This is a genomic window from Amaricoccus tamworthensis (assembly GCF_049800875.1).
In the GTDB taxonomy this organism is placed as follows: domain Bacteria; phylum Pseudomonadota; class Alphaproteobacteria; order Rhodobacterales; family Rhodobacteraceae; genus Amaricoccus; species Amaricoccus tamworthensis.
In genome coordinates this window covers 113,577-154,846 of the sequence record NZ_JBNAFV010000010.1, presented here as the reverse complement: position 1 = coordinate 154,846, position 41,270 = coordinate 113,577, and the positions used below count along the sequence as shown (strand labels likewise).

Annotated in this window: 39 protein-coding genes and 1 tRNA gene (1 of these 40 only partly in view); 28 read left to right on the top strand and 12 right to left on the bottom strand. The window is 60.6% G+C overall.

Going from position 1 to position 41,270, the window contains the following annotated elements; all coding sequences use genetic code 11:
• On the bottom strand, positions 1-211 hold a 211-nt coding region (locus ACP15P_RS15575; protein WP_424929377.1), incomplete at its 3' end, for a hypothetical protein.
• Between the two features lie 138 nt (positions 212-349).
• On the bottom strand, positions 350-904 hold the full coding sequence (locus ACP15P_RS15570) for a cytochrome b (RefSeq protein WP_424929376.1): 555 nt from the start codon (positions 902-904) through the stop codon (positions 350-352).
• A 128-nt stretch (positions 905-1,032) separates the two neighbouring features.
• On the opposite strand from ACP15P_RS15570, the gene ACP15P_RS15565 reads away from it, so the two are divergent.
• From ACP15P_RS15565 to ACP15P_RS15525, 9 genes are all read left to right on the top strand, one after another.
• Positions 1,033-1,800 carry a CDP-alcohol phosphatidyltransferase family protein gene (locus ACP15P_RS15565; protein ID WP_424929375.1) on the top strand — a complete coding sequence of 256 codons (768 nt, stop codon included), beginning with the start codon at positions 1,033-1,035 and terminating at the stop codon, positions 1,798-1,800.
• The gene (locus ACP15P_RS15560) at positions 1,797-3,434 is read left to right on the top strand and encodes an alkaline phosphatase family protein (protein ID WP_424929374.1); all 1,638 of its coding nucleotides are present in this window, start codon (positions 1,797-1,799) and stop codon (positions 3,432-3,434) included. The genes ACP15P_RS15565 and ACP15P_RS15560 overlap by 4 nt, the downstream gene beginning before the upstream one ends.
• Positions 3,431-4,366: a lysylphosphatidylglycerol synthase transmembrane domain-containing protein gene (locus ACP15P_RS15555; protein WP_424929373.1), complete on the top strand. Its 936-nt coding sequence runs from the start codon at positions 3,431-3,433 to the stop codon at positions 4,364-4,366. The genes ACP15P_RS15560 and ACP15P_RS15555 overlap by 4 nt, the downstream gene beginning before the upstream one ends.
• A gap of 171 nt (positions 4,367-4,537) precedes the next feature.
• Complete coding sequence (locus ACP15P_RS15550) at positions 4,538-5,485, top strand: ABC transporter substrate-binding protein (protein WP_424929372.1); 948 nt, start codon at positions 4,538-4,540, stop codon at positions 5,483-5,485.
• A 5-nt stretch (positions 5,486-5,490) separates the two neighbouring features.
• Positions 5,491-6,270: an ABC transporter ATP-binding protein gene (locus ACP15P_RS15545; protein ID WP_424929371.1), complete on the top strand. Its 780-nt coding sequence runs from the start codon at positions 5,491-5,493 to the stop codon at positions 6,268-6,270.
• 59 nt (positions 6,271-6,329) lie between these two features.
• Positions 6,330-7,856, top strand: coding sequence for an ABC transporter permease (locus tag ACP15P_RS15540; RefSeq protein WP_424929370.1), 1,527 nt, complete (start codon positions 6,330-6,332; stop codon positions 7,854-7,856).
• Complete coding sequence (locus ACP15P_RS15535) at positions 7,853-8,896, top strand: glycosyltransferase family 4 protein (protein ID WP_424929369.1); 1,044 nt, start codon at positions 7,853-7,855, stop codon at positions 8,894-8,896. Before ACP15P_RS15540 ends, ACP15P_RS15535 begins: the two co-directional genes overlap by 4 nt.
• A gap of 232 nt (positions 8,897-9,128) precedes the next feature.
• Entirely contained in the window at positions 9,129-12,200 is a 3,072-nt protein-coding gene (locus ACP15P_RS15530; protein ID WP_424929368.1) for an ATP-binding protein, read from the top strand.
• 8 nt (positions 12,201-12,208) lie between these two features.
• A complete protein-coding gene (locus ACP15P_RS15525) occupies positions 12,209-12,628 on the top strand; it encodes a response regulator (RefSeq protein ID WP_424929367.1) in 420 nt (139 codons plus the stop codon).
• Positions 12,629-12,804: 176 nt separating this feature from the next.
• Here ACP15P_RS15525 and ACP15P_RS15520 read toward each other — a convergent pair whose 3' ends face one another.
• Positions 12,805-13,263: a GNAT family N-acetyltransferase gene (locus ACP15P_RS15520; protein ID WP_424929366.1), complete on the bottom strand. Its 459-nt coding sequence runs from the start codon at positions 13,261-13,263 to the stop codon at positions 12,805-12,807.
• A gap of 145 nt (positions 13,264-13,408) precedes the next feature.
• Here ACP15P_RS15520 and ACP15P_RS15515 point away from each other — a divergent pair, with 145 nt between their 5' ends.
• The 4 genes from ACP15P_RS15515 to cynS all read left to right on the top strand — a co-directional run bounded on the left by ACP15P_RS15515 (position 13,409) and on the right by cynS (position 17,443).
• A complete protein-coding gene (locus tag ACP15P_RS15515) occupies positions 13,409-13,822 on the top strand; it encodes a YbaN family protein (RefSeq protein WP_424929365.1) in 414 nt (137 codons plus the stop codon).
• A 482-nt stretch (positions 13,823-14,304) separates the two neighbouring features.
• Positions 14,305-15,156, top strand: coding sequence for a formate/nitrite transporter family protein (locus ACP15P_RS15510; protein WP_424929364.1), 852 nt, complete (start codon positions 14,305-14,307; stop codon positions 15,154-15,156).
• A 67-nt stretch (positions 15,157-15,223) separates the two neighbouring features.
• The gene (locus ACP15P_RS15505) at positions 15,224-16,954 is read left to right on the top strand and encodes a bifunctional protein-serine/threonine kinase/phosphatase (RefSeq protein WP_424929363.1); all 1,731 of its coding nucleotides are present in this window, start codon (positions 15,224-15,226) and stop codon (positions 16,952-16,954) included.
• A 21-nt stretch (positions 16,955-16,975) separates the two neighbouring features.
• Positions 16,976-17,443: a cyanase gene (gene cynS / locus ACP15P_RS15500; RefSeq protein WP_424929362.1), complete on the top strand. Its 468-nt coding sequence runs from the start codon at positions 16,976-16,978 to the stop codon at positions 17,441-17,443.
• A 647-nt stretch (positions 17,444-18,090) separates the two neighbouring features.
• Here cynS and ACP15P_RS15495 read toward each other — a convergent pair.
• A tRNA-Ile gene (locus tag ACP15P_RS15495) sits at positions 18,091-18,167 on the bottom strand.
• Positions 18,168-18,274: 107 nt separating this feature from the next.
• On the opposite strand from ACP15P_RS15495, the gene purM reads away from it, so the two are divergent.
• On the top strand, positions 18,275-19,318 hold the full coding sequence (purM, locus tag ACP15P_RS15490) for a phosphoribosylformylglycinamidine cyclo-ligase (RefSeq protein ID WP_424929361.1): 1,044 nt from the start codon (positions 18,275-18,277) through the stop codon (positions 19,316-19,318).
• Positions 19,315-19,917, top strand: a complete 603-nt coding sequence (gene purN, locus ACP15P_RS15485; RefSeq protein ID WP_424929360.1) for a phosphoribosylglycinamide formyltransferase — start codon at positions 19,315-19,317, stop codon at positions 19,915-19,917. The genes purM and purN overlap by 4 nt, the downstream gene beginning before the upstream one ends.
• 64 nt (positions 19,918-19,981) lie before the next feature.
• On the opposite strand, the gene ndk is transcribed toward purN, so the two are convergent.
• The gene (gene ndk / locus ACP15P_RS15480) at positions 19,982-20,404 is read right to left on the bottom strand and encodes a nucleoside-diphosphate kinase (protein ID WP_424929359.1); all 423 of its coding nucleotides are present in this window, start codon (positions 20,402-20,404) and stop codon (positions 19,982-19,984) included.
• Between the two features lie 122 nt (positions 20,405-20,526).
• On the opposite strand from ndk, the gene ACP15P_RS15475 reads away from it, so the two are divergent.
• From ACP15P_RS15475 to ACP15P_RS15465, 3 genes are read left to right on the top strand one after another with little or no spacing between them, the layout of a single operon-like run.
• Entirely contained in the window at positions 20,527-22,386 is a 1,860-nt protein-coding gene (locus ACP15P_RS15475; protein ID WP_424929358.1) for an ABC-F family ATP-binding cassette domain-containing protein, read from the top strand.
• Positions 22,386-23,000: a MarC family protein gene (locus tag ACP15P_RS15470; RefSeq protein ID WP_424929357.1), complete on the top strand. Its 615-nt coding sequence runs from the start codon at positions 22,386-22,388 to the stop codon at positions 22,998-23,000. Before ACP15P_RS15475 ends, ACP15P_RS15470 begins: the two co-directional genes overlap by 1 nt.
• Positions 23,001-23,017: 17 nt before the next feature.
• Positions 23,018-23,599 carry a retropepsin-like aspartic protease family protein gene (locus tag ACP15P_RS15465; RefSeq protein WP_424929356.1) on the top strand — a complete coding sequence of 194 codons (582 nt, stop codon included), beginning with the start codon at positions 23,018-23,020 and terminating at the stop codon, positions 23,597-23,599.
• 8 nt (positions 23,600-23,607) lie between these two features.
• Here the strand turns inward: ACP15P_RS15465 and ACP15P_RS15460 are convergent, their stop codons facing one another.
• Both ACP15P_RS15460 and ACP15P_RS15455 read right to left on the bottom strand, forming a co-directional pair.
• Positions 23,608-24,066 carry a DNA polymerase III subunit chi gene (locus tag ACP15P_RS15460; RefSeq protein WP_424929355.1) on the bottom strand — a complete coding sequence of 153 codons (459 nt, stop codon included), beginning with the start codon at positions 24,064-24,066 and terminating at the stop codon, positions 23,608-23,610.
• 8 nt (positions 24,067-24,074) lie between these two features.
• Positions 24,075-25,547: a leucyl aminopeptidase gene (locus ACP15P_RS15455; protein ID WP_424929354.1), complete on the bottom strand. Its 1,473-nt coding sequence runs from the start codon at positions 25,545-25,547 to the stop codon at positions 24,075-24,077.
• A gap of 97 nt (positions 25,548-25,644) precedes the next feature.
• On the opposite strand from ACP15P_RS15455, the gene ACP15P_RS15450 reads away from it, so the two are divergent.
• From ACP15P_RS15450 to rsmA, 6 genes are read left to right on the top strand one after another with little or no spacing between them, the layout of a single operon-like run.
• Positions 25,645-26,757: an LptF/LptG family permease gene (locus ACP15P_RS15450; RefSeq protein ID WP_424929353.1), complete on the top strand. Its 1,113-nt coding sequence runs from the start codon at positions 25,645-25,647 to the stop codon at positions 26,755-26,757.
• Positions 26,754-27,848, top strand: coding sequence for an LPS export ABC transporter permease LptG (gene lptG / locus ACP15P_RS15445; RefSeq protein WP_424929352.1), 1,095 nt, complete (start codon positions 26,754-26,756; stop codon positions 27,846-27,848). The genes ACP15P_RS15450 and lptG overlap by 4 nt, the downstream gene beginning before the upstream one ends.
• A 43-nt stretch (positions 27,849-27,891) precedes the next feature.
• Positions 27,892-30,024, top strand: a complete 2,133-nt coding sequence (locus ACP15P_RS15440; protein ID WP_424929351.1) for an LPS-assembly protein LptD — start codon at positions 27,892-27,894, stop codon at positions 30,022-30,024.
• Positions 30,025-30,050: 26 nt separating this feature from the next.
• Positions 30,051-30,977 (top strand): peptidylprolyl isomerase, encoded by a 927-nt coding sequence (locus ACP15P_RS15435; RefSeq protein WP_424929350.1) that lies wholly within the window; start codon positions 30,051-30,053, stop codon positions 30,975-30,977.
• Complete coding sequence (pdxA, locus tag ACP15P_RS15430; RefSeq protein ID WP_424929349.1) at positions 30,974-31,966, top strand: 4-hydroxythreonine-4-phosphate dehydrogenase PdxA; 993 nt, start codon at positions 30,974-30,976, stop codon at positions 31,964-31,966. The genes ACP15P_RS15435 and pdxA overlap by 4 nt, the downstream gene beginning before the upstream one ends.
• Positions 31,963-32,823, top strand: a complete 861-nt coding sequence (gene rsmA, locus ACP15P_RS15425) for a 16S rRNA (adenine(1518)-N(6)/adenine(1519)-N(6))-dimethyltransferase RsmA (protein ID WP_424929348.1) — start codon at positions 31,963-31,965, stop codon at positions 32,821-32,823. The genes pdxA and rsmA overlap by 4 nt, the downstream gene beginning before the upstream one ends.
• A gap of 40 nt (positions 32,824-32,863) precedes the next feature.
• On the opposite strand, the gene ACP15P_RS15420 is transcribed toward rsmA, so the two are convergent.
• From ACP15P_RS15420 to prfA, 3 genes are all read right to left on the bottom strand, one after another.
• Positions 32,864-33,625, bottom strand: coding sequence for a DUF4167 domain-containing protein (locus ACP15P_RS15420; RefSeq protein ID WP_424929347.1), 762 nt, complete (start codon positions 33,623-33,625; stop codon positions 32,864-32,866).
• 200 nt (positions 33,626-33,825) lie between these two features.
• Positions 33,826-34,671 carry a peptide chain release factor N(5)-glutamine methyltransferase gene (prmC, locus tag ACP15P_RS15415; RefSeq protein WP_424929346.1) on the bottom strand — a complete coding sequence of 282 codons (846 nt, stop codon included), beginning with the start codon at positions 34,669-34,671 and terminating at the stop codon, positions 33,826-33,828.
• On the bottom strand, positions 34,668-35,723 hold the full coding sequence (prfA, locus tag ACP15P_RS15410; protein ID WP_424929345.1) for a peptide chain release factor 1: 1,056 nt from the start codon (positions 35,721-35,723) through the stop codon (positions 34,668-34,670). Before prfA ends, prmC begins: the two co-directional genes overlap by 4 nt.
• A gap of 342 nt (positions 35,724-36,065) precedes the next feature.
• On the opposite strand from prfA, the gene ACP15P_RS15405 reads away from it, so the two are divergent.
• The 4 genes from ACP15P_RS15405 (at position 36,066) to ACP15P_RS15390 (ending at position 40,010) form a co-directional block, all read left to right on the top strand.
• Positions 36,066-36,710: a TetR/AcrR family transcriptional regulator gene (locus tag ACP15P_RS15405; RefSeq protein WP_424929344.1), complete on the top strand. Its 645-nt coding sequence runs from the start codon at positions 36,066-36,068 to the stop codon at positions 36,708-36,710.
• 15 nt (positions 36,711-36,725) lie between these two features.
• Positions 36,726-38,240: a DUF1254 domain-containing protein gene (locus tag ACP15P_RS15400; protein ID WP_424929343.1), complete on the top strand. Its 1,515-nt coding sequence runs from the start codon at positions 36,726-36,728 to the stop codon at positions 38,238-38,240.
• Positions 38,241-38,477: 237 nt separating this feature from the next.
• Positions 38,478-39,575, top strand: a complete 1,098-nt coding sequence (locus ACP15P_RS15395; RefSeq protein WP_424929342.1) for a porin — start codon at positions 38,478-38,480, stop codon at positions 39,573-39,575.
• Positions 39,576-39,704: 129 nt separating this feature from the next.
• Entirely contained in the window at positions 39,705-40,010 is a 306-nt protein-coding gene (locus ACP15P_RS15390) for a hypothetical protein (RefSeq protein ID WP_424929341.1), read from the top strand.
• Here ACP15P_RS15390 and ACP15P_RS15385 read toward each other — a convergent pair.
• On the bottom strand, positions 39,936-40,439 hold the full coding sequence (locus ACP15P_RS15385; RefSeq protein ID WP_424929340.1) for a DUF1499 domain-containing protein: 504 nt from the start codon (positions 40,437-40,439) through the stop codon (positions 39,936-39,938). The genes ACP15P_RS15390 and ACP15P_RS15385 overlap by 75 nt on opposite strands.
• Positions 40,436-41,270 carry the 3' portion of a flavodoxin-dependent (E)-4-hydroxy-3-methylbut-2-enyl-diphosphate synthase gene (gene ispG, locus ACP15P_RS15380; protein ID WP_424929339.1) on the bottom strand. 308 nt of this gene lie beyond the right edge of the window, so 835 of the gene's 1,143 nt are visible here — the last part of the coding sequence; the start codon falls outside the window, past its right edge; its stop codon occupies positions 40,436-40,438. The genes ACP15P_RS15385 and ispG overlap by 4 nt, the downstream gene beginning before the upstream one ends.

Sequence of the window (41,270 nt, the reverse complement as noted above, 5' to 3'; positions counted from 1 at the left end):
TCCAGCGCGCCCCGCCCGTTCCCTGTCGAATTGTTACCGCCCCGCTTCCGTCTGTTGCCAGCGTCCCCGCTGCGGTGAAGGCGTATCTAGAGATAACATCCAAACCACGCAACCCCAAAATTTGGGAAAATCCCACAAATCCACAAGTCACTGAATTGTCACGGAAAAATATCACAGAAGGAGTAATGACCCCGCCGGGCGGATCGGCCATGAACGCGCAAGCCTCGGTCGAACTGGACGGACGAATATCACCTAACTCACTAAAAAAATTACATAAATTACCAACACGAATCCGATTCCCGACACACCTGAATCACCCAAAACAGCGAGTCGCGGCAGATCCGGGACATCACCGGCCGCTCCCGCGCCCAGGCAGCATCCGCTCCAGCACACCATCCCGTTTGATAAACCCGTGCTGCAGCGCCGCCCCAACATGCAGCGCCACCAAAAACGCAATCGCCCAGCCACCATAATAGTGGACCGACTTCGCAACCTCAGCCAAAGCATCGGAACGCGGCACAAGTGAGGGAACAGCCAGCGCGTCCAGCGTCTCAATCGGAAAGCCCCCGCCCTTCACACGGATATAACCCGCAAGCGGCATCACCAGCAGAAGAACGTAAAGCAGTCCGTGCGTCACATGCGCCACTCCCCTCTGCCATGCAGGCAAATGCAAAGGTGCAGGAGGTGCGGGATTGCGCCAGCGGTAGAGAATCCGCACGACAATAAGCAGCAGGAGAAGCACGCCCACATTCTTGTGGAACAGGAACAGCGCGTCCTGGACGGATGGGCTTATCCCCTCCCGCACCATAATGAAGCCGGCGGGGATCATGGCCAGAACAAGAATGGCCATGATCCAGTGGAGCCAGCGGGCGGAAGCCGAAAAGGTGCCGGTCGGGTTTGCCATAAATGTACTGCCCCTCTATTCTTGGCCGTTGCCCTAAAGCCGGCGGACACATCAGGTCACTGAATGATGATTTGATTCCAATACCAGCTTGCAGGCAAGAGTGGATTTTTTCGGGTTACACGCAATACATGGTGCTTTCAGTCAAACCTCCCCGGGCGGACGACGGATCCAACACACTGCCGCTGGCCGGTCTGAACCGTGCGATGACGCCGACGGTACAGTTCGCCGTGGTTGCCGTGCTGTCCGGACTGGCGTGTCTTCCGCTGGTGACCGGCGTTGGCGGCGAGCGGATGGCGACGGGCCTGGCCGCTGGATCGCTACTATATGCCGCCGCTGTCCTGATTGCGATTTACGGCATCAGGTCAGGCTACCCGCACCCGGTGATCGGCTGGTGTAATACGGTGACGGTCTTCCGGCTTGCCTTGGCCACGGTGTTGGCATCGTGGCTGTTTGCGATACCGTCGGGTCCCTGGGCCGTGTTTTTGGTTGCGGTGTTTGCTTTCGCCCTAGATGGCGTGGACGGGTGGCTCGCGCGCCGGCAGGACTGCGAATCACGGTTTGGCGCACGATTTGACATGGAGGTCGACTCGCTGCTCGCCCTGATCCTGGCGTTTCATGCCTGGGTCTCCGGCATGGTTGGTCCTTACGTAATAGTACTTGGCCTGCCCCACTATCTGTTCGTCGTGTTGCAGTATCCGATGCCCTGGCTGGCTGCTGATCTGCCGGAGCGGTTTTCGCGCAAGGTGGTTTGTGTGATCCAGATTGCGGTTCTGATTGCGCTCCTGTCTCCGGTTCTGTCAGGGCCCTGGCCGGACATCCTCGCGGGCATTGCCGTGTTGGCCCTGATATGGTCCTTCGCTGTTGATGTGATCTGGCTGAGGCGACACAGGTCATGAGCCATAGCATTCTGCAAAGATCAGCGTCGTTGATCGCAGCGGCGGCGGTTCTGCACGTCGTTCTGATCCAGCCCAATCATCCGGCGGCGGCCACCTGGCAGGCGCTTCTGATGTTTCCTCTGGAGTTGCCCGCTCTGCTTCTGACGCTTGTGGCTCTTGGTCGCAGCCGGGCGGCATGGGCGTTCCGCCTTGGCGTGACAACCTTCCTGGCCATTTTGGCTGTGCTCAAAACGGCCGATTTCGTGAGTTTCAATGCCCTCTCCCGGAGCTTCAATCCCGTATCCGACATGTTTCTCGTCGATGCTTTCGTCAGGCTGCTGTTTGGCAGTTTCGGTCCTGTCCTGGCCGTCCTTTGCATCATCGGGGCCATACTCGCGGTTATATTGGTGGCTACACTCATCTGGTGGGCGACCGGTGTCTGGTCGAAGGTAAACCTCGGGGGAATACTCAAACGAGTTGCCGCTGCCGGTGCGGTGGTCGCGTCCGCGATAATGCTGTTTGACATTGGCGTCGCACGCGGGACCATCAGCGGATTGAGCAGTCCACCCGGGGCCGCTTTTACCGCACGCGTTGCCGTTGAACGTGTTTCGACCGCCCAAAAAACACTAAAAGAGTTGAAAAACTTCCGTATCGCGGCAGATGAGGATGTTTATGCCGGTCGGGAGGATCTGCTGGGCACTATCGCCCGGGATGTCGTTGTCATTTTCGTGGAAAGCTACGGCCGGGCGAGTTTTGACGTGCCGTTCTACGCCTCAAGCCATGTGGAGACCCTCAAAAGCTATGGCTCAAGTCTGGATGAGGTCGGTTTGGCCACAAAATCGGGATGGCTGAAAGCGCCGACCTTTGGCGGGCAAAGCTGGCTTTCTCATGCGACTTTTGCCAACGGGCTGTGGGTGGACAATCAGGCGGGGTACGGTGCGCTGCTGTCGAGTGACCGTGAGGGGTTGTTCCACCATGCCCGCAACAGCGGGTTTCGAACCGGTGCAGTCATGCCTCAAATTACCCTCGACTGGCCGGAATCGGCGCGGATGGGGTTTGACGAGGTTCTGGTCGCCGCGGACCTTGGGTATAAGGGTCTTCCGTTTAACTGGGTGACGATGCCCGATCAGTTTACACTTTTGGCACTCGATACACTTCTTCGGGAAGCCGGCGACGAAAAAAGGCTTTTTGCGCAGGTGGCGCTGGCCTCTTCGCACGCGCCATGGGTGCCGGTTCCGCAACTGCTACCCTGGGATGAAGTTGGCGACGGCAGCGCGTTCAACGAAATGGCGGTGTCCGGTGATGCGCCGGAGGTGGTCTGGCGGGACCGGGAGCGGGTCCGGGACCAGTATCGTCTGGCCGTGGACTACTCGCTCAGCGCGGTGTTTGAATACGCGCTGCTGCATGCGGAGGAGCCACCGCTCCTGATCATCGTCGGTGACCACCAGGCCGCGGAGATGGTATCGATGGACACGCGGCGGGATGTGCCCATCCATGTGGTCGGGCCGAAACAATTGGTTGACCTCGTAGCGGAAATAGTGCCCACGGACGGCATTATTCCAGACAGGACCGCAGACGTATTGCCCATGAACCAGGTTCGCGACATCATTTTGAAAGCTTTTTCAGTCCAAACGACTGCGGAGGTTTCACAATGAACGTGCCGGTTCTCGGGTCCCTGCCCGCCTACACGCTGCGTATCGCACAGGTCATTGTGCTTGGCGCGCTGGCCTGGCAGATCTGGCAGGTGGTCGATGGCGAAGAGGCCATTGCGGTTCTTACCAGCGCAAATCCCAACTGGCTGTTTGCCGCAGCGATGATGTTGACGCTCCAGACGCTGTTGTCGGCGCAAAGATGGCGGATCACGGCCCAGCGCCTCGGCATTACCATTTCGCGTGGTGAGGCCATTCGCGAATATTACCTGGCGCAGGTCGTAAACCAGTCACTGCCCGGTGGCATGATTGGAGACGCGGGCCGGGCCGTGCGGTTTCGCAAGGAGGCTGGACTGTTGTCCTCAGGACAGGCGGTAATTTTTGAACGGCTCTCAGGGCAGATCGGGATGCTCCTGCTGCTGGTTTCGGGCCTTGTTTTGGCCACAGTTGTCCCAACGGGCTTCAGATGGCCGGAATGGCTGGTGTCGTCCATCGGTGTATCACTGGGCATTCTGGTGGCGGTCCTCGTCGGAACGTTTTTGCTGCTCCGCCTGCGGTTCAAATCCGTGGAAGCGTTGCGCAGATTTGTGTCAGCCTTTGCCCATTCCGTGACCGCGCCCGGCATTCTGGCGCATCAGACCGGCCTGAGCGTTGGAACCGCGCTGTGCAATGTCCTTGCTTTCGCGTTCTGCGCGGCGGCGCTGGGGATTATCCTGCCAAAACTGGTTGTCCTGACGCTTGTGCCACTCATCCTTTTTGCGATGCTCATTCCCCTTTCCATCGGCGGCTGGGGCTTCCGCGAGGGTGCTGCCGTACTGCTCTTCCCGGTGATGGGAGCCACACCAGGCCAGGGACTAGCGACCAGTGTCGCCTTCGGTCTGATGTTTCTGCTCGCGGTCCTGCCTGGTGCGGTCATGACGCGATTTGGCAAAAACTAAACCGCACCTCGCCAAAATATCAGGGCTGCGGAACCTTTTTTGATTTGCCAGCGTTCGGGTGATGATGAAAAATCGTTAACACATTCGACAGGGCGGTTCAGGAAAGGAAAATCAGTGAACAAACTACAGGGGATTTCCCGCAGGCACCTCCTTTCCGTGGGAGCGACCACCATGCTGGCTGGATCAGCCGGACTTCTCTCACCCCGCCGGGCCTTTGCGCAGAGCCAGGTCAGCCTGCAGCTCTCGTGGCTTCATTCGACCCAATTCGCAGGCAGCTATATTGCCCTAAAAAACGGCTGGTGGCAGGAAAATGGGCTGGAGGTCAGCCTCCTGCAGGGGGGCCCCAACGCACCGGTGGAGCCTCCGGTTATCTCGGGCACGGCTCTCGTTGGCATCTCGGCTGCGGATTACACCGCAGCAGCGGTCGAGGAGGGTGCGCCGTTCAAAATCCTCGGCGTGGCGATGCAAAAAAACCCGTTCGCCATCGCGTCCCTTGCCGAAAATCCGGTCAACGAACCCAGCGATCTTGACGGCAAAAGAATCGGAATGGCACTTGCCAACATGCCGGTTCTCGAAGCGCTCTGCCAGTTGAACGGTGTGGACATCAGCGCGATTGAGGTCATCCCAACCCAGTACTCACCCCAGCCGCTCGTGGCCGGCGAGGTGGACTGCCTGCTTTGTTGGGAAACGGATCTTCCCGTCGCCATGACCATCCAGGGTGTGGACAACGTAACGATGCTGATGGCCGATCATGGCTATTCGGTGCACTCCCAGACCTACATCGCAACCGAGGACAGCCTCGCAAATCGTCGCGAGGAAATCGTTGCTCTGATGTCCGGTGAGGTCCGAGGCTGGGAAAAATACCGCGAGGATACGGATGCGGCGACGGACCTGACCTTGGAGATGTTCCCCGACGCCGGCCTCGACGCGGAAACCCAGCGGTTGCAGGCAGAGCGTCAGGTGCCGCTGATGTTCTCCGATCTGACGGATGAAAACGGCTTCGGCTGGTGGACGGACGAGACCGTCGCGGCAAATATCGAAACGCTCGGGCTGCTTGGTCGGACGGTGACGCCGGATCTCTGGGACCGGTCGATCCTCGAAGAAGTTCACGGCGCCTGAGGCGTATGTCAGTTCCCGTCACCTGCACTGCGGCGTCGAAAACCTATCCTGGCGGGCTGACTGCGGTCAGCCCCGTGAATATCAGTTTCGCACCCGGCGCCACCACGGCTCTTGTAGGTCCGTCCGGGTGCGGCAAATCCACGCTGCTGCGCATGATCGCGGGGCTGGAAGAGCCAAGTACAGGCACAATCACGATCGACGGGCTGCCTCCATCCGAGATATCGCGGCGGGGCGATCTTTCCATCGCATTTCAGGATCCGTCCCTGCTGCCTTGGCGGAGCGTGCGTAAGAACATCGAACTGGCGCTCGATCTGGCGCGAAGACCGAAAGTCACCCAAGATATCGATGAACTGATCCAGCTGGTTGGGTTGGACGGATTTGCGGACACCAAACCCGCCGAACTCTCCGGCGGAATGCGTCAACGTGCCGCGATTGCGCGCGCGCTGGCAACCAAACCGGCCCTGCTCCTGCTTGATGAGCCGTTCGGCGCGGTGGATGAACTTACCCGGCAGCAACTGGCGGAGGACCTACCGGCAATCTGGGAGGCGGGAGACACGACCACCCTCCTCGTCACGCATTCGGTCAGCGAGGCCGTGATGCTGTCCGACCGGATACTCGTTCTGTCGCCGCGTCCTGCCACAATCGCGGCCGATATCAAAATCGATCTGCCGCGCCCTAGACGGTCCGAATTTGCACGCCTGCCGGAATTCTCAGCCCATGTGGATGAGGTATTCGCATTTCTCTCCCAGGGAGTGCCCGGTTCGAGGGCAAAAGCGGCGCAATGAGTACCGGCGCGTCAATCGCGACGCCGGGGGGTACAGGGTGGCAACCGCGGGTTGCAGCGATGGGTCCGGTTCTGCTGGTGATTGGCTGGGAGTTGGCGGCCCGCCTGCTGACGGACGCACATGTACTGGCGGCACCATCGGCAATACTCCTTTATCTCTATGAGAACGCGGGCCTGATGAGCCGCGCACTCGGCGTGACGCTGACCAACGCAGCCGTCGGATTTGTCCTGGGCAACACTGCAGCGATAGCATTAGCCGCGCTGGTCGCGATCTGGCCCGCCAGCGAAAGGACCGTTCGCGGTTTTGCACTGCTCATCTTTTGCCTGCCGCTGGTTGCTACCGGCCCGATACTGCGTGTGATTTTTGGGCCTGGCCCCTGGCCGCAAATCGTGCTGGCCGCACTTGCCGTTTACTACACGACCTTCGTGCCGCTTCTGGTTGGGTTGCGGGCCCTGCCGTCGAACTGGCTGGATCTGGTTTCGAGCTATGGTCGCGGCCGGTTGGCCGCACTGGTCCATGTACGCGCGAGGGCTGCCATTCCCTATCTGGTCGCGGGACTGCAGATTTCGGCCCCGGCGGCTTTCCTTGGGGCAATGGTCGGTGAGTTTACCGGTGCGGAACGGGGCATGGGGGTTTTGACGATCAGGGCCATGCGCGGAATGAATGTCGAGATGACATGGGCGCTCGCCCTCGTTGCCACCGCCGTATCCGTGGGCTGGTACGTCGCAATAGGCGCGGTGGCGAAACGGTTTCTGGAGGACGAACCGCCCGTAATTCTGGCGGCGCCCAACTCGGAAACCTCCGGAGGCGGCTGGCGCCGTACAGTCGTACAACTGGTGTTCGTCTCACTGATGGTCCTGATTGCCTGGTGGGGTTTCCTCAAGGTATTGGGGCTGAACCCTTTTTTCGCCAAAGGCCCACTGGATGTGATCCAGGCCGTGACAACCGCCTCTGATGCCGCGACGAACCGGGATACGCTTCTGACCGCGCTGGCTGAGACCTCAGTTTACCTTGTGCCAGGGTATATCGCGGGTCTGACAGTCGGCGCGATGCTTGCCATGCTGGTTGTGATGGTTCCGATGATCGCCGGCACGGCATTGCCCGTTGCGATTGCATTGCGCTCGGTTCCGATCATCACAACGGCGCCCCTGATCGTGCTCCTGCTCGGGCGTGGCGCTGCGGGAACCATAGTTCTGGTCGCCGTAATGGTATTTTTCCCCACCTTTGTCGCCTGCCTGCACGGTCTAAAACAGGCACCCGGTCGAATAACGGACGTGTTCGACGTATTCGCCGCCGGTCCGCTTCAGAAACTCGTTCGAATACGTATCCCTGCCATGCTCCCGGCCCTGTTTGCGGCGGCAAAGATCAATGTCCCGGCCTCCGTGCTTGCGGTCACAGTGGTTGAATGGCTGGCAACTGGAAACGGACTGGGTAGCGTGATGGCACTCAGCGCCTCCCTGTCGGATTACGACATGCTCTGGAGTGCGGTGGCCCTGGTCGCGATCCTGTCGGTACTGGGGTACGGGGCAGTTGGTCTGCTCGAACGCAGGGTCCTTGGAATTTACGCACCGGAACAGCTCAAATGACACCCAAAGCCGCAGCATTCGCCATCCCTGGCGATATCAACACAGTGACCGGGGGATACATCTACGAGCGCCTGCTGCTGGAAAACCTGCGTAGGCTTGGACACGACGTGCAGCACCTTCAACTGGGTGACACGTTTCCGAACCCAAGCGCTGCTCATACGTCCCAGGCAATTGAACAGCTCGCCGCAATTAATCCCAAGCGTCCCTTAATTCTCGATGGTCTGGTTTATGGGTCGATTGCTACGGATGGGCTGGCGAAAACCAAAGCACCGATCGTCGCGATGATCCACCACCCTTTGGCCCTTGAGACCGGTCTCGATGCGGACCAGCGCGAACATCTGTTTCGTACGGAGCGGGACAACCTCGCCCTCGCTACCCATGTTTTGGTTCCCAGCCCACACACCGCCCGGATTCTTGAGTCCGACTATTCGGTGCAGGCGGAGCGCATAACCATCGCGCCGCCGGGAACGGAAAAGCTTACGCGCAGGCGCGATCCGGTCTCCCCTCATCTGATCCTCTCAGTAGGCATTTTGCATCCGCGCAAGGGCCACGACACATTCCTGCGGGTGCTGTCCCGCATAAAGCAATTGAATTGGAGCGCCGTGATCGCGGGCGGAGCGCATCATCCGGGATATGAGGACGAATTGCGTCAATTGATCCGGGATCTCGGTATTGGAGACAGGGTCCGACTTGCCGGAAAGGTCTCCGGCGAAGATCTTCAGACATTATACCGACAGGCTTCGGTGTTCGCTCTGGCGACACGGTATGAGGGGTACGGCATGGTGTTCGATGAGGCGCTGAGCTGGGGGCTGCCAATCGTGTCCTGCTCCACCGGTGCCGTACCGGACACCGTTCCGAAGGATGCGGGACTTCTCGTGCCAATAGACGATTCCGAACGGTTCGCCTTGGCTCTGGAGCAACTGCTGACGGATACTGATCTGAACACACGTATGGCTGACGCAGCGGCGACGCGGGGTGCCAGTCTCCCAACCTGGTCGGATACCGCGCGTATTGCCGGTCAGGTTTTGGACCGCCTGTAAACCAGACCAATTTTTCGGTCATCGAACACCATTATGCAGGCTGGATTAATCCGAAGCGTGCAACCGCCGTTGCGCAGTGGAGCGTTAACAAGCCCTGCCGCCGGGGCTTTTCTGCCGCTGTTCAGCATCTTAATAAATTTTTAGCCGAAACATCTGTACTGTAAGCGTACCGCAATTATGGCCCCGTTGCGACTGAGCACGGTCAGGCCCATTTTCCATCAAAGAGTTATTTATGTTACGTGATACCATTCGGATCACGCTGATTGGCCTGTTGCTATTGCTGGTGACAGCCGGTGCCGTCGGCGGAATCTTTTTCAAGGCCACAGTTGCCAAGACACAAGAACGCGAGTTGAAGTCTTTCGCCAATTACCTTGACATTGGCGTTCTCCAGGCGCGCCAGGAGATCGACGAAGCCAAGCGTCGCCTTCTCTTTATCGCAGAGACTCGTCCCATCCAGGGGTTGATCCGCGCCCGCGCCAATGGCGGAACGGACCCGCAGGGCCTTTCGACCGAGCAGCAATGGACCGAAAGGCTGGAAAACCTCTTCAGCCGTATGGTGGCGCTGAACTCGTATATTCTGCAGATCCGCCTCATCGGGCTGGAAGACAGCGGACGTGAAATCGTTCGCGTGGATCGTCAGGGCGAAGAAGTCACAATCGTTGAAGAAACCGATCTGCAACGCAAAGCCCACCGTCCGTATTTTCAACAGACCATCGCGCTCGGTAAAGGCGAGATTTATTCCAGCTCGATCGAGCTGAATATGGAACATGGCGCCATTGTCGAGCCCTGGGTTCCGGTGCTCCGAGTCGCCACGCCGATCCATTCCCCGGACGGCAAACTGTTTGGGATAATGGTGATCAACCTTGACGGCGAATATCTGCTTCAGGCCATTCGGTCTGCCGTTCCGCCGAGTGCGGATCTGATCGTCGCCGATTACAATGGCAACATCCTGCTGCACCACGACCCGAAACTGCGCTTTTCCCACCTGGTCGGGGACGCCGTGCGGCTTCAGGACCTGTACCCGGACCTGAAAAGACTGGTTGAAAACCCGGAATCCGTCGATTTCTCCGGCGTTCTGACCTCTGGCCGCGACAACAAATATGTCGTTCACGCCCGGCACCTGCGGTCATCGAATACCAAAACGCCCCGTGCCTATATCGCAGCACTGACGATTCCCAACGATATACTCAACGCCGGCATTATGGATGTCCGCAAACGCATCGTGGTCATTGCGCTCGCATTCTGTTTTGTCTCGGCCGTGCTGTTTTTCCACGCGTCCTGGCGGTTTACCGATCCCATCACCAGGCTGGAAGCTGCCTCCCGCACAATTCTTGACGGGACCTCACCCGGGCGGATCGTGTGGCCACAGACCAACAACGAAACCGTTCAGAACCTTTCAAACGCATTCTCGAAAACCGTCACGGCCCTTCACGACCGCGAGGTTGCAATCAGTGAGAACCTCGAACGTCTGGAAACCATTCTCAACGGCACCGAGGACGCGATTCTTCTGTTGGACAGCGATGGAAACATCGAAACAGCGAACCGGGCCGCAAAGAAGATGTTCGGCTATGACACCGAAAGCCTCATCGGCAAGGACATGTGCATGCTCGTGCCCCTGTTGCGAAATGAGTTGCAGGACGAATACCTGCGGGCCATCGACATCTCACCCGAAGAAAGCCTGAAGACCGGGAAACACCCCGATCTGACCGGTCGGCGCCAAGACGGTTCGACCTTCGATATCGAACTGACCGTGTCGCGGACCTTCCGTGATCAGCACACAAAACACATCGTGTTCATCAAGGATGTCTCTGAACGGCGCGGCATGGCGCGGCTTAAATCGGAATTCGTGGCGACGGTAAGCCACGAACTTCGCACCCCCCTCGCGGCGATAAAGGGATCGCTTGGCCTCCTGCAGTCGGGGACCCTTGGCACTCTCAACGATATGGGTCAGGAGTTTCTGAACGCGTCCTACTCCAACTGCACACGCCTGATTTCACTGATCAACGACATTCTCGATATCGAAAAAATGGAATCCGGCCGGATGCGGTTCGATTTCGACTCCATCGACCTTCGCGACGTCATCAGTACCGCAGTTTCCGAATGCCGGGGCATGGCCGAACCAAAGGAGATTGCCCTCCACACCGAATTCCCCGAGGTGCCGGCCATCACCTTCGCGGATCATGGCCGCCTCGTTCAGGTTGTCACCAACCTTGTTTCCAACGCAGTGAAATTCTCAAACCCAGGATCGCCGGTGACCGTGGCGGTCTGCCGCAGGGACAGGCACTGGTGCATTGAGGTCCGCGATCAGGGCCCAGGAATTCCCGCGGGATTTCATGACAGCCTGTTTGAGCGCTTCACCCAGGCCGAAGGCGCAACCAACCGTACAGCTGGCGGATCCGGCCTTGGCCTCGCTATCACCAAAGCCATTGTCGACACGCACAAGGGTTCGATCAGTTTCGACACCGGCGCCAGTGGAACGACCTTTTTCATCTCGCTGATCGCAACTGATGCGACTCCGGTCAGAAAGATCATCGACACTTCAGTGTCGCGCGGGAGCCTGCTGCTCTGCGAGGGCGACGGAGACATTGCCACTTTCTTGGATCGGACGCTGACGGACGCGGGGTTTGACGTCACACTTGCCTACACGGCAGAGGCCGCGCGCGAATTGCTGAACCAATCGGAACACGACGCGGTATTTGTGGACTGGACCACGAGTGACGGCCTTGGGCGGCAACTGACCGAACACATGGCTTCCCTGCCCCGCGAAAACCAGGCACCTGTCATAGCCGTTCGTGCGACCGGTCGGACGGCAACGGAAACATCCAGCGAATTTGAGAACCTGACACTGTGCTGTATCGAAAAACCGCTCACTACCCAAATGATCATCGACGCAATCGATAGCGTCACCTCATTCGATCTGAACCGGCCCGCCAGAATTCTGCAGGTCGAGGACGAGCCCGATCACCAAAGGCTCCTCCGGGAACTGCTGGATGGCATGGCGGAAGTTTCAGCGGCCGGCACGCTCAGGGAGGCCCGCGAACTCCTTAAAACGGAAACCTTCGATCTTGTTCTGTTGGACCAGTTTATTCCAGACGGTCTGGGCACCGCCCTGATCGAGGACCTCAATGACCTGCCCAACGCGCCGGACGTGATGATCTTCTCCATCGAAATGCCACCACATGACATCCAAAAACTCGTCGCATCGAGCCTGATGAAATCCCGCGTCGACAACAATCAACTCGTGACCGAAATCAAACACCTTCTTCGCACCACCCGCCACAGCAAACGAAGCAAAACGGATTGAGATATCCCATGACATTTGAACCGATCAAAATCCTTTATGCCGAAGACGAGGAAATTCTTCAGAAGGTGGTCAAATACTCCCTGGAGACATTTGGCGACTTCAAGGTCGAGACCTGCGATGACGGCGAAACCGCGATCGCGGCCGTTGAACGCTTCCAGCCTGACATGATTATTCTCGACGTGATGATGCCGGGAATGGATGGTCTTCTGGCGTTCGAGGAGATCCGCAAACTGCCCAACGCCGAGGGAAAACCCATTGCCTTCATGACCGCGCGCATTCAGCCAGACGAAGTCGAGGTTTACCGCAAGCTTGGTGCTGACAACGTGATCGGGAAGCCATTCGATCCAGGCGAGCTTCCAAAGATTGTGCTTGAGATCTTCAAGAATGCCATTTCAGGCGGCCCGAGCGGATCCGGGAGGATCGCGTAGCTCGGCACTGGAAATCGCGGAGTAGCGGCGTTCGCCTATTTTACGTCCCGCCGCATGGGACATTCAGTCGCAATGCCACGTCGCTGCCACCCGCCTTTCAGTTTTACTCTGAAGCTGCCGATTACTGCGTGAGCACCAGTCATAAAACCGCCCGCGACAATTGACACGAGGCAGGCTCAGGCCATCTGATCCGTGCGGTCCAGCGTCATGACAATGTCGGGGCCGCGACGCTCACCCGTTTCCTTCCAGCCGAGCCGTTCATAGAACCCGCTGGCACGGATGCCAGGATCTGGATTGGCCAGCAGCCAGAGATGAGAATGGCCCTGGGCAAACAACCATTCGCAGAGCGGATCAAGCACCGCCCGCCCGAGACCCTGATCCTCGTATTCAGGGCGAACCGCCACCACCTGCATCTCACCGGTCTTTCCGTCCCCGATGCAAAATGCCACGGCCTTTCCATCCACCTCCGCAAGCCAGCCGCGCAATCCCTGCCGCAAACCTTCGGACAACGTCTCGACCGTTACGCCGTAGTCGTTCTCAAGCTGCTCGGGTGAAAGATGATTTTCCTCAACTGAAAGCCTGACCTCCATCATGCCCAGCAGATCGTCGCCGGTCACTTCACGGATTACGGTCATCGCTTTCCTCTCTATGTCGTGGTGCATGGTGCTCTGCAATAAAGCCATGGCATGAAAACCGCAACCTTTACCCCTGGTCAACCTGCCCTTGCCACACGTCAACCACTGGTTTAACTGGCCGGGTCCGCTGGAAAAAAATCACATCATGTCGGCACTGAAAAAATTCGGCCGGTCCCTGGCGCGTGCTCCGATGAGAGCCTTCTGGTTTCTGGTCGGTCTGGTGTCCCTTGCGCTTGGAACAATTGGCATCGCCCTGCCCGTTCTGCCAACAACGCCCTTTGTCATTCTCGCCGCGTTTGCCTTCAGCCGATCCGCACCGGGTTTCGCCGCCTATCTCGACAATCACCGTTTGTTCGGCCCCATGATCGCCGACTGGCGCAGCCACGGTGCCATCGCCAGACGCTACAAAATCATTGCGGTCACGATGATGGCCGCGGCTTTCGCGCTGAGCGTCGCGATGGCGGTCAAACCAATGGTGCTTCTCATTCAGGCCGTCTGCCTGTCAGGGGCCGCTGCATTCGTTCTCACCCGTCCCGATGGACCGCCTGGTGACGACTGAAGTGATCGACCTGCGCTCCGTCAGGTGACAAAATTTGGACCATTCGAAGTAAATTTGGCTCAATTTTTGCACAGCAGCAACAACAGGCGCGTTGCGTCTCCGAAAATTCTGAAAAATTCTTGCTACTCCTGCGCCTGCATCCTAACCAAGTAAACAACTACAGGTGACAGCAGTTTCACCTCCCGCCGCAACGGTGCGGCTTTCCTACCTTCTGTGCCCATGTGGCACGCGGCAATGGCGCTGCATTTCGCTCTGACATCAGTCAGGGATGGGGATTGCGGCGCTCCACTGGCTCCCGTTTTCCCGAACCGAAATTCGTCGTGGCTCCGGCCTTCGGATCCGCAGTTCAGGAAGCCGGAGAATGCAATGCCACTTTCCCCAAACAGCCACGGCCCGCCGACCTGGCGGTGCGTTACCCCTCAACCGTTGATTGCAACGAAATCTCATTTCCCAAATTCCGTCCCCCGCTGAAAGGAGACCTCATGTCTTACGTCCAACCAAAGGAATTCGCGGCCAAAATGGTCGATGCCGGAGAATCCAAAATCTTCATGGCCACGAAGGATACACTTATCCGCTCCTACATGGCCGGTGCGATCCTGGCCCTTGCTGCCGCATTCGCCGTGACCATCGCGGTCAACACCGGCAATTTTCTTGTGGCATCGCTGCTCTTCCCCGTAGGGTTTTGCACCCTGTACCTGTTGGGCTTTGACCTGTTGACCGGTGTGTTCACTCTCGCCCCTTTGGCCGTCATTGCCGGTCGGCCGGGCTGCACGTGGAAAGGCGTGTTCCGCAACTGGGGCCTTGTGTTCTGCGGCAACTTCGCCGGAGCCATGACAACCGCCGTGATGATGGCCGTCGTGTTCACAACCGGTTTCAGCCAGGAACCAAACGAGGTTGGTCAGCGGATCGGCACGATTGGTGAGGCCCGGACGCTTGGCTATGCCGCCGCCGGTGGCGCGGGGCTTCTGACCGTCTTTGTGCGTGCCGTTCTCTGCAACTGGATGGTGTCCACCGGCGTTGTCGCCGCGATGATGTCCACCAGCGTTTCCGGCAAAATCATGGCGATGTGGATGCCAATCCTCGTGTTCTTCTACCTCGGCTTTGAGCACTCCATCGTGAACATGTTCCTGTTCCCGAGCGGCATCATGCTGGGCGGCGAATTCACCTGGTTCGACTACTTCGCCTATAACGAAATTCCGGTGGTGCTTGGCAACCTCGTCGGTGGCCTGACCTTCGTGGGCGGCATGCTCTACATGACCCACTTCCGCGAGTCGCCCAAGCGCAACGCGGCGGTCGCCCGGAACGACGACGCGACCTCAATTCCCGCAGAATAACACCGCCCATGCAACGGCCCCGACACAATGGGGCTGTTCGCCTGCACCGGGCCAACGGGGGATCACCATGCCAAAGGATACGTACCACACGGATACGCTGCGTGTGTCGCTTGGGCAGTATTCCTCCGCCGGCCGCAAACCACAAAACCAGGATTTCCACGGAGCGGTCATCCCAACCGGCCCGGCACTCACGCACAAAGGCATCACCGCAGCGGTAGCCGATGGAATATCCACGAGCCCCGTCAGTGCCGAAGCCGCTGAAACAGCTGTCAAAAGCCTGCTGACGGACTATTACGCCACCCCTGAGAGCTGGACGGTAAAAACCGCCGCGTCACGGGTGATTTCCGCCGCCAACGCCTGGCTCCATCGGCACGGCAACGGCACGGATCTGAACACGGGCCGGGTCTGCACCCTGTCGGCACTCATCCTGAAGGGTCGCAGCGGCCACATCCTTCACGTCGGCGACAGCCGCATCACCCGGATCTCGGACGCGGGTGTCGAGCCCCTGACAAAAGATCACAGGATCACCGTCTCGGTGGAGGAAAGCTATCTTGGTCGCGCCCTCGGCATGGAGGAGCGGGTCGAGATAGATTACCATTCCTTTCCCCTGCACCTGGGCGAGTTTTACCTGCTCACCACGGATGGCGTCCATGAACACGTCGACGCCCGCACCCTGCGCGAATTATTGCAGGACACGGACCTCGACGAAGCCGCCCGACGCATTGCCGATACCGCGCTCGCAGCCGGCAGCGATGACAACCTCACCGTTCAGGTCCTGCGCATTGACGCGGTACCCGATCCGGATACCACCATCACCCCGGAAGTGGCCAGCCTGCCCATCCCGCCCTTGCCGGCGGATGGCGACATGCTCGATGGCTACCGCATTCTCCGCCCCATGCAGTCGACCGCACGAAGTCATGTGTTTCTTGCGTCCGGTCCCACGGGCGAGCGCGTGGTCCTCAAAATACCGGCTTCAGATACAGGCGCCGACCCGGGCTATCTCAGGCGTTTCGCGCTCGAAGAATGGATCGCCCGACGGATCACCTCACCTCATGTCCTGCGGGCTGCACCACCGTCCTCCGCGACCCGCAGCAGCCTATATGTGGCAACGGAATACGTCGACGGCGTGACCCTGCGGCAATGGATGGCGGATCACCCGGACCCGGACCCGGATCTCAATACGGTCCGGGACATCATTGAGCAGACCGTCGCCGGGCTGCGCGCGCTGCATCGGCGCGAAATGATCCACCAGGATTTGCGCCCTGAGAACGTCATGATCGACCACGACGGGACGGTCAAAATCATCGACCTGGGCTCAACCTCGGTCGCAGGCATTGAGGAGGCCGCACCCGGAACGCTGCCTCCCCAGCCGGGCACCTACCAGTACACGGCCCCGGAGTATTTTTCAGGCGACGTGGTAAGTTGGCGCTCCGACCAGTTTTCGCTTGGCGTCATGGCCTACGAGATGCTGACCGGCCGCCTGCCCTACGGCCCGGACGTCTCCCGCATCCGCTCGCGCCGGGACCAGATGCGCCTGAGCTACCGTCCCGCCCGCGATGACGACAGCCCCGTTCCCGTGTGGATGGACGCAGCCCTGAAACGTGCCACTCATCCCGATCCCCTGCAGCGCTATGACGCCCTCTCGGAGTTCCTGGCCGACCTCAAACAGCCCGGAGCAACCTGGAAGGCGGGACGGCATGTGCCGCTCGCCGAACGGAACCCGGTCCGGTTCTGGCAGGGCGTTTCCCTCATTCTGGCCCTGATCTGCATCACCCTCGCCGTCCGCCTGGGCGGCTGAAATCAAAAAGGAGTACAACACATGAAGAACTTTTCACCGACCGAAATGCTCACCCGGGAGGACGTCACGGCCCTCATAATCGGCGCCAAAAAGAAGGCCGGGCTCACCTGGGAGGCCATTGCCGCGGAAATCGGCATGTCCCCGGTCTGGACCCATTCCGCCGCAATGGGCATGAACGCCATGCCCACGGAGAAGGCCACAGCCCTCGTCAAACTGCTGGACCTGCCCGAAAGCGCCATCGCGGTACTGGAGGAAAGCCCGACCAAGGTTTGGGATCAGGCCGTGCCGACCGATCCCTGCATCTACCGCTTCTACGAGATCGTGGGCGTCTATGGCCCGACCCTGAAGGCGCTGATCCACGAAAAATTCGGCGACGGCATCATGTCCGCCATCGATTTTGACATGGAGGTCAGCCGCATCCCCAGCGAGAAGGGCGACCGGGTGAAGGTCGAAATGTCCGGCAAATACCTCGCCTTCAACTCCTGGTAAAACGGCCGTCACGGCATCCGGCTGACCGGGATGCCGTGAATCACTGCTGCCTGGAGTCGACCGCATTCCGTGCCGAAACGGCGCGGGAGCGGCAGTCTGCCCTTTTCTGGCACACGAAACTCCGGTGACCGGGCTGGACAAACCGCCCTGTAGTCATATGAACCGTGCAAATCCCGTCTCATTGCGCCAAAAACAGGCACCGCCCTTTCACGTCCCCGTTACTCACGCGCTTGAAACAATATTGCAGCGCGGGATGGGTCGCCACCGGCAACGCACAACAGCCTTAAATTTACACTGCGTTAACCATGTGAAAACCTTACGGAAACGCCACGCTTGAAAATTTTGACGCTTAAAAATAAGGCGTTCACGAAGTTTCCTGATACACGTCACCCTGCCAAAATGCGGAAGACGCTTCCAACTTTTTACAAATTCACTGTTGATATTGCGATGCAGCAATGCTTGTATAGGGCAACGTCAGCTGACGGATTGGTGGTACCAAGTTTGGTTCCGGAAACGGGACATTTGAGTTTGAACACCCGAATTGGACACGCACCGTCCAGTTCGGGTGTTTTGTTTTCGGACACAAAAACAGCACAATTTGGCGCCTGGCGAAATTCAGTGCATGTCCTGGAAGGGAAGTGGGCGGCTGGTAGGCCCGGAGGGACTTGAACCCCCAACCAAAGCGTTATGAGCGCTCTGCTCTAACCAATTGAGCTACAGGCCCGCCGGATGCTGTGCTAATGAAGCGCGAGCCAGCGGTCAAGAGCGTGTTCCCTTATGCGTCCCGGTACGGTATGGGAGCGCAAATCAGACAGGAAATGCGGGGAATCCGTGAGCAATCAGAAATCGGGACTGACCTACGCCGACGCGGGCGTGGACATTGATGCGGGCAATGCGCTGGTCGATCGGATCAAACCGGTGGCCGCGGCAACCAAACGCTCCGGCGTGATGGACGGGCTCGGCGGGTTTGGCGCCATGTTTGACCTCAAGGCGGCCGGTTACAGTGACCCGGTCCTCGTCTCGGCCACGGATGGCGTGGGCACGAAGCTCAAGATCGCCATAGAAACCGGCAATGTCTCCACGGTCGGCATCGACCTCGTGGCCATGTGCGTCAACGATCTGGTCTGCCAGGGGGCCGAGCCGCTGTTTTTCCTCGACTACTTTGCCACCGGAAAACTCGACGTGGATACCGCGTCGCGCATCATTTCCGGCATCGGTGAGGGCTGCAGCCAGGCAGGCGCGGCCCTGATCGGAGGCGAGACCGCGGAAATGCCCGGTCTCTATTCCGGCGCGGATTTTGATCTGGCGGGGTTTGCCGTCGGCGCGATGGAACGCGGCGGTCAGCTGCCCCTCGAGATGTCCGAGGGTGACGTGCTGATCGGTGTTGCCTCCACCGGCGTTCACTCCAACGGGTACAGCCTCGTGCGCAAGGTTGTGGAGGTCTCCGGCCTTGACTGGAATGATCTCTCCCCGTTCGGCAGCCGCAAGCTGGCCGAGGCGCTTCTGGAACCCACACGGATATATGCCCTTCCCGCCCTAGCCGCGCTGCGGGCTGGTGGCCTGCGCGGTCTGGCACATATCACCGGTGGCGGCATCACCGAGAACCTGCCACGCGCCCTTCCTGACGGCCTTGGGGCCGAGGTGGACCTCGACACCTGGACCCTTCCGCCGGTCTTCCAGTGGCTGCGTGAGACCGGCGCCATCGCCGACACGGAAATGCTCAAAACGTTCAACTGCGGCATGGGTCTGATCGCCGTGGTATCAGCCGACCGTGCCGACGCAATCATCGACAGTTTCGAGAAATCCGGGGAGACCGCGATCCGCATCGGCAGCCTCGTCGCGGGTGAGGGCGTCAGTTACAAGGGCGTTCTGTGACCCGCAGGCGCACGGCGATCCTCATCTCGGGCGGCGGCTCCAACATGGTTGCGCTGGCCCGGGACATGGTCGACCCCGACCACCCCGCCCGACCCTGCCTCGTTTTGTCCAACAGGCCCGACGCGGGTGGTCTCGCACGCGCTGAGGAAATGGGTATTGCCACCGCCGTCGTGGATCACCGCAACTTCAAGGGCGACCGCCCCGCATTTGAGGCCGAGGTGACACGCGCCCTGGAGGCCGCGGAAACCGATCTGGTCTGCCTGGCCGGTTTCATGCGCATTCTGACTGCCGAGTTCATCGACCGCTGGGCCGGTCGAATGCTGAACATTCACCCCTCAATCCTGCCGCTTTTCCCAGGCCTGCACACCCACGCCCGCGCGCTGGAGGCCGGCATGGCCATCCACGGCTGCACGGTCCATGAGGTGATCTCCGACCTCGACGCCGGCCCCATCCTGGGCCAGGCCGTGATACCGGTGCGCCAGGACGACACGCCGGACGCGCTCGCAGCGCGGCTCCTGCCCATGGAACACCGGCTCTATCCAGCAGTTTTCCGCAGGTTCGCCATTGGCGACCGCACCCCGGTATCCCTGACCTCCTGAAACGAAAAAAGCCGCCTCCCCATCGGGGAAGCGGCCCTTTTATTCATCCGGTATTGAACCGGTATCAGCCGACCAATTCGAGGCCGGAGAAGAAGTATGCGATTTCGACGGCTGCGGTTTCCGGAGCGTCGGATCCGTGAACGGAGTTCTCGCCGATGGACAGCGCGAATTCCTTGCGGATGGTACCTTCCTCGGCTTCTGCCGGGTTGGTTGCACCCATAACCTCACGGTTTTTCGCAATAGCATCCTCGCCTTCGAGGACCTGTGCCACGATGGGAGCGGAGGACATGAATTCGGTCAGTTCGCCAAAGAACGGACGTTCCTTGTGAACACCGTAGAATTCCTGTGCCTGTGCGAGGCTCAGGTGAATACGCTTCTGCGCGACGATGCGAAGGCCTGCTGCTTCCAGTTTGGCGTTTATGGCACCTGTCAGGTTACGGCGGGTTGCATCAGGTTTGATGATTGAGAAAGTTCTCTGAATGGCCATCTGGTCTTCGTCCTTGCATTTTTATGCGGCCCGGTAACACGACGACGCCGGCCATTAAAGCGAAAACTGCCCCCGTCGCACCATTGGTTGACAAGCTGTCGGCCCTTCGCCACACGTGCGCCATGCTGGCATTCAAGAACATCGGCTTTACGCTCGAGGGCAAACGACTCTTTGATGACTGTTCCGCGGTTATACCCGCAGGACACAAGGTTGGTTTTGTCGGTCGCAACGGGACGGGCAAGACAACCCTGTTCCGTCTGATCCGTGGAGAATTCGCACTCGACACAGGCGAAATCGATGTTCCCGCCCGCGCCCGTATCGGCGGCGTGGCGCAGGAGGCGCCGGCAACGGAGGACAGCCTTCTAGACACCGTTCTTGCCGCCGACACCGAGCGCGCCGACCTCATGAAGCGGGCGGAAAACGCCACCGATCCCATGGAGATCGCGGACATCCAGACGCGGCTTGCCGACATTGATGCCCATTCAGCGGAGGCCCGTGCGGCCACCATCCTGCGCGGTCTTGGGTTCGACGCAGAGGCCCAGGCGCGGGCCTGTTCAGAATTTTCCGGCGGCTGGCGGATGCGTGTGGCCCTGGCGGCGGTTCTGTTTTCCCGCCCCGATGTTTTGTTGCTCGACGAGCCCACGAACTACCTCGACCTTGAAGGCACAATCTGGCTGGAACAGTTCCTGGCCCGGTATCCGCACACGGTTCTGGTCATCAGCCATGACAAGGACCTGCTCAACCGGTCGGTCGGCGCGATTCTGCATCTGCATGACCAGAAGCTGACGCTCTACCAGGGCAATTACGACACGTTCGACAACACCCGCCGCGCCCGGCTGGAACAGCAGGCGGCAGCGAAGAAGAAACAGGACGCCGCGCGCGAACACATGCAGTCCTTTGTGGACCGCTTCCGCGCCAAGGCTTCAAAAGCCCGGCAGGCACAGAGCCGTCTGAAGGCGCTCGAACGTATGAAACCCATTGCCGGCGTGGTGGAAAACCAGGTCGCCGCGTTCAACTTTCCGACGCCCGAGGAACTGTCCCCGCCCATCATCCGGCTTGAGGACGCGAGCGTCGGTTATGACGGCAATCCGGTACTGAAAAACCTTGAGCTGCGGATCGACCAGGACGACCGGATCGCCCTGCTCGGGGCCAATGGTCAGGGCAAATCGACCCTGTCAAAACTGCTGGCCGACCGTCTAGACACAATAGACGGTAGAAAAATCGCCTCGTCGAAACTTCGTGTCGGGTATTTCGCACAGCATCAGGTCGACGAACTGCACCTGAACGAGACTCCGCTGCAGCACCTCACCCGCCTGCGCCCGACGGAAACGCCGGCAAAGCTGCGCGCGCGTCTGGCCTCGGGCGGACTTGGACCGGATACGGCTACAACCGAGGTGCGGCGTCTGTCCGGTGGCCAGAAGGCCCGCCTGAGCCTGCTGATCGCAACGCTCGACGCACCGCACATGATCATCCTTGACGAGCCGACCAACCACCTCGACATCGAGAGCCGCGAGGCCCTGGTACAGGCGCTCACAGAATATGGCGGCGCCGTCATTCTCGTCAGTCACGACCCTCACCTGGTGGAACTGGTGGCGGAACGCCTCTGGCTGGTGCGCGACGGCGCGGTGAAGCCCTATGCCGAGGATATGGAGGCCTACCGGCGCCTGCTCCTCAGCGAGCGGGGCGGCTCCAGCGAGAAAAAATCAAAACCCAAAGCGAAGAAACCCACCGCCCCTAAGGTGGACACATCCGCAATCAAGGCTGAGATTTCGAAGTGCGAGGACCGGGTTCAGAAACTCGAGGAAATGCGCGACGCCATTGACTCGCGGTTGTCGAACCCGATGATCTATGGCAGCGGTGACACGCAGAAGATCGAAACGCTTCAGAAGAAGCGGGCCGAGGTTCTCGACGGGCTTGAACGCGCCGAAGAGCTCTGGATGGCCGCACTGGAAAAACTGGAGCAGGCGCAGGGACGGGCCTAATGACGATTGAGACACTTCTGACGACGTTCGTCACGCTCTTCGTCATTATTGACCCCATCGGTCTGGCACCGCTTTTTGTCTCTCTGACCCGCGGTATGGACGCCAAAAGCCGCGGCAGCGTGGCGCTCCGCGCGATTGGCATCAGCTTCTTCCTTCTCGCCCTGTTCGGGATCGTTGGGGAAAAACTGCTGGACGCCATCGGTATTGGCATTCCCGCCTTCCGCATTTCCGGCGGCATGCTGCTGTTCCTGATATCCGTCGACATGCTGTTTGAAAAACGCAGCGAACGGCGCGAGAAACGCAGTGAGGAGGCCCTTCCCGATCCGTCGGTGTTTCCTCTCGCCATGCCGCTGGTCGCGGGTCCTGGCGCGCTTGCCACCATGATCCTCCTCAACAGTCAGAACACCGGCAACATTGCCGGACAGGTCGGCGTCATGCTGACCATGGCTGCGGTGCTTCTGGTCACGTATGTTTTCTTCCGGCTCGGCGGCACCATCGAAAAGTTACTGGGTCACACCGGCATTGTTGTGGTAACCAGACTACTGGGTATGGTGCTTGCCGCCATGTCGGTGCAGTTCGTCCTCAACGGACTCACGGATCTGGGTGTGCTTTAGGAGAGCCGGATAAACAATTGGACATTCAGGAAAACCTTCCGCGTCTAATCTACCTTTGCCTTCTGCTGGTTTTTGTCGTCTGGGCGTTTTCCGGCATGCGGCAGAAACTCTCCAAATCCGTCCGCGACCTTGCACTCTGGGCCCTGATCATCGGAATGCTGGTGATTGCCTACGGATTTCGCGACACACTCAAACGTGAACTGATGCCCGGATCGGCCACCTGGAGCGACATGGACAGCATAACGCTGAGCCGTGGTCCGGGCCGTCATTTCCGCGCGACGGTCGATGTCAACGGCGTCGGCATCCCGTTCATTGTGGATACCGGGGCCACCGGCATCGTTCTGAGCCTCGAGGACGCGGAACGCATTGGAATAGACCCCGACACGCTTGTCTTCTCAGGCCGGGCCAGCACCGCAAACGGTGTGGTCGAGACGGCACCCGTGCGCCTGGAAACCATCGAGTTCGGCCCATTTTCGGACACCAATGTGAGAGCCCACGTAAATGGCGGCAGGCTGGATGACAGCCTGCTGGGCATGAGCTATCTCAACCGCTTCTCAAAGCTGGAAATAGCGGGCGACAGGATGATCCTGCACCGCTGACCAAGGGGTCAGGTGCTCAGTTTCTGAACCCAGCGCCCGCCATCCTGCGCCCAGTACTTGGCCGGTATTTTCGCCGCCACAACCGCTTTCCAGTCCGCCCGCGCGGCGTTCAGGGTCTCAGGATCATTGCCGTCGAACATCAGGCAGGTTCTGGTAAATTTGCCCGCCTCCTCCGCATCGACCCGCGCGCCCTCAACCAGCATGAGCACATCCGCCCGGTTCGGGTTTTCGGGCCCGCTGGTCAGGTAAATCGGCTGGAGTGCTGCATGGCCCATGGCGTTGGTCCCGTGCGGCAAAAACGCATCCGCACGGTAACTCCACAACAGCGTGTCGATCGGCTCAACCCGGTCGTCCCGCCCCATACGCACGACCACGCGCAGGTTCCGTTCCAGACATTTCTCGAGCAGCCCCGGCAGGTTCCGCTCAAGTGGCGAGGATGTCAGGTGATAGAACAGAACCTCAGCCATGTTCGCAATCAGACCTCGAAGCGATCCCGGATAAGCCGGTCCAGCGCACGCACGCCCCAGCCCGTGGCCCCCTTGTTGGAAAGGGTCGTACCCTTCGCCACATAGGCCACACCCGCGATATCCAGATGGATCCAGGGCGTGCCCTCTTTCACGAACCGCTGCAGGAACTGCGCCGCTGTGATGGACCCGGCCGGACGCCCGCCGATATTCGACATGTCGGCAATCCGGTTCTTCAGCAGACGGTCATAGTCGGGGCTGAGCGGCAGGCGCCATGCGCCCTCATCCTCTTCCTTTGCTGCTTTGAGAAAGTCGCCCACAAAGCTGTCATCATTGGAAAAAGTTCCGGCATTCTCATGGCCCAGCGCGATAATCACCGCGCCGGTCAGTGTCGCCAGATCAACCATCGCGGACGGTTTAAACCGTTCCTGCGTGTACCACAGCACATCCGCCAGAACGAGCCGCCCCTCGGCGTCGGTGTTGATGATCTCGACAGTGTCGCCCTTCATGGTTTTGACCACGTCACCGGGACGCTGCGCCTTGCCATCCGGCATGTTCTCAACGAGGCCGACCAGTGCAACGACATTGGCCTTTGCCTTGCGTGTGGCGATGGATTTCATGACGCCGGACACAACGCCCGCGCCGCCCATGTCCATTGTCATTTCCTCCATGCCGGGCCCCGGCTTGATGGAAATACCACCGGTATCAAAAACCACGCCCTTGCCCACGAGGGCAAACGGAGCCTCGTCGCCACCGCCATTCCACTGCATCACGACGACCTTGGAGGGCGATTCCGATCCCTGGCCCACGCCAAGAAGCGTCCGCATCCCCAGCTTTTCAAGCTCCGGTTCCTCCAGAACCTCGACCTCGACGCCAAGCTCGCGCAGCCCAACCAAACGCTCGGCAAACTCGGTTGTGGTCAGAACATTCGCGGGCTCATTGGTCAGATCGCGGGTGAAGATCACACCCTGCGCCTGCGCCTCGAGCGGAGCGTATTCCGCTTTGGCCGCATCCGTATCGTTCACGTAAACCGTTAAGGCCGGATCAGGTTCTCCGTCATTCCCGCCCGTGCGGTAGGCGGAAAAGTCATAGGCCCGCAGAACCATGCCCAGCGCGACATCGCCGATTCGCGCCATGGTGGGCGCGATGACGGACACCGCCGTATCCGTACCCGCGCGCGAGACCGCCGCCCCGGCCTTGCGTGCGTCGGAGGCGGTTGGTTTGCGGGACAGCTTGACAACCTGCACGGCCTCGGCGGCCATTCCCACCGGGAAACCGATCATGTGCGACGACCCAGGCTCGGCATCCTCAAACTTTTTCGACCCCGCCAGCCGCGACACCGCCTTTTTCGTCAGCCGGTCGACGCGTTTGGCGCCCGCATCCATGGACCCGTCCGGGGCCACGAAAATGACGACCCTGCCCTCGATGGCAGCGATCCCGTCAATATCCATCTGCTCAAAAGTTGTTTGCGGTAGCGTGGTCACGGGTCTCTCCCTATGCTTGATGCGGGCTGTCAGGCCTAGCCGCTTTCCAGGCGCATTACCAGACGGGCAGAGACATGATCGGAGAAAGGCGCGACACTTGAGGAAACTCGACCGCTACATCCTTGGGCATCACGTGGCCGCCTTCGGATTTTTTGCCCTGATCTTCACCGGCGTGATCTGGCTGACCCAGGCCGTGCGGCTGATCGATACGGTGGTGGCCAGCGGCCAGGGCGCGCGCACCTTCCTTGAGTTTTCCGGCCTCGTGCTGCCCCAGGTTTTTGTCATTGTCCTGCCCCTTTCGGCCATTGGCGCATCGCTCTACGCGCTCAACCGGCTCTACAGCGATTCCGAGCTGGTGGTGATGATGTCATCCGGCCTCGGCCCCACCGCGCTCCTGCGGCCCGTATTGATGTTCTCAAGCCTGATTGCGGTCCTGATGGCGCTCGTGCTGATGGTGGCGGTTCCGATTGCCAGCACCGCCCTCGCCGACCGGACCAACGCCATCCGATCCGACCTTGCCGCGTCGCTGATTGTGGAGCGGCAGTTTATTCACCCGCTTGAGGGCCTCACCCTGTTTATCGCGGACACCAGTCAAACCGGTGAAATGGCGGGAATTTTTCTTGATGACCGGCGGGATGAGAATCAGGCCGTGACCTACACCGCCGAACGCGCCCTCTTCCTGCGCGAGGAGGACGAGGCCCGCCTCGTCATGGTCGACGGCGTGGCCCTGACCGCCGGGTCGGGCGGTGGCTTGAACTCCGTACGGTTCGACCAGTTCGTGTTCGACCTCAGCGAACTTCTGCAAAAGGACAACGACCGCACTCCGCGCCCGGCGGAATACCCTGTACCGCAACTTCTGAACCCCACGGCCGAAATGCTCGACACCCGGTATGATCCTGGCGACTACATTTCCGAGGGGCATTACAAACTCTCCCTGCCGCTTTTGACGATGATTTATCCGGTGATTGCTCTGATGACATTCCTGGCCGGCGGCTATCGGCGCTCCGGGTTTGGTCGAAGGGTCGTTGTGGCGGTCGTTGTCTGCGTCCTGATCCAGGTCGTCCTGTTCGCGGCGGAGGCGAGGGTGGTGGAAAAACCGGCCCGATGGCCGCTGATGTACCTGCCCCAGGCCCTGGGGCTCATCTACGTTGCGGCCCTGATGCTGTGGCTTGAAAAGGGTTCCGGCTCCCGGAGGCGCGTGGCGGCATGACACTTTGGCGATACCTACTGAAGGCGTTCATCAAGACGGTCCTGATGGTCTTCATCGTGCTGTCACTGGTGGTGATGCTGTTTGCGCTGGTCGAGAACCTGCGCCGTTTCGGTGATGAGGGCGTCGGGGCCGGGGCGATTTTCCAGGCCACGCTGATCCAGGTGCCGGAAACCATGTACCAGGTGTTCCCCCTCGTGCTTCTGCTCGGGAGCATGCTGATGTTCCTTCGGTTTTCACGCAGCAGCGAACTCGTGGTGATGCGCGCCTCGGGCGTGTCCGCACTCCGCCTCGTTGGCATCCCGGTACTCGCGTCCATCATCCTCGGTATTCTGTTCATCGTGGCGGTCAATCCGTTCGTCGCCGCCACGATGCGCCAAAGCCAGGAGCTGGAGGATTCCTTCCGGGGCGAAAGCTCCAGCATGCTTTCCTTTTCCAAGGACGGTCTGTGGCTACGCCAGTCCGATGCGGAAGGTCAAACCGTGATCCAGGCGGCCCGCACCAACGCCTCCGGCACCATTCTCGCGGACCTGCGGATGCACCGCTTCAACGAGAACGGGGAGATCTATGCCCGCGTTGAATCGCCCTTCGCCACGCTGCTCAACGGCACCTGGGAAATGCGCACGGCCCATGTATGGGAGCTTCAGCCCGACGGGGTGTTTAAGCTGACGCAGGAACGTGGCGGCTACCGGCTCGACACCGATCTGACCCAGGAGCAGATCCTCGACAGTTTCGCCCCACCGGAGATGATCAATTTCTGGCAGCTCGGCATGTTCATCCAGCAGATCGAACAGTCGGGCTTCTCCGGGCTGCGCCACCGGCTTTACCTGCAAACCGAACTGGCCAAGCCCGCGCTGTTCGCCGCGATGGTCCTGATCGGCTCGGCCTTCGCCCTGCGCCCGTCAAGGTTCGGGCAAACCGGCGTCATGATGCTCTTTGCCATCCTCGCGGGATTTTCGCTCTATTTCCTCAAGGATTTCGCCGAAACCCTTGGGGCCCAGGGCCAGGTTCCGCTGTTCGTCGCGGCGTGGACGCCACAGGTGGCGGCCATTCTGCTGGCGACGGGGCTACTTCTGCATCTTGAGGATGGGTAGCGGGAATGCAAAAAACGGATGAAGTTTTCCGTTGGGGCCACCATTGAACCGATCCTCAGTCCTTCTCGCGGCCCTGCTGCTCACGCTGCCCGTCGATCCGGTGGTTCAGGCTGACACGACACCGGTGAGCCTGGTGGCCGACAATGTCAGTTTCGATCAGGACACGGGCCAGCTGACCGCGACGGGCAATGTTGAGGTTCTCTACCAGGGCAAGGTCCTGAGCGCCGATACCATCCGCTACGACGAGGCCGCCGAGGAGGTAACGGCAAGCGGCAACGTCACCCTGACCGAACCCGGGGGCAGCGTGTTCCTGGCAGACAGCGTGGTGCTCTCCCCCGATCTTGGCGACGGTCTCATCAATGGCGCGCAGCTTCTGATCTCCGGGCGCCTTCAGGTCGCCTCGTCCGAGTTGCAGCGCAACGACGACCGCTTCACGACCCTGCACAACACGGTCGCGAGTTCCTGTGTCATCTGCGAGACCGATCCCACCCCAACCTGGTCGATCCGGGCCGCCCGGATCACGGCAGACGAACTCAAGCAGCGCATCTATTTCGAGGACGCGACATTCGAGCTTCTGGGCGTTCCCGTGGGGTATTTCCCGGGCATCAGCGTACCCGACCCGACCGTTGACCGCGCCAACGGGTTCCTACAGCCAAACTACCGCGACAGCGACATCTACGGCACCGGCATCAAACTGCCCTATTACTTTGTGCTCGGCGACTCCGCGGACCTGACCGCGACACCCTTCGTCACCACCACGGGCGCGGCCCTTCTGGAGGCGGAATACAGGCGCAGGTTTGTGAACGGATCGATCGACCTCGGCGGTGTTCTGGCCGTGCGCGACGGCATGGGCGGAGAGTTTCGTGGCGCGGTCGATCTGAACGGAAATTTTGCGCATCAACAGGGGTTTGTGTCGGATTTCGACATCAATCTCGCAAGTGATGACAGCTTCCTGCAACAGTTCGACTATTCCGACAGCGACCGCCTCACGAGCGTGGCGCAGGTCTACCGCGTCCGAAAAGACGACTACGTCCGCCTGAGCACAATCGGGTTCCAAAGCCTGCGCGAAAACGAGGAAACCGGCACCGTTCCCTTCGTGCTGCCGGAGTTCCAGTACAACCGCAACTTCCGGCTCGACGGTATCGGCGGGCTGTTCTCGGCCGATGCCAACGCTCTTGGCATCCAGCGACGCATGGGCCTCGACATGATCCGGGGCGGCGGCGGTCTCGACTGGCGCATGGACGGGGTTTTGGGCCCCGGCCTGCTCACATCCGTGACCGCGTCAGGTGAGGTCGACATCTATCAGACCTGGAATGACGACACGATTGACGACGGCATGAAGGGGCGTGTGGTGCCCATGATCGCCTTCGATTTCCGCCTGCCCCTGCTGAAATCCACCGCCGCCGCCCAGCATGTGATCGAACCGATCACCCAGATCATCTATTCCGACGCACTCGGAAGCTCCAACCTGCCCGACGAGGACAGTCTGCTTCCGGAATTCGACGAGCTGAACCTGTTCTCCACAAACCGTTATCCGGGCCGCGACCGGGTTGAGACCGGTCTGCGCGCCAACGTGGGCGTCAAATACAACCGCTACGACCCCGATGGCTGGCACCTTGGCATGACGTTTGGTCGCGTTATTCGCGACGAGCCGGAAACCGGCTTTGCCACCGGTACAGGCCTTGCGGGGCGCTGGTCCGATTTCGTAGGTGCGGTTTCGCTTGATTTCGAGACGGGCATGCGAATCACGAACCGTGCTTTGTTCAACAAGCAGTTCGACGTGCGCCGCAACGAGTTTGCCCTCGGGCTTGAGAGCGACAAGACCGACATGGAGGTCGGCTATACCTACCTCGCCGAGGATGACAGCAACGAGGCTCTGGGCTTTCAGCCCGAGATCAACGAGTTCAATTTCGAGGCCAGCCACCGCTTCCATCCCAACTGGGAAGTCAGCGGTGAATGGCGCTATGACGTTGCGACCAAGGAGAACCTGCGGGCCGGGGCCGGGATCACCTACGGCAATGAATGTGCCGAATTCGACCTTTCCGTCTCGCGCCGCTATACATCATCCGCTAATGTGCCGGCCTCGACATCGATCAGCTTCAGTCTGAATCTGGCAGGGCTTGGCGATGACGGAAGTAACGAGTGGCCTTCCAGGGCCTGTGCCCTCCCGGGATGACCGGAGGGTTACAAGAGGGAACAACAATGCGTACTGCCTGGTTGGCATTCGTGACCGTGATACTTCTTGCCGGCCCGTCGGGTGGCTTGGCGGCCGGTCCGTATTCACCCGTCCTGACGATCAACGGTAACGTCATCACGCAGCATGATGTGGACCAGCGCATTCTGCTGCTGGAGGCACTGGGCGCGCAGGGCGACGTGGACGAGCTTGCCATGACGCAGTTGACCGAGGACCAGCTGAAGATCGACGCGGCGGAATCCCTCGGTCTGGAACTGCCCGAGGATGCCATTCTCGCGGGTGTCGAGGAGTTTGGTGCGGCACGCGGCATGACACTCGACGACGTGTTCAACATCCTGGACGAGCGCGGCATCGACCGGCAGGCCATGAACGACTTTGTCGAGTCCGGTCTCGTCTGGCGCGAAATCATCGGCGCGCGCTTCCGCGACCGCGCCACGCCGACCGAGGAGGAGGTCGACGCGGCCCTGGCCGCCGCGCGCAACCGGCTTGTGGACGTCTACTACCTGGGTGAGATTGCCCTGCCCTACGAGGAGCGCGGCGAAAGCGCCACGATCGAGCTCGCGACACAGCTGGCCGAGGAACTGCGCCAGGGTGCAAATTTCGAGGCTGCGGCCCGCCAGTTCAGCCGGTCGAGCAGCGCACGCAACGGCGGTGCCATCGACCCGGTTCCAGCCGCCTCCATGCCACCGGCCATGCGCGCCCGCATCGAGGGGCTGGAGCCTGGCCAGAACACCGGTCCGGTTCCGATTTCCGGCGGCCTGGCCATCATCAAACTGATTGACGTGAAGAAGGAACGCCCCCAGGAGGACCCGACGGTCACGGAGTTTGACCGGCGGGAGGCCATCCGGCTGCAGCTCTTCTCCGAGCGGATCGAGGCCTATGGCGAGGGCTACCTCCAGGAACTTGAGGCTGACGCCCTGATACAGCGGCCATGAAACCCGTTGCCCTGACACTTGGCGACCCGTCCGGGATTGGCGGGGAAATCGCCATCGCGGCCTGGGAGGCCCTGAAAGGCCGGGTGCCGTTCTTCCTGATCGGCAGCGTTGACCACATGCGCGTCATCGCCGATCGGATGGGATCGCGCGTTCAACCCATTGAGGAACTGGGCCAAATTGGTGAGGGAGACCCCACCGGCCTGCCCGTTTTGCATCACCACCTGCCTAGGGAAGCGGTGCCCGGGTCGCCCGATCCGGCCAATGCGCCCGGCGTGGTGGAGATCATCGAACGCGCCGTCACCCTGACCAATTCCGGCGAGGCCTGCGCCGTTTGCACGAACCCGATCAGCAAACATGTTCTGAAATCGGATGCGGGCTTCGGCTTCCCCGGTCATACCGAATTTCTCGGGCATCTCTGCGGTGTTGAGACGCCGGTGATGATGCTGGCCTCGACCCTCCTGCGGGTCGTGCCGGTGACCATCCATGAGGCGCTTGTGGACGTGCCAAAGGTTCTGACGCCGGAACTGCTCGAAAACACCATCTGGACCACCCATGCCGGTCTGATTTCCGATTTTGGCATCGCGAAACCCCGCATCGCCGTGGCCGGGCTCAACCCTCATGCGGGTGAAAACGGCACCATGGGGCGGGAGGAGATCGACCTGATCGCGCCGGTTCTCGACCGTCTGCGTGGCGAGGGCATGGATCTAAAAGGGCCGCTGTCCGCGGATACGCTGTTTCACACGGCCGCGCGCGCGACCTATGACACTGCCGTCTGCATGTATCACGATCAGGCCCTGATCCCCATCAAGGCGCTGGATTTTGACGGCGGTGTCAACGTCACGCTGGGTTTGGGCATGGTCCGCACGTCACCGGACCACGGGACGGCCTATGCCCTGGCGGGTAAAAACCAGGCCAACCCGTCGAGCCTCATTGCCGCGTTGCGCCTCGCCTTCGAGCTTGGCCAGCGCAGAGCCGGGGCGGCGGCATGACCGGGAACGGCGAAGTGGACCTGCCGTCGCTGTCCGAGGTTATCCGGGAACATGGGCTGAGTGCGCGGAAATCACTGGGACAGAACTTTTTGCTCGACCTCAACCTTACCGCCAAAATCGCCCGGCGGGCCGGGGATATTGCCAATTCGGATGTGCTGGAAATCGGACCCGGACCGGGGGGCCTTACGCGCGGACTGCTGATGGAAGGCGCGCGGAATGTTGTGGCAATTGAACGGGATGAACGGTGTCTGGCGGCGCTTGAGCAGGTTCAGGAGGCGTATCCGGGGCGTTTGACGGTGCTGCACGGGGATGCGCTTGAGATCGACCCCCTGCCCCATCTGACGCCGCCCATCCGCATCGCGGCCAACCTTCCCTACAATATCGGCACGGAACTGCTGGTCCGCTGGCTGACGCCGGAGGTCTGGCCGCCGTTCTGGGACAGTCTGACGCTCATGTTCCAGCTCGAGGTCGCGCAGAGGATCGTGGCGCAGCCGGGGGGCAAGGCCTATGGCCGGCTGGCGGTTCTCTCTCAGTTCCGGACGCGGCCGAAGATTGTCATGGAACTGCCGCCGCAGGCGTTCACGCCGCCGCCAAAGGTCAAAAGCGCGGTGGTGCATCTGCAAGCCCTTGAAAAACAGCCCTTTGAGGCGGATGCCCGGACATTGTCGCGGGTTGTGGGCATGGCTTTTAATCAACGCCGTAAGATGCTGCGCTCCTCGCTCAAGGCCCTGAGGCCGGATGTGGAGGACATTCTGAACGCGGCCGGGATCAAACCGACGGAGCGGGCCGAGCGCGTTTCGCTGGAGGCGTTTTGTGCGCTGTCGCGGGCTGTGGACGCCGCGGAAGGGCGCGCCTGATCATCCGGAGCGGAATGCTCCAGACGTCAGAATTTCTTTATTATTCAGGAGCCTGCGGTGTCGCACCGGCATCGGATGCGGGTGCTGCCTCAACAACCGGTTCCGCCTTCGGCTTGCGCTTGGCACGGGGCTTGCGGGCCGGTTTGGCCGGAGCGGCCTCGGCACCATTCGCCTCAACACCGTTTTTGGCCGTTCCGTTGGCCTCGGGCGTTTCAGCCGCACTGCCATTGGCCTCAACTGGCGCTTCCGCCTCGGGAGCAGGCGCCGAGGCGCGGGTCCGCTTGCGCGGTTTGCGGCTCGATTCCGGCGTCTCAACCGGACCGCTGTCCTGGGCGTCGTCGGAGGTGTCGATCATGGTCAGGCCGGAACCTTCAGTGCCGGTTTGCGGAGTGCTTTCAATAGCTTCCGGATCCCTCGACGGCTGATCGTTCTGGTTCGATTTCGCGTTGTTCTGGTTGCGCTGCTGTTCCTCGCGACGCTGGTTTTCACGCTGCTGCTGTTCCTCGCGCTGCGCTTCCTGCGCCTGGCGCTGTTCCTGCTGCTGCTGCATGGCCTGCCCAAGCAGACGGGAGTAGTGCTCTGAGTGCTGAAGAAAACTCTCGGCAGCCACACGGTCACCGGACAGCTGCGCGTCGCGGGCCAAAACCTGATATTTATCAATAATCTGCTGTGGCGTTCCGCGAACCTTGCCATCCGGACCGGCGCTGTCGAACACGCGGTTGATCGTATTTCCGGCGTTACGGCGCTGATTGTTGCCGTTGTTGTTCTTGTTTCGCGAACGCGACTTGTTTTGTGGTCTCATACTAAGGAGTTTCCGCCATCTTTTTTTGGCTTAGCCTTGCTAATTCGGCCGTCCATCGCGGACAGGGCCCGTAGCATGAAGCGTCATTGCACTTTCTGGAACCGTACTGTCGAACGAGATGAATTTCATTCTGTCTACGGAATAAAAGCAGTCTATAACCTGCTTTCGCGGGATGACAAGGGTAAAACCCGTGTCAATTGTCAGAATTTAAGCAAGATTTCAGCAACTCTTTCCCTTTCGTCCATGTCCCGGTGTATTTCAACCCGTTCAAATCCCGCGTTTTTAAATATTGAAGCAACATCAGGGGCCTGGCCCTCGCCGAACTCGAAAAGAGCTCTGGAGCGGGGGCTCATAACACCTTCCAGTTGCGCCGCAATCGCCTGATAATCCTCCAGGCCGCTTTCGCCGGGTGTCAGGGCCAGATGCGGTTCCCAGTTGCGAACGTCCGGCATCAGGTTTTCGACCGCGGCCTGCGGTATGTAGGGCGGATTGCAGACGATCAGGTCAAAGGATCCGGTGACTTCCGCGGTCCAGTCGGACTGCACGAAATCCACACGGTCCTCCAGGCCCAGATCGCGCGCATTTGCACGGGCAACCTCGAGCGCCCTGGGGCTGACATCCGCTCCGACCCCGTGGGCCGAAGGAAATTCCGCCAACAAAGTCAACAGGATGGCTCCGGTTCCGGTGCCAAGATCAAGGATCCCGTCCGGCGTTGGGCCATCAAGAGCCAGGGCAATGAGCGTTTCGGTTTCCGGGCGCGGGTCGAGCACATCGGGTGTGACCCTGAAATCCCGCCCCCAAAATCCGCGTCGACCGGTGATCTGCGACACCGGCTGGTGGCGCATACGGCGGTCGATCATGGTTTCGAGACGTTTTTCGGTTTCGATTGATATGGGATCCGGCATGGCGAGCGTCAACCGGTCGGGGGAAATTTCGAGCGCGGCGGCGGTCAGAATGCGCGCGTCACGGCCGGGATCGCCAATGCCCGCACCCGCCAGGCGGCCCGTCGCGGCGACGAGCGCATCGCGGACGGTGCGGGGATTCATCCTTCCATTTCAGCGAGTTGGCTCGCCTGGTCCGCCTCGATGAGGGCGTCGATGATCTCGTCGAGATCGCCTTGGATAATCTGGTCGAGTTTGTAGAGCGTGAGGCCGATGCGGTGGTCCGTCACCCTGCCCTGCGGGAAGTTGTAGGTGCGGATGCGCTCGGACCTGTCGCCGGAGCCGACCTGGCCCTTGCGGTCGGCGGCACGCTCGTCGTCGAGGCGCTGACGCTCGGCATCATAGAGACGCGCGCGGAGCACGTTCATGGCGTTGGCGCGGTTCTGATGCTGCGACTTCTCGGAAGAAGTTACAACGATTCCAGTGGGTAAGTGGGTGATACGCACCGCACTGTCGGTGGTGTTGACGTGCTGGCCGCCGGCCCCGGAGGCCCGCATGGTGTCGATGCGGATGTCGGTGGCGGGGATGTCGATGTCGACTTCCTCGGCTTCGGGCAGCACGGCGACGGTGGCGGCGGAGGTGTGGATGCGGCCGCCGCTTTCGGTGACGGGGACGCGCTGAACTCGGTGGACGCCGGATTCGAATTTCATGCGGGCATAGACGCCGCGGCCATTGATCTGGACTACTAGTTCGCGGATACCGCCCAGAACACTTTGAGTTTCCTCCATAATCTGCCACTTCCAGCCCTGGTTTTCGGCCAGTCTCTGGTACATGCGGGCGAGATCACCAGCGAAGAGCGCGGCCTCGTCGCCGCCGGTTCCGGCGCGGATTTCGAGGATGGCGGAGCGTTCGTCGGCGGCGTCCTTCGGCAAAAGGCAGAGGCGGACGGCGTGTTCGGCGTCGGGAAGCTCGCCGGAAATGCGTTCGAGCTCCTCTTTGGCGAGGTCGCGCATCTCCGGGTCGGAGAGCATGCGTTCGGCCTCATCCTTTTCTTTTAAAAGGGAAAAATACTGATCAATCTGGTCAACGACCGGCTTGAGTTCTGAATATTCCTTTGAGATCGCCGCAAGATCGGCCACGGCCGCGCCCTCGTTGAGCTGCGCCTCAATAAAGCCGTAACGGTTACGGATCTGATCCAGTTTTTCCAATGGCACCATGGGCGGGGTTTCTTCGATCAGGGGCGCAGGGTCAAGTGGGAGAGCGTGCCGGGCGGCGCATTTGGGGCCGGAAAGTGGCACAAACGGTACCGCAAGTGGCGCAGATTGACAGAGAAGTGGCACAGATTGTGAGTCAAATGGCACAGATTGCACGGGGTTTTGTCTTTTTTGGCGCAGATTGCTGGGGAAACCGGGGTCCCGAGGGGCGCGGACCCCGCCCCTACCCCGCCGTGACCAGGGAAAGGTCAGGCAAAAAAGTGAGTGGATTTCTGACACCGTGTCAGTAAAACTGACGCCATGTCAGAAGAATCGAAACCACCTGGAACCAGGACCACCCGGACCATGACGCCGGGCAAGGCGGCCGTGACGAAATCCGCGATCATGGATGCCGGGCATGAGTTTTTGCAGACGCGCCCCTTTCGGGAGCTGACGGTCGGGAGTCTGATGAAACGGACCAGGCTGAGCCGGGCGACGTTTTATCTCTACTTTAACGATCTGCACGGGCTGATGGAGGCGCTGCTCGACGAGGTGAAGGTGGGGATCGTCGAGGGCGCGCGGCCCTGGCTGTCGAATGAGGGCGATCCGCAGGAGGAGTTGCGAAAGAGCCTCGCGTCGCTGATCGAGATGGGCTGGGAGCACGGGGCGATTTTGAAGGCGGTCGATGATGCGGCCCCGAATGATGAGCGGCTGGAGAACGTATGGGAGGCGTTTATCGCGTCGTTTGATGAGGTGGTCGCGGCGCGGATTGCGAATGACCAGGCGGCGGGGATCACGCCGGAGTTTGACCCGCTGCCGGTGGCGCGGGCGCTGAACCGGATGGATGCGGGAATTCTGATCCACGCGTTTGGCACGCCGGACAAGGCGCCGAAGGCGGAGGTTTTGGAGGCGGTGAGCCGGATCTGGTTTTCGACGCTCTATCCGTTTGACGCGACGGCCGTCATCAGGACGGGGGCGGTCAGCAGGGGAAATACCACAAAAGCCAACTGATACAGGGAGCCAAGAATGCGTAGACTGAATCACTGCCTGACCGGGATGGTCATGGCGCTTATGGTCATGTCGGGGCCGGGCGCGGCGCAGATGGCCATGACGACGGATATTCCCGATGGCATCACCACGCCGGATAATATCGAGACGCAGCTGGGCGACCTGAATTTCTTCGACGGGGTGCCGGATGCGGATACGACCGGTAAGGTTTACAGCCTCTATGACTTCACCAATGCCTATGTGGCCTATCTCGACGGGCTGAAGATCGCGTCGATGGATGCGATGCGGCGCGGGCTCCTGAGCCAGGGGCCGGCCAATACAACCGTTTTGCAGTTTGCGGAGTTCATGGATTCGCGGACGCTGTTCCTGACGGCGAACACGACGAGCGTTTACCAGACGCTGTGGCTTCAGCTTGGGGACGAGCCGATGGTGATGGAGACACCGCCGAACGTGCTGGGTCTCATCAATGATGCCTGGTTCAAATACGTGACGGATTTCGGAAACCTCGGCCCGGATGAGGGTCAGGGTGGGAAGTTCCTCATCATTCCGCCAGGATTTGAGGGTGAGGTATCGGAGGACGGCTACACCGCCGTGGTGCGGCCCAGCACCTTTGGAAACTGGGTTCTGTGGCGCGGGTTTGCGGATGCGGACGGATCGACGGATGTGGCGATCCAGCAGACCCAGGAGATGTTCAAACTCTATCCCCTGTCCCAGGCGGATGCCCCGCCGGAGATGAATTTTGTCGACGTGTCCGGCGTGGAGTTCAACACCATCCACGCGATGGACGCGCGGATGTTCGAGGAAATTAACACCGTGATCCAGGCCGAGCCGCTGACGGGTGAGGAGCCGGAACTGCTGGGGCGTCTGGCGGCGGTGGGCATTCGCAAGGGTGAGCCGTTTGAGCCGGATGAGCGGATGAGCGAAATTCTGGAGAAGGCGGCGTCAGCAGGTGCGGTGACGGTGAAAACCCTGATTTCCAAACCGCGCGATGACCTGGCCTACTGGTATCCGGGCGAAAGCTACTGGCAGAACGCCTTCCCGGGCGGGGCCTATACCTGGGTAATTGACGGAATAACGCGGCAGGATTTCCGCTCGGCGTTCCATTTTTACGCCACCGGTATTTCGCCCGCCATGGCGCTCAAGGTCGTGGGCAAGGGATCGCAATACGCCTTTACCTATCGCGATGCGAATGGCGATGCGCTGGACGGCGGCAGGAGCTACAAAATGACGGTGCCCGCCAATCCGCCGGCGGAAAAGTTCTGGTCCTTCACGCTCTATGACAACCAGACCCGGTCGATGCTGCAAACCGATGCGCGCTACCCGGCGATTGGCAGCAACACGCCCGGCGTGGTGCAAAATGAGGATGGAACGACCGATATCTATTTTGGGCCGGAAGCGCCGGAAGGTTGGGAGAGCAACTGGCTTCAAACCGTGCCCGGCAAGGGGTGGAACACGATCATGCGCCTCTATGGCCCCCTGGAGCCGTGGTTTGACGGCAGTTGGCGTCCGGGTGAAATCGAACCGGTCGAATAAATCCGCCCTGATCCGTCTGTGCCTTGGAAGCCACATATTTCCAGGGCCAGGCGAAGTTTTTTCCAGCATCTTAAATTTGTCACCGGTTTCGTTAAAGTGATCGCATGAGGCGTGTTCCATGCGGGTGCGCCCCCGTGGACGCCTCATTCATCGGCGGCGATGACCTGGAGGGGGATCACCGTTGCTGTCTGACTGGAGGGACGTGCGGCAATTTGCGCACAACTGATGGAGACACCAATGAGACATTTAATGACGGCGACCGCCCTGCCCGTGCTGGCCATGCTTGGCAGCCCGGTCCTGGCGCAGACATACTCGAACGAAACCGGCTCCGTGACGTTTTACGGCCAGGTCAGTCCGACCTATCTGGGCTATGATGACGGCGACGAGACGTCGAATGAGCTGGCCGACAACGCCCACTCCAACACCCGGGTTGGTTTCTGGCTGGAGCGGGAACTTGCGAGTTCGGTTCTGAAGTTCAACTTCGAAACGGCGGTTGGACTGCCCCAGACGAGCGCGTTCAGCCAGGACAGCTCCCCGGACTGGGAGTGGGACAAAACCAAACTGCGTAAGGTCGACATCGTCTGGGACTCGCTGTCCTGGGGGTCGATCAGCTTCGGTCAGGGCAGCATGGCCTCGGACGGGGTCGCGACGATCGACAAGTCCGGCACCACCATGGTCAGCACCGTGACCACGTCGGATACCGCAGGCAGCTACCTGTTCCGTGAGGATGGCGGGGATCTGTCGGACATCGCACTTGGCGATGTTTACAGCGACTTCGACGGCGGACGCCGGGGCCGTATCCGCTATGACACGCCGACCTTCGGCGGGTTCAAACTGGCGGCTGCTTACGGTGAGGAAATTCTCACCAGCGGCGATGACAGCGAGTATTATGACATCGGCGCGTTCTACAGCAACGACTATGGCAGCTTCGAGGTGTCGGCCGGGGCCGGTTACGCCTGGAAGGACAGCGACGGGGACACCACCGAGCGTTATGCCGGGTCGGTTTCGGTTCTGCATGGCGGTACGGGCCTGAACGGCACGTTCGCGCTGGGTGGTGATCCGGATGGCGGTGACTACTGTTACATCAAGGCCGGCTGGATCACGGATTTCACCCCGGTCGGGTCCACGGCGTTTTCAGCCGACTACTACAGCGGTTCGGATTTCCAGAACGACGGATCATCCTCGGATGCCTGGGGGCTGCAGGTCACGCAGAATTTCGATGCGCACAACATCGAGGCCTATGCAGGGTTCGCGTCCTATGAATTCGACGGCGACGGTGGTGTGGACTACCAGGACTCCAGCTCGACCCTTGCGGGTCTTCGCTGGAGGTTCTGATGAGGGCGGTGCGCCGGGTCGGTCAGGCCTTGGCGCCACGCCTGAGCACGATGGCCCTGGGCCCGGGGGGCTTTGGGGCCGATTGTTCAAACACGTCGAAAATTGACCGGATCCGTGATACCATGCGGTATGGTCCGATCGGTTTTCATGGGTGTGGCGGTTGTCCTGGCGGTTGCGGGAGGTGCGCGGCAGGCGGGGGCGGCTGACTGTTACTGTACCGATCAGACGGGGAGCCGTGTGGAGATGGGCGCGGTGATCTGTCTGCATGTGGACGGGCGCGCATTTCTGGCGCGCTGTGAGATGTCGCTCAACAATCCGATGTGGCGGGAACTGAAGACCGGGTGTCTGTCCTCGGAAGTGTCACCCGGGCCGCTCGATATCCTTGAGAGCCTCAAGCAGGGCATCGCCGCGGGCCGCGTTTACTCCAAGATCTGACTTTCCGTAGCGGGAGCGTGAGAAGACCGCCATGGTGGACCCGCCCTCGTCCGCCGCCATAAAGCGCACGGAGATGTAGTCGGGATAGCCCATCAGGCGGGAGCGTTCCTCCCAGGTCATCCAGAGGCCGTCGTCGGATTGGGCCAAGAGGCGGGTGCCGTTGCGGTCGCTGATCCAGGAGGCAAAGCGGTCACTGAGGGTTGCGGGCTCGACCGCGTAGACCGGGGCCACGGCATCGGGCTCGGGCGCGTCCATGCCCTCTGGCACCAGCCGCCAGGAGTTGGGGTTGCCGGTGGATGGCGCGGTGAGCGGGTCGACATGCCAGCGGTCTGGGTCGGTGTCGGCGGTGCGCACGTAGAGGGAGAAGCCCACAACGGCGATAATGGCGAAGACGATGATCCAGCCAAGGACGCGCAGAAAGAGGATCATTCGGCGGCGTGCTCCGGTATCGCTTCTTCCGATTTTTCGGATTCGATCTCAGAGGCGCGGGTTTCGACGAGTTCGACGATGTGGTCGATCATGCCCTCGTTGCCGAGTTTGTGGTGCTGTTTGCCCGCGAGATAGACCATGCCGGAGCCGGCACCGCCGCCGGTAAAGCCCACATCGGTCATCAGTGCCTCGCCGGGGCCGTTGACGACGCAGCCGATGATGGAGAGGCTCATGGGTGTCTTGATGTGTTCGAGACGTTTTTCGAGGACTTCCACGGTTTTGATCACGTCAAACCCCTGCCGCGCGCAGGAGGGGCAGGAGATGATGTTGACGCCGCGGTGGCGCAGGCCGAGGGATTTAAGGATCTCGTAGCCGACGCGGACCTCTTCCACCGGATCAGCGGAGAGGCTGACGCGGATGGTGTCGCCAATGCCCATCCACAGGAGGTTGCCAAGGCCGACGGCGGATTTGACGGTGCCGGAAGACAGTGATCCGGCCTCGGTGATGCCAAGGTGTATCGGAGCGTCGGTCGCCTCGGCCAGGGCCTGGTAGGCGGCGGCGGCGAGGAACACATCCGATGCCTTAACGCTGATCTTGAACTCCCTGAAATCATTGTCTTCCAGAATGCGGATATGGTCGAGGCCGCTTTCGACCATCGCGTCGGGGCATGGCTCGCCGTATTTTTCCAGCAGGTGGCGTTCAAGCGATCCGGCATTGACGCCGATGCGCATGGAGCAGTTGTGGTCGCGGGCGGCCTGGATGACCTCGCGCACGCGTTCGGGCGTGCCGATATTGCCGGGGTTGATGCGCAGACAGGCCGCGCCCGCCTCC

Excerpts from the sequence above, each read along its gene's own strand:
- ACP15P_RS15570 (WP_424929376.1), bottom strand. The coding sequence starts at position 904 with ATGGCAAACCCGACCGGCACCTTTTCGGCTTCCGCCCGCTGGCTCCAC.
- ACP15P_RS15565 (WP_424929375.1), top strand. The coding sequence starts at position 1,033 with ATGGTGCTTTCAGTCAAACCTCCCCGGGCGGACGACGGATCCAACACA.
- ACP15P_RS15560 (WP_424929374.1), top strand. The coding sequence starts at position 1,797 with ATGAGCCATAGCATTCTGCAAAGATCAGCGTCGTTGATCGCAGCGGCG.
- ACP15P_RS15555 (WP_424929373.1), top strand. The coding sequence starts at position 3,431 with ATGAACGTGCCGGTTCTCGGGTCCCTGCCCGCCTACACGCTGCGTATC.
- ACP15P_RS15550 (WP_424929372.1), top strand. The coding sequence starts at position 4,538 with ATGCTGGCTGGATCAGCCGGACTTCTCTCACCCCGCCGGGCCTTTGCG.
- ACP15P_RS15545 (WP_424929371.1), top strand. The coding sequence starts at position 5,491 with ATGTCAGTTCCCGTCACCTGCACTGCGGCGTCGAAAACCTATCCTGGC.
- ACP15P_RS15540 (WP_424929370.1), top strand. The coding sequence starts at position 6,330 with ATGGGTCCGGTTCTGCTGGTGATTGGCTGGGAGTTGGCGGCCCGCCTG.
- ACP15P_RS15535 (WP_424929369.1), top strand. The coding sequence starts at position 7,853 with ATGACACCCAAAGCCGCAGCATTCGCCATCCCTGGCGATATCAACACA.
- ACP15P_RS15530 (WP_424929368.1), top strand. The coding sequence starts at position 9,129 with ATGTTACGTGATACCATTCGGATCACGCTGATTGGCCTGTTGCTATTG.
- ACP15P_RS15525 (WP_424929367.1), top strand. The coding sequence starts at position 12,209 with ATGACATTTGAACCGATCAAAATCCTTTATGCCGAAGACGAGGAAATT.
- ACP15P_RS15520 (WP_424929366.1), bottom strand. The coding sequence starts at position 13,263 with ATGACCGTAATCCGTGAAGTGACCGGCGACGATCTGCTGGGCATGATG.
- ACP15P_RS15515 (WP_424929365.1), top strand. The coding sequence starts at position 13,409 with ATGTCGGCACTGAAAAAATTCGGCCGGTCCCTGGCGCGTGCTCCGATG.
- ACP15P_RS15510 (WP_424929364.1), top strand. The coding sequence starts at position 14,305 with ATGTCTTACGTCCAACCAAAGGAATTCGCGGCCAAAATGGTCGATGCC.
- ACP15P_RS15505 (WP_424929363.1), top strand. The coding sequence starts at position 15,224 with ATGCCAAAGGATACGTACCACACGGATACGCTGCGTGTGTCGCTTGGG.
- cynS (WP_424929362.1), top strand. The coding sequence starts at position 16,976 with ATGAAGAACTTTTCACCGACCGAAATGCTCACCCGGGAGGACGTCACG.
- ndk (WP_424929359.1), bottom strand. The coding sequence starts at position 20,404 with ATGGCCATTCAGAGAACTTTCTCAATCATCAAACCTGATGCAACCCGC.
- ACP15P_RS15475 (WP_424929358.1), top strand. The coding sequence starts at position 20,527 with ATGCTGGCATTCAAGAACATCGGCTTTACGCTCGAGGGCAAACGACTC.
- ACP15P_RS15470 (WP_424929357.1), top strand. The coding sequence starts at position 22,386 with ATGACGATTGAGACACTTCTGACGACGTTCGTCACGCTCTTCGTCATT.
- ACP15P_RS15460 (WP_424929355.1), bottom strand. The coding sequence starts at position 24,066 with ATGGCTGAGGTTCTGTTCTATCACCTGACATCCTCGCCACTTGAGCGG.
- lptG (WP_424929352.1), top strand. The coding sequence starts at position 26,754 with ATGACACTTTGGCGATACCTACTGAAGGCGTTCATCAAGACGGTCCTG.
- ACP15P_RS15435 (WP_424929350.1), top strand. The coding sequence starts at position 30,051 with ATGCGTACTGCCTGGTTGGCATTCGTGACCGTGATACTTCTTGCCGGC.
- pdxA (WP_424929349.1), top strand. The coding sequence starts at position 30,974 with ATGAAACCCGTTGCCCTGACACTTGGCGACCCGTCCGGGATTGGCGGG.
- rsmA (WP_424929348.1), top strand. The coding sequence starts at position 31,963 with ATGACCGGGAACGGCGAAGTGGACCTGCCGTCGCTGTCCGAGGTTATC.
- ACP15P_RS15420 (WP_424929347.1), bottom strand. The coding sequence starts at position 33,625 with ATGAGACCACAAAACAAGTCGCGTTCGCGAAACAAGAACAACAACGGC.
- prmC (WP_424929346.1), bottom strand. The coding sequence starts at position 34,671 with ATGAATCCCCGCACCGTCCGCGATGCGCTCGTCGCCGCGACGGGCCGC.
- prfA (WP_424929345.1), bottom strand. The coding sequence starts at position 35,723 with ATGGTGCCATTGGAAAAACTGGATCAGATCCGTAACCGTTACGGCTTT.
- ACP15P_RS15405 (WP_424929344.1), top strand. The coding sequence starts at position 36,066 with ATGACGCCGGGCAAGGCGGCCGTGACGAAATCCGCGATCATGGATGCC.
- ACP15P_RS15400 (WP_424929343.1), top strand. The coding sequence starts at position 36,726 with ATGCGTAGACTGAATCACTGCCTGACCGGGATGGTCATGGCGCTTATG.
- ACP15P_RS15395 (WP_424929342.1), top strand. The coding sequence starts at position 38,478 with ATGAGACATTTAATGACGGCGACCGCCCTGCCCGTGCTGGCCATGCTT.
- ACP15P_RS15390 (WP_424929341.1), top strand. The coding sequence starts at position 39,705 with ATGGTCCGATCGGTTTTCATGGGTGTGGCGGTTGTCCTGGCGGTTGCG.
- ACP15P_RS15385 (WP_424929340.1), bottom strand. The coding sequence starts at position 40,439 with ATGATCCTCTTTCTGCGCGTCCTTGGCTGGATCATCGTCTTCGCCATT.